Consider the following 57,671-nt stretch of genomic DNA (forward strand, 5'->3'; position numbering starts at 1 on the left):
GAATTTTCCTACATCAAACTAACCTATTGATTCTGTACAAATTACCAAAGCAGACGATTTCTTTGCGGGGATCGGTGCTCGCCGCCAAATAGTTCGTATTACTGTAGACCTGTGCTGAATCGCACTGCGCGTTGAACCGAACACACATCGCCATGCGCGACCTACGAAGACTGATGCCTTCCTGCATGGCGAGCAGGTGCGTGAGCACCGTTCAGGATTATTTGTAATACCTACAGGAAGACCCATGACAAGCGCGAGATGCCGTTCGCGCCTTGAATGCGGCGGCGCCTGTACCGGCGCCATCGCGGGCAAGGCTTCCTCCCACAGGTTCAGCGCCATGCCATCAGCTGAGCCTGATACAAACCCTGTGGGAGCAAGGCTTGCCCGCGATGAACGCTGACGCGGTCAAAGGCCAGGCACAAAAAAAGCGCCCGCAGTGGACGCTTTTTTTGAAGCTGATTCGCTTACTTCAGTGTAACCGTACCTTTCATCATCGAGATGTGGCCCGGGAACGAGCAGAAGAAACCGTATTTCTCATCCGCACTCAGCTTCGACACATCAAAAGTCACCGAATCGGTTTCCTTGGCGCCGATGATCTTGGTGTGGGCGATGATGCGGGTGTCGCCGTCTTTCAGGTAGTTCTTGTCGATACCGGCAGCCAGGCCATCGGTGGCGATCGGCTGCATGTCAGCTTCTTTACTCAGCACCCAGTTATGACCCATGACGTTCTTCGGCAAGCTGCCAGAGTGGGTCAACTCGACGGTGAAGGTTTTGCAGCTCTTGTCGATCTCAATGGCCTTGCTGTTGAAGGTCATCTGGTCGGTGGAGTCGATGGTGGTCTTGCACTCGGCAGCCATCAGTTGGCTGCTGGCCAGTGTCAGCAGGGATACCGCAACAAGTTTGGCAAACATGGTGAATCTCCAAGGCAGGGTTAACAAAAGTGCGAATGGACAGAAGACTGCCTGAAAACTGCGCAAGTTCCTATGACCTGAATCAAAAATTGTATACAACTTTCGGGCTATGACACCGATCGAAACAATCTACCAGCCAGATGCCTGGCCCGGCCCTATCATCGGTCCATCGCCACCTACCTGGAATCCGTCATGACCCTCAATAGCCTGTTGTGCAGCCTGCTTGCCGCGTATGCCTGTGGTGCCAGCGGCAGTTACGAAACCCCTGCCCGCGACCTTTAACCCTTGGATCGCTAACGCCGTGCCTTTACCCTGTGGTCATCGTGACCGTGGAGCAAAGCATGTCATTAGCATCCGTTTGTGTTTTCTGCGGTGCCAGCACTGGCACCCACCCGGCTTATCGTGAAGCGGCTATCGCCCTTGGGCGCGCCATCGCCGAACGCAAGCTGACCCTGGTATACGGCGGTGGTGCCGTGGGTTTGATGGGGATAGTCGCGGATGCCGCCCTGGCAGCCGGCGGGGAAGTCATTGGTATCATTCCGCAAAGTCTCAAGGACAAGGAAATCGGCCACAGCGGCCTGACTCGCCTGGAAGTGGTTGACGGCATGCATGCGCGCAAGGCGCGGATGGCCGAGCTGAGCGATGCTTTCATCGCGCTGCCCGGCGGCCTCGGCACCCTGGAAGAACTGTTCGAAGTCTGGACCTGGGGCCAGCTCGGCTATCATGCAAAACCGCTCGGCCTGCTCGAAGTGAACGGTTTCTACAGCAAATTGACTGGTTTTCTTGATCATATCGTCGGCGAAGGCTTCGTTCGCGAAGCGCACCGTGACATGCTGCAAACGAGCGAATCGCCGCAAACCCTGCTCGACGCACTGGATGCCTGGCACCCGGTGGTCACGCCAAAATGGGCCGAGCAAAAACCCAGCTAACGGCTCGGGCCCGATACAGGGCAGAATATGCGCCGCTCAACCTCACCTTCGACCCAAGAGGATCGCCCATGGCTAAACCTAATTATTCCTTCGCCAAACGTCAGAGAGACTTGGCCAAGGAGCAGAAGAAAGAGGAAAAGCTTCAGCGCAAGAAAGCTACAGCTGAAGAAGAAGCAGCAGCACTGAACCCGGATGCCGAAGGTGAAGTGGCTACAGACGAAACCGCAGCACCGAAAGATCAGGCGCCTGACGCCTGAGACCCTCAGGGCCGGATGATCTGATCAGGCCCACCGGATCTGTGTCCAGGGTTGGCAGCACTGCTGCTGACCCTGTAGGAGCTGCCGAAGGCTGCGATCTTTTGATCTTGTTCTTCAAATGTTCTGAAGACGCTCAAGATCAAAAGATCGCAGCCTTCGGCAGCTCCTACCGGGGGATGCGCGTTAATCCAGCGGCATCACCGTGACCCGAACTTCGGGGTCATGATTGCCCCCGCCCAGAATCACCCCGCGCAACGGCGACACATCCGAAAAATCCCGGCCCCAGGCCAGGGTGATGTGCTCCAGTGCCGGCTGCACGTTGTTGGTCGGATCAAAATCGACCCAACCCAGTACCGGACAAAATACCGAAACCCAGGCATGCGAGGCGTCGGCGCCGATCAGGCGTGGCTGGCCGGGTGGTGGCTGAGTCAGCAGGTACCCGCTGATGTAACGCGCTGCCAGGCCTCGGGAGCGCACGCACGCGAGCATCAGGTGGGCGAAGTCCTGGCAAACCCCTCGCCGCCGCTCCAGGACCTCCACCAGAGGAGTGGCGACCTGGGTCGCTTCGGCATCGAAGGTGAACTCGCTGAAAATCTTCTCCATCAATGCCTGAACGCCAAGCAGCAACGGCCTGCCCGGCGCAAAACAACTTTCCGAGAACTCGACGAAGTTGCGCTTCAAGTGCACATAGGGCGATTCGAACCGGTAACGGCAGGCTTCCAGTATCTCGCGGGAAAGCGGCTGGCTGCTGTAGGTCAGCGCGCTGCGGGTATCTTCCCATGCGGGGGAGCGGTTGAAGTCCAGCATCGGCCGGGCCGTCACTTCAATGGTCAGGCTGGCATTGACCAGCAATTCGTCGTGGGGGCGCTCGAACGCCAGGCGGGTCAGCGGATTGCCGAACACGTCCAGTTCATCCCGGCGTGAGGTGGGATCCGGACTGATCTGCAAGCGCTGATCCGTGCAATGCTGCCAGGCGCAAGGCCGTGGCCACAGGTGCGCCAGCTGCTGGGCGAGCGACACCGGGCTGTCGTAGTGATAGTGGGTGTCGTGAAAAATCTGGTAATGGGCGCTCATCAGACGGACACCGTACGCTGGCTGACATCATCGACATGGGCGAAATGCCGCAGAGCCAGGCGATCGGAGGCCTGGCCGCTGGCTTCGGCGATTTCCTGCAGCAGATCGGCCAGGCCTTCGACGGCGGCGCGTACGCTGGCTTCGCCAAACAGCGAGTTTTGCAGGCACCCCAGGTCGAACCGGGCCAGGCGCTCGACCAGTTGCGGTAAACCGGTCTCACGTGGCGCACCGAAATCGTCATTCAGTCGCTTGAGGGTACGATTGACCAGCTTCAACTGGAACAGCACGGCATGGGGGTTCTGCTCGTCGAGGAGCAACAGGTCCAGCACCGGGAGCAGTTGCGCCACCGCCAGATACCGCGAGCGATAAGTGATGCTGCTGTTGCCCAGTTCCAGCAGCCATTCCAGGCCCGCCTGATCAAAAGGACCGGCGCCGCGCAGGAAGGCGGCAAGGCTGGCGCTGAGAAATTGCAGCCGTTCGATGCGCCGACCGATCATCAGAAAGCGCCATCCCTCATCGCGGGTCATGTCGTCCAGGGCAAAACCCGACAGCGCGGCCAGGGACATCACCAGTCGGTTGAGAAAGTCCAGCAGCTCACCGAAGTCAGGCTCGGCGGTTTCCAGTTCCATGGCTTCGCGTTGCAGTTCCACCAGGGCCTGCCAGTTTTCCCGCGAGAGCTTGCCGCGCACCTGCGAGGCTGCCCACTGCAATCGCTGCAGGTTGGAGCGCAGGCTGAACGACCAGTCATCCCCGAGCAGCGCGGCAAGCAGGCGTTCCTGCAGTTCGCCCTCATCGGGCAACAGCATCAGGCGTTCTCCAAGATCGACTGCGGCTTGCAGCGCTTGCGGATCGTCGCCATCGACATAACGAGCGAGCATGATGCGCAGCAACCGGGCGCTGTCATCACAGCGTTCGCAATAGCGACCGAACCAGAACAGGTTTTCCACCACCCGCGACGGCAGGTAGGGGTCGCGACGAACCAGGTCATGCACGCCTATCGTGCGTCGGGTTTTCCATTGTTCGCCGGTGGGTGGACGATCGCCCAGCACCCAGGTGTCCTTGCTGGCGCCGCCCCGTTGCATCGACACCACTTCGGCGTCCGCGTCGGCGGCGACCCGGGTCAAACCGCCAGGTAAAACGCGATAACCCTCATTGCTGGCGACCGCATACATGCGCATGCCGATGGCACGAGGTTGCAACTGGCCGTCTTCAGCCTGCCACACCGGGGCCTGGGATAACTGCGCAAGTTCTTGCGCCACATAAGCGTAAGGGCGCGCCTGCATGCGCTCGGCAAGCTCTTCGCGCTGTTTTTCACTCAGGTCGCGGCCAAACACCGGGGTAAAACTCTGGGATGGAAAGGCCGGCTTGATCAGTAGTTCGGGCAGCTTCTCCAGTGCCTGCGCCAGCACCGGCGCCTCGCCGCACCACCAGGTGGCGATGGACGGCAGTATCAGCTCCTCACCAAACAGGAACTGACTGATCCGCGGCAGAAAGCCGAGCAGGCCCGGCGACTCCAGCACGCCGCTGCCGAGCGCATTGGCCACCAGCACCCGGCCCTGCCGCACCGCCTCGAGCAATCCTGGCACGCCAAGGGCTGAATCGGTGCGCAATTCGAGCGGGTCGCAGAAGTCATCATCCAGCCGGCGCATGATCGCGTGCACGCGGCGCAAACCGCTCAGTGTCTTCAGGTAGACCGTGGCATCGCGCACCGTGAGGTCACCACCTTCCACCAGCGGATAGCCGAGTTGCCGCGCCAGGTAGAGATGCTCGAAATAGCTTTCATTAAAACGGCCGGGCGTCAGCAACACGATCAGCGGCGCCTCGGCGTCGCTCGGCGCCTGGCGCGCCAGGGTCTCCTGCAGCGTGCGGAAGAAACCGGCCAGGTGCTGCACCTTCAGGTCACGGTACAACTCCGGGAACGCGCGCGACACGATGGTGCGGTTCTCCAGCGCATAACCCGCGCCAGAAGGTGCCTGGGTGCGGTCCGCCGTTACCCACCAGCGACCATCCGGCGTACGCGCCAGATCGACGGCATACAGGTGCAAAAAAGCCCCGTCAGGCGGCTTGATGCCCTGGCAGGGCCAGAGGAAATTGTTGTGGCCGAACACCAGCTCGGCCGGCAACAGCCCCTCGGCAATCAAGCGTTGCGGGCCATACAGGTCTGCCAGCACGGCATTGAGCAGGCGCGCGCGCTGGGCGATGCCGGCCGACAATTGCTGCCACTCATCGACGGCGATTACATGCGGCAGCAAGTCCAGTTCCCACGGCCGATCCGCGCCTTTGGGGTCGGCGTAGACGTTGTAGGTCACACCGTTTTCGTGGATCTGCCGGGTCAACAGGGCCTGACGCTGCATCAATTGCGCAGGGGTGCTGCGCTGCAATTGGTCGAACAACCGACGCCAATGCGCGCGCACGGCTCCGCTGTCGTCGAGCAGTTCGTGGTAATTGCCCGCCGTCGGCGGGTAGCGGTCAAGCAGGTCAGGCATGGAAAGCTCGGCAGACAGCAAGGAACGGTCAGACTAACGCACGCTCATGACACCCGGATAGACGAAAAACCCGGGCGTCGCGTACGGTTCAAAAACGTCGTAAATCGAGCGTCATTGGCAGCTCGTCGTTGATATCCAGAAGGGGCACCGGCAGTTTTCCGGGGCTGTGGCCGATACGGAAGAACCGCGCCATGCGCCGGCTCTCGGCTTCGTTCGCGTTCACCGGCAAGCTGTCGTAGTTGCGTCCTCCCGGATGAGCCACGTGGTACTGGCAACCGCCCAGTGAGCGTTGCATCCAGGTGTCGAGCAAGTCGAACACCAATGGCGCGTGAACCGGGATGGTTGGCTGCAGGCAGTTGGCCGGTTGCCAGGCGCGAAAACGCACGCCGGCGACAAACTCGCCGACTCGTCCGGTCGGTTGCAGGGGCACGGCAACGCCATTGCAGGTCAGCAGGTAGCGCTGTGGCGGCAAGCCGCTGAGCTTGACCTGCAGGCGCTCCAGGGATGAGTCGACATAGCGCACGGTGCCACCAGGCACGCCCTCCTCGCCCAGCACATGCCAGGGTTCCAGCGCCTGACGCACCTCCAGTTCGATACCGCTGACCGCGTAGTCGCCCACTTTGGGAAAGCGAAATTCCAGGTGTGCGGCGAACCACTCGGCACGCACGGGATAACCGGCCGAATTCAGGTCGACGATAACGTCGGCAAAATCCTGTTCGATGAAGTGCGGCAACAGGAAACGGTCGTGCAGTTCGGTGCCCCAGCGCGCCAGTTTCGGCGGCGCATAGGGTTCACGCCAGAATCGTGCGACCAGCGCCCGCAGCAGCAGCTGTTGGGTCAGGCTCATGCGCGCATGGGGTGGCATTTCAAAGGCGCGCAGCTCCAGCAAGCCCAGGCGGCCGGTTGCGCCATCCGGGGAATACAGCTTGTCGACGCAGAACTCGGCACGGTGCGTGTTGCCCGTCACGTCGATCAGCAGGTTTCGCAGTAACCGGTCCACCAGCCACGGCGCACACTCTTCGCCAGGCTCGGGCATCTGCGCAAAGGCGATCTCCAGTTCATACAACGCATCGTTGCGCGCCTCATCGACTCGCGGCGCTTGCGACGTGGGGCCGATGAACAGTCCCGAGAACAGGTAGGACAGGGAAGGATGGTTATGCCAATAGCTGATCAGGCTGCGCAGCAGGTCCGGACGCCGCAGGAATGGCGAGTCGGCCGGCGTCGCACCACCCAGGACAAAATGGTTGCCGCCGCCGGTTCCGGTGTGGCGGCCATCGATCATGAATTTTTCGGTGGTCAGGCGAGTCTGGCGCGCCTGTTCGTAAAGAAACTCGGTTCGTTCGACCAGTTCGTCCCAGGTGGCAGAAGGCTGGACGTTGACTTCGATCACACCCGGATCAGGCGTGATGCGAAAGTTGCTCAGGCGCGGATCGCTCGGCGGCTCGTAGCCTTCCAGCAACACCGGGCAATGCAACTCCTCTGCAGTGGCCTCGATGGCGGCGACCAGTTCCAGATAGTCCTCGGCCCGTTCCAGAGGCGGCATGAACAGATACAGGCGACCCTCACGCGCTTCGGCACAGAAGGCGGTGCGGGTCAGCCAGGCGGCGGATTCGTCGATCTTCGGCGCGCGCTCCTCGACCACTGGCGGTCGGTCCTGGCTTTGCAACTGAGCCGAGTCGGGCAGCGGCGGGAAATCCTGGTTCGGATCCCGGGGATGGATAAATGGATACTCTGCAGCCTTGACCCAGGGTTGCGAGCCCAGCGGCAAGCGGTACCCCAGGGGTGAGTCACCGGGTACCAGCCGGCAATGCTCATCGCGCAGGTACCAGCGACCGCTTTGCCACTGGTCACCCTTGGCAGTACGTGCCAGGGGAAGAACCTGTCCGATGACCTTATCCAGGCCCTGGCTGAAGACCTTGCGCAGGCGCGCCCGCTCCAAGGGCTCTTCCAGGCGCGAATCTTCGGCGCTGACGTTCTGGGGCAACGTGCCTTCACGCCAGAGGTAATAGAAATTGTCTTCGTAGGCAGGAAACACAAAGCGCGTCGGAATTTTCAGACGTTCAGCCACGCTTGCCAGGAAACGCCCGGCCAGTTCGCCGTCAGCGCCGTAGTCCTCCTGCTCGTCGGCAATCAACGCGCCGTTGCTCCAGATCGGCACGCCGTCGCGACGCCAGTAACAGTTCAACGACCAGCGCGGCAGTTGCTCACCGGGGTACCACTTGCCCTGGCCAAAATGCACAAGGCCATTGGGTGCGTAGTGCTTGCGCATGCGCTCGAACAGTTCAGCCGACAGGCGCCGCTTTTCCGGACCGAGCGCCGCGGTGTTCCACTCCGCGCCGTCCGGGTCGTCGATGGAGACAAAGGTCGGCTCGCCGCCCATGGTCAGGCGTACGTCACTTTCCAGCAGGTCTGCATCGATCTGGCGACCCAGGGCCTGAATTGCCAGCCATTGGTCTTCGGTGTAGGGCCGGGTGACGCGAGGCGCTTCCCAGATGCGCTCAACGGACATCTCATGGGTAAATTCGCATTCGCAGGGTTCCACCAGGCCGCTGATCGGGGCCGCAGAGCCCGGATCGGGACTGCAGGCCAACGGAATGTGGCCTTCGCCGGCAAACAGCCCGGAGGTGGCGTCCAGGCCGATCCAGCCGGCACCCGGCAAATAGACTTCACACCAGGCATGCAGGTCGGTGAAATCCACCTCTGTGCCGGAAGGACCATCGAGACTTTTCACATCGGCGGTCAGCTGGATCAGATACCCGGACACGAAACGCGCCGCCAGGCCAAGGTTGCGCAACAGCTGCACCAACAGCCAGGCGGAGTCGCGGCAGGAACCGCTCGCGTGTTCGAGCGTGTGCTCGGGGGTCTGCACACCCGGCTCCATGCGAATCAGGTAGCCAATGTCTTCGCTCAAGCGCTGGTTGAGGCCGACCAGGAAGTCGACGCTGGGCAAGGGTGTGCGGTCGATGCCGTCGAGGTAGGCCCTGAACTTCGGTGTGAGCGGCAGGGTTTCCAGGTACGGCGCCAGTTCCTTGCGCTCGTCGGCTGCGTAGGTGAACGGGATTTTCTCGGCATAGGGCTCGAGGAAAAAGTCGAAGGGATTGAAGACGGCCATTTCCGCCAGCAGATCGACTTCGATGCGCAGCTCTTCGGTTTTTTCCGGAAACACCAACCGCGCCAGGTAATTGCCCTGGGGGTCCTGCTGCCAGTTGATGAAGTGCTGCTCGGGCGAGACTTTCAGCGCATAGGACAAGATCCGCGTGCGACTGTGGGCGGCCGGGCGCAGCCGCACAATCTGCGGTCCGAGTTCGACGGCGCGGTCGTAGCGGTAATGCGTGACGTGATGCAATGCGACATGTATCGACACGGCGTGCCTCCTGCGAGCCTTAAGCGTATTCGAAAGCGCGCAAGACTTATGCCATCCAGCAGCGCTGGCGCTTTCACAGATTTGCTTAGGGCAGTACAGCACCAAAATCGGGCAATGCGGGAATTTGGTTGGGAGTGATTGCACGCAAATGTGGCGAAGATCAAAAGATCGCAGCCTTCGGCAGCTCCTACAGGGGTACGCATTCCAACTGTAGGAGCTGCCGAAGGCTGCGATCTTTGATCTTCAAACGCAAAACGCCAACCCGAAGGTTGGCGTTCTGTTAGCTGCTTTAAGCGTTTAGCGCGGCACAACCGGCTTGCGCGCGGGCTTGGGGCCTTTGCCTTTGGCCGCGTCCTTGCGCTCCTTGGCCGCTTGCTGATTGCGGGCAAACGCCGCAGCCTTAGCCTGTTCACGCTTGTCCCACGGGTTGGCGCCATCGCTGGCACGCGGTGGCAGGCCAGTGTGCTGGGTAAGAATCTTGGTGGTCTTCTCCCCCGCCACTTTATGGCTACCCGCCGGCGTCGAGTTCTTGCGACGAGCGCTCTGGTAACTGTCGGTGGCCGGCTGATGTAGCGGGATCAACTGGTTCTTGCCCGGGCCGATCAGGTCGGCGCGGCCCATGCGGGTCAGCGCTTCACGCAGCATCGGCCAGCCCTTCGGGTCGTGATAACGCAAGAACGCCTTGTGCAGGCGACGCTGCTCTTCGCTTTTGACGATGGTCACGGCGTCGCTTTTGTAGGTGACCTTGCGCAGCGGGTTCTTGCCCGAGTGGTACATCGCGGTGGCGGTGGCCATCGGCGACGGGTAGAACGCCTGCACCTGGTCGGCCCGGAAGCCATTGCCCTTGAGCCACAGAGCCAGGTTCATCATGTCTTCATCGGTGGTGCCCGGGTGGGCAGCGATGAAGTACGGAATCAGGTACTGCTCTTTCCCGGCTTCCTTGGAGTACTTCTCGAACATGCGCTTGAACTTGTCATAGCTGCCAATGCCCGGCTTCATCATCTGGTTGAGCGGACCTTCCTCGGTATGTTCCGGGGCGATCTTCAGGTAACCACCAACGTGGTGGGTCACCAGTTCCTTGACGTATTCCGGCGACTCGACCGCAAGGTCGTAGCGCAGGCCGGAAGCGATCAGGATCTTCTTCACACCCGGCAGCGCACGGGCGCTGCGATACAGCTGGATCAGCGACGAGTGATCGGTGTTCAGGTTCGGGCAGATGCCCGGGAACACGCACGACGGCTTGCGGCACGCGGATTCGATTTCCGGCGTCTTGCAGGCAATGCGGTACATGTTCGCAGTCGGGCCGCCGAGGTCGGAAATGACGCCGGTGAACCCTGGCACCTTGTCGCGGATCTCTTCGATTTCGCGAATGATCGACTCTTCGGAACGGTTCTGGATGATCCGGCCTTCGTGCTCGGTGATCGAGCAGAAGGTACAGCCGCCGAAGCAGCCACGCATGATGTTCACCGAGAAGCGGATCATGTCGTAGGCAGGAATTTTTTCCTTGCCGTAGGCCGGGTGCGGAATGCGCGCATAGGGCATGCCGAACACGTAGTCCATTTCTTCGGTGGTCATCGGAATCGGCGGCGGGTTGAACCAGACGTCGACTTCGCCGTGCCTCTGTACCAGGGCACGGGCGTTACCCGGGTTGGTTTCCAGGTGCAACACGCGATTGGCGTGGGCGTACAGAACCGCATCACCACGGACTTTTTCTACCGATGGCAGGCGGATGACGGTCTTGTCACGGGTCATGCGCGGGCTGGCCAGGATCTGCACGACCTTGGCTTCACTTGGATCTTCAACCGGCCCCTTTTCTTGCTCGATGGCGCAGGCCTGGGTGTCCTGGGTGTTCACGTACGGGTTGATGATCTTGTCAATCTTGCCCGGACGGTCAATGCGCGTGGAGTCGACTTCGTACCAGTCCTTCGGGGTGTCGCGACGGATGAACGCAGTGCCACGCACGTCGGTGATGTCTTCGATCTTGTGCCCGTAGGACAGACGCTGGGCGACTTCGACGATCGCACGCTCGGCGTTGCCGTAGAGCAGGATGTCGGCGCAGGCGTCGATCAGGATCGAGTTGCGTACCCGGTCCTGCCAATAGTCGTAATGGGCGATGCGGCGCAGAGAGGCTTCGATGCCGCCGAGTACGATCGGTACGTTTTTGTAGGCTTCCTTGCAGCGCTGGCTGTACACCAGGCTTGCGCGGTCCGGACGTTTGCCCGCCAGGCCGCCCGGTGTATAGGCGTCATCTGAACGGATTTTCTTGTCGGCGGTGTAGCGGTTGATCATCGAATCCATGTTGCCGGCCGCGACGCCGAAGAACAGGTTCGGCTCGCCGAGCTTCATGAAATCGTCTTTGGACTGCCAGTTCGGCTGGGCAATGATCCCGACGCGGAAGCCCTGGGACTCCAGCAGCCGGCCGATGATTGCCATGCCGAACGACGGATGGTCAACGTAGGCATCACCGGTGACGATGATGATGTCGCAGGAATCCCAGCCAAGCTGATCCATCTCCTCCCTGCTCATTGGCAGGAATGGCGCTGGGCCGAAACATTCGGCCCAGTACTTGGGATAGTCAAATAACGGCTTGGCTGTTTGCATGACGATGACCGGTGTTGAGATGAAAAATCGCGGGCGCGGAATATAGCACAAAATTTAACCAATTCCGACGATAATGGTCGGAAATTGCGTCGCCGCCATCGCGGGCAAGCCCGCTCCCACAGGTTCGGTGAGATTCTCGTGGGAGCGGGCTTGCCCGCGATGAGGCCCTCTCAGGCGCTACAGCTTATTCGTCGTCGAAGTTGTAGCTACCCGGTGCGAGGTTTTCGAAGCGGGTGTACTTGCCGATAAACGCCAGGCGCGACGTGCCGATCGGGCCGTTTCGCTGCTTGCCGATGATGATCTCGGCGATGCCCTTGTGCTCGGTCTCCGGGTGATAAACCTCATCCCGATACACGAACATGATGACGTCAGCATCCTGCTCGATCGCTCCGGATTCCCGAAGGTCGGAGTTGATCGGGCGTTTGTTCGGACGTTGTTCCAAAGACCGGTTGAGCTGGGACAAAGCCACCACCGGGCAATTGAATTCCTTGGCCAGGGCCTTGAGGGAACGGGAGATCTCGGAAATCTCGTTGGTCCGGTTATCGCCACCGGAACCTGGAATCTGCATCAATTGCAGGTAGTCGATCATGATCAGGGCGACATCGCCGTGCTCACGCACCAGGCGCCGGGTACGCGCACGCATCTCCGACGGGCTGATACCGGCCGTATCGTCGATGAACAGCTTGCGGTCGTTGAGCAGGTTGACTGCCGAGGTCAGGCGCGGCCAGTCATCGTCGTCGAGGCGACCGGCACGGACCTTGGTCTGGTCGATACGCCCCAGAGACGACAACATACGCATGATCAGCGATTCACCTGGCATCTCCAGCGAGTACACCAGCACGCACTTGTCGCTGCGCAGCACGGCGTTTTCCACCAGGTTCATCGCAAAGGTGGTTTTACCCATGGATGGACGGCCGGCGACGATGATCAAGTCAGACGGCTGCAGGCCGCTGGTCATGCCGTCGAGGTCGGTGTACCCGGTGGACAGGCCGGTAATCGCGTTGTCGGTATTGAACAAGGTGTCGATGCGGTCGATGGCCTTGGTTAGCAGGTCATTCACGCTCACCGGGCCGCCGGTTTTTGGCCGGGCCTCGGCGATCTGGAAGATCTGCCGTTCGGCTTCGTCGAGAATCTCTTCTGCCGTGCGGCCTTCCGGGTTGAAGGCACTGTCGGCAATTTCAGAAGCAATGCCGATCAGTTGACGCAAGGTCGCCCGTGCGCGAACGATCTGCGCATACGCCTTGATGTTGGCGACGGATGGCGTGTTCTTCGCCAGTTCACCCAGGTAACCGAGGCCGCCGACCTGCGAGGTCTGACCTTCCTTGTCCAATTGCTCGGCAAGGGTCACGACGTCGATCGGCGAGTTCTGGTCAGCCAGCTTGGCGATCGCGCGGAAGATCAGGCGGTGGTCATGCCGATAAAAATCGCCATCCGAAACTTGATCGAGCACGCGTTCCCAGGCGTTGTTGTCCAGCATCAGACCACCGAGCACAGCCTGTTCGGCCTCGATGGAATGCGGCGGCACCTTCAGGGCAGCGGTTTGCAGATCGTATTGCTCAGGAGCGGAGATATCGTTCATGGCCACTTGAATAGGTTTGTGAAAAACAGGAACTGCAGAAAGACAAAGGGCACGACCTGTGAACAGGATCGTGCCCGATGTTACCGGCAAGCACCCGAGGGTGCCAGCCGACAAGTGCTGCTTAAGCTGCTACCACGACAACGCGTACGGTGGCTTCAACTTCGGCGTGCAGGTGCACGGCTACGTCGAATTCGCCTACGTTGCGGATGGTGCCGTTCGGCAGACGAACTTCGCTTTTTGCAACTTCAACGCCAGAGGCGGTCAGTGCATCAGCGATGTCGTGGGTGCCGATCGAACCGAACAGCTTGCCTTCGTCACCAGCGGTGGCAGTGATAGTCACTTCCAGCTCAGCCAGTTGGGCGGCACGGCTTTCAGCCGAAGTTTTACGGTCTGCTGCGGCTTTTTCCAGCTCAGCGCGACGCTCTTCGAACGCAGCCAGGTTGGCTGGGGTCGCAGCGGTAGCTTTGCCGTAAGGCAGCAGGTAGTTACGACCGTAACCAGCCTTAACGTTCACTTTGTCACCCAGGTTGCCCAGGTTGGTGACTTTTTCCAGAAGGATCAGTTGCATGTGAAAATCCTCTTAACTTTTAACCTTCACCGTTCGCGCTATCGGCGTCTTTCGGCGCCAGACGACCGCGAAAATCAATCAGGCTGTCGACGATGGCCAAGACCACCAGCAACGGATAGATCAGCTGCATGAACAGCAACAGCGTGACGTACAACCCCACCAGCCAGAACCTGGCCAATCGCTTCTGCGCTACCAGCCCATGCATCAGGGACAGTGCGGCAAACACCAGCGGTACGCTGCACAACGGCGTCAGCATGGCCATCTGTGGACCGATGTTCGGCCCCAGAAGCATGCACGCCAGCAGCAACATCGCTGGTAAAAGCGGGAATCGGATGGCGCGAAATTCGCGACCAAAACCACCCGGGTTGTACAACAACGCCTGCCAGTAGCGCCCGACAATCAGGCTCAGCACACTGACGATTTGCAACAAGGCCGCAATCAGGCCGGTCAGGACCGGTGCAATCAGGGACGCAAAATGCGCTTGCTCGTCTACCGACAACTTCTGGTAGACATCACCGAGTAGCGACGGCATGACCTTTATCAAGGCCTGCGCCAGCATCTCGATCTGGGGACCAAAAGCGATCCCCAGCACCACTGAAAACACCACTCCCATCGCTATGCTGACCAGCAGCACGCGGTTCCAGGACTCACTTGCGCGCAAAACCAACGCAAGGCTCCAAGACCCCAGCAACACCAGAAGTGAGCGAGGGTCATCGGCATAAAGCCACCAGACCAGGGCCGGCAGCAGTCCCAGAGCAAGAACGCTCGTCGCGTCCTTCAATCCGCGCCGCAGGAGCACGAAGCATCCCGCAGCAGCACCCAACCAATACAACAACGGCAATGCCGCGCATCCAGCCACTACCAGAGTGGCCTGCATACGGCCGCGCATGATGAACTCAGCTATGGCACGCATGCATTCAATCCTTTGCTACGAGTCGACTGCCCGGTCTCAGCGGCCGTGGCTGTCGGTGTAGGCCAGCAGGGCCAGGAAGCGGGCGCGCTTGATAGCGGTGGCCAGCTGACGCTGATAACGAGCTTTGGTACCGGTGATGCGGCTTGGAACAATTTTGCCGGTCTCGGATACGTAGGCTTTCAGAGTGTTGAGATCTTTGTAATCGATCTCTTTCACGTCTTCAGCGGTGAAGCGGCAGAATTTACGACGACGGAAGAAACGTGCCATGTAATAGGCTCCTCAAAAGGTCCGTGGATTACTCGTCAGCGTTATCGCTGTTGTCGCTGTCATCACTATCAGCGCTTTCAGCGCCTTCGTGCTCAGGACGGTCGCGACGCTCACGGCGCTCACTGCGGTTTTCTTCAGCCTTGAGCATCTCGGATTGGCCGGTAACGGCTTCTTCGCGACGGATGACCAGGTTACGGATCACTGCATCGTTGTAGCGGAAGTTGTCTTCCAGCTCGGCCAGGGCCTTGCCAGTGCACTCAACGTTCAGCATCACGTAGTGAGCCTTGTGAACATTGTTGATTGCGTAGGCCAGTTGACGACGGCCCCAATCTTCCAGACGGTGGATTTTGCCGCCGTCTTCTTCGATCAGCTTGGTGTAACGCTCAACCATGCCGCCGACTTGCTCGCTTTGATCCGGGTGGACCAAAAAGATGATTTCGTAATGACGCATGAATGCTCCTTACGGGTTGTAGCCTGCCGCTCAAAAGCGGTCAGACAAGGAGTGAATGACACTTATGGACTTGCTTGCGATAGACACATGCGTGCCTGCCGTCACAGCAAGGGGCGCAATTGTAGAGAAGGGGCGGAAGAGGTGCAAGGTAATTGGTGATTATTTGAACAATCACCGCGATACCGGCCGGACACCTGTAGGAGCTGCCGAAGGCTGCGATCTTTTGATCTTAAAAACCAAAATCAAAAGATCGCAGCCTCGTTTCTCTCGGCAGCTCCTACAAGTCCTGCGTAGTGTCAGGACTTTTTGCCAGTCCCGGCCGCCTTGACGCTACGCTGGCGCTGGGCTTCGAACAGGCACACGCCCGTTGCCACGGATACGTTGAGGCTGCTGACGCTGCCAGCCATCGGCAGGTGAACAAGGTAATCGCACAGGTCGCGGGTCAGGCGACGCATGCCGCTGCCTTCTGCACCCATGATCAGGATAGTCGGGCCGGTCATGTCCTGTTGATACAGGCTCTGTTCGGCCTCGCCCGCCGTGCCGACAACCCACAAGCCACGCTGCTTGAGCTTTTCAAGCGTGCGCGCAAGGTTGGTCACTGCAACCAACGGAATCACTTCCGCTGCGCCACAGGCGACCTTGCGCACTGTCGGGGTCAAGGTGGCTGACTTGTCCTTCGGCACGATCACCGCCAGCGCTCCGGCCGCATCGGCCGAACGCAGGCAGGCGCCAAGGTTGTGCGGGTCGGTTACGCCGTCGAGCACCAGCAGCAGTGGTGCGCCGTCGGTGCGATCGAGCAGCTCGTCCAGCATCGCCTCACCCCAGACCTGGCTCGGACTCACATCCGCCACCACGCCCTGGTGTACGCCCTCAACCCAGGCGTCGAGCTCGCGACGCTCGGCATTGCCGACCGCCACGCGATTCTCGGCAGCGAGTTCGATCAGGGTTTTCACGCGCGGGTCGCTGCGACCTTCCGCCAACCAGATCTGCTTGACGCGTTTCGGGTGATGGCGGAGCAGCGCTTCTACGGCATGTACGCCGTAGATTTTTTCCAACTGACTCATGACTTGGCCTTAGGTTTACGCGCCCCGCCGCTTTTGGCTGGGGCCGAGCCCGCTTTTGGCGGGCCTTTACGGTGTTTGCTTGGCTTGCTGCCGGGAGCCTTGTCAGGCGCCGACCGTCCGGTCTTTCCCCCAGACGCCGCTTTACCGCCGCTTTTCGCTTCAGACAGCAATGCCTGCTTCAATTCACGACTTTTGCGCAGCTCGGCATTTTTTGCCGCCGCATCGCTCGGACGATAGGCTTCGACAGCCTTCTCCTTCGCTGGACGACGGCCTGTTTTCGCGGCAGCCGGCTCGGCAACGGTTTTAGCCGTGGACTTGCTGGCTGGCTCGGTTTTTTCAGTTCCGCGCTTCTTGCGGCCGATTGGCGCGCTGATGGTTTTTTCAGCCATCTCGAAGTCGATCTTGCGCTCGTCGAGGTCAACGCGCATCACGCGCACTTCAACGGTATCGCCAAGGCGGAAGCTGCGACCGGTGCGCTCACCGGCGAGGCGGTGGTGCACAGGATCGAAGTGGTAGTAATCCCCAGGCAGCGCGGTGACGTGCACCAGGCCTTCGACGTAGATATCGGTCAGCTCGACGAACAGGCCAAAACCGGTCACGGCAGTGATCACACCCGGGAACGATTCACCCACGCGATCTTTCATGAACTCACACTTGAGCCAGTTCACTACGTCGCGGGTCGCTTCGTCGGCGCGGCGCTCACTCATCGAGCATTGCTCGCCGAGCTGCTCGAGGGCGGCTTCGTCGTACGGATAGATCCGCGCTTTCGGGATGGTCATCGCGCCAGCACGGCGAACGTGCGGGGTGTCCTGCTTCGAATGGATGACGCTGCGGATCGCCCGGTGCGTGAGCAGGTCCGGGTAGCGGCGGATCGGCGAAGTGAAGTGGGTATAGGCTTCGTAATTCAGGCCGAAGTGGCCCTGGTTATCAGCGCTATACACCGCCTGACTCAGGGAACGCAGCATGACGGTCTGGATCAGGTGGAAATCCGGACGGTCCTTGATGCTGGCCAGCAACGCCTGGTAATCCTTCGGCGACGGGCCGTCCTTGCCTTTGTGCAGGGACAGGCCGAGCTCACCCAGGAACGCGCGCAGTTTTTCCAGGCGTTCCGGTGGCGGACCGTTGTGAACGCGATACAGAGCCGGAATTTCGTGCTTCTTGAGGAACTCTGCGGTGGCCACGTTGGCCGCCAGCATGCACTCCTCGATCAGCTTGTGCGCATCGTTACGAACGGTCGGACGGATTTCGGCAATCTTGCGCTCGGTGCCGAAGATAATCCGGGTTTCCTGGGTTTCGAAATCGATCGCGCCGCGCACGTGACGCGCGCCCAGCAGCACTTTGTAAAGCGCGTAAAGCTGCTTGAGGTGTGGCAGGACATCGTTGTACTCGCCGCGAAGCTGACGCGCCTCGGTGAGTTTCGGCGTTTCCAGCATCGCGCTGACCTTGTTGTAGGTCAGGCGGGCGTGGGAGTGGATCACGGCCTCGTAGAAGCAGTAGTCAGTCATCTCGCCGGTTTTGGAGATGGTCATCTCGCAAACCATGGCCAGGCGATCGACGTGCGGGTTCAGCGAGCACAGGCCGTTGGACAGCTGCTCCGGCAGCATCGGAATCACGCGCTCGGGGAAGTACACCGAGTTGCCCCGAACCTGGGATTCGTTGTCCAGGGCCGATCCGATTTTCACGTAGCTGGAGACGTCGGCAATTGCCACGTACAACTTCCAGCCGCCGGAGAACAGGCGCAGCTTGCCCGGCTTGGCTTCACAGTAAACGGCATCATCGAAGTCGCGCGCATCCTCACCGTCAATGGTGACGAACGGCAGATGGCGCAGGTCGATGCGCTTCTCTTTGTCTTTCTCTTCGACTTCAGGCTTGAGCTTGGCGGCTTCTTTCAACACCGCTTCAGGCCAGACGTGCGGGATATCGTACGCACGCAGGGCGACGTCGATTTCCATGCCCGGCGCCATGTAGTTGCCCACGACCTCGACCACATCGCCTTGCGGCTGGAAGCGTGGGGTCGGCCAGTGGGTGATCTTCACTTCAACGAACTGACCGATCCTGGCATTGGCATTACGGCCCGGTGTGACCAGCACTTCCTGCTGGATTTTCGGGTTGTCCGCGACCACGAAGCCGATACCACCCTCTTCGAAGTAACGACCGACGATGGTCTCGTGGGCACGGGACACCACTTCGACGATCATGCCTTCGCGGCGACCACGACGATCCAGGCCGGAAACACGGGCCAGTGCACGATCACCGTCGAACACCAGGCGCATTTGCGCCGGGCTCATGAACAGGTCGTCACTGCCGTCATCCGGCACCAGGAAGCCGAAGCCGTCCCGGTGACCACTGATGCGGCCGAGGATCAAGTCGAGCTTGTCCACCGGCGCATAGGTGCCACGACGGGTGTAGATGAGTTGAGCGTCGCGCTCCATGGCGCGCAGGCGGCGGCGCAGGGCTTCGATCTGGTCTTCTGTGGTCAGACCAAACTCTTCGACCAGTTGCTCGCGGTTAGCAGGCGAACCCCGATCAGCAAGATGCTGAAGGATCAGTTCGCGGCTAGGAATAGGGTTTTCATATTTTTCCGCTTCACGAGCGGCCTCGGGATCGAGGGACTGCCAATCGGCCATTAGAGAGTTTTCACCTTGTCTATATGCGGTTAGTTTGGCATAGGCGTAATGAAACGGGAAATTTCAGGCTGCGAGAGCCTGTCCAAAGCCCTTTATCGACACCTCAACGCCGATTTAAATGCCACTGGTAACATTTTGCAGGTTTTTTTGATGCCAGGGGTTTACAGTTAAAAAGACGCTCCGTATAGTGCGCGCCATCGACGACGGAGACGTTGCCGATACTGCCCAGATGGTGAAATTGGTAGACACGCCAGCTTCAGGTGCTGGTGACCGCAAGGTCGTGGAAGTTCGAGTCTTCTTCTGGGCACCAATTTCGAGCTTGAGATTAGATCAATTTCAAGACTCGCACAAAAACCCGCGAAAGCGGGTTTTTTGCATTATAAGCTTTTGATTTATTAAAATTAAATCAGGGGTTTACAGATCAAAAAGCTCTCCGTATAGTGCGCCACATCAACAGCGGCAACGCTGAAGATTATGCCCAGATGGTGAAATTGGTAGACACGCCAGCTTCAGGTGCTGGTGACCGCAAGGTCGTGGAAGTTCGAGTCTTCTTCTGGGCACCAATTCAAATTCAAGGTTTCGGCCTTGGATTTCACAAAAACCCGCGAAAGCGGGTTTTTGCGTTTCTGGCTTCCAGAAATCTGTATTTGGCATAAATTCCCCTGTAGGAGCTGCCGAAGGCTGCGATCTTTTGATCTTGATTGGTGACTGATCTGAAGTCGCTGAAGATCAAAAGATCGCAGCCTTCGGCAGCTCCTACGGTGGGTTGGCGTGCATTCGCCCTTTTCCCGCACAGGCATTCCCACCCCGCAAAGCGCACTTGAGAAACAATATCGTTTATCATTGTTTCAAGTTTTTGCAATGCGACAGTGAGGAACCCTGCGAATGATGCTTCGAAATACCCTGCGCCGCGGCCTGACCATCACCCTGCTCGGCCTGGCAATCGCCACTCCCCTCACCCAGGCTGCTGATCCAGTTTCCCTGACACTCTATAACGGTCAACACAAGGAAGTGGGCGACGCCGTCGCCAAGGCCTTCGAAGCCAAGACCGGCATTCACGTCAATGTGCGCAAGGGCAGCAGCAACCAGCTGGCCAGCCAGGTTGTAGAAGAGGGCGAGCGCTCCCCTGCCGACGTGATCTATACCGAAGAATCGCCCCCGCTGAACAAACTCGGGCAACAGGGCGTGCTCGCGCCTACCGATGCGACCACCCTCGCCGTGCTGCCCAAGGACTATGTTGCCGCAGACGGCACCTGGATCGGCATCACCGCCCGGGTTCGTGTCGTCGCCTACAACCCCAAGCTGATCGACGAAAAAGACCTGCCGAAATCGGTGATGGAGTTCTCCGACCCGAAATGGCAAAGCAAAGTCGGCTTCGTGCCCACCAGCGGCGCATTCCAGGAACAGGCAGTCGCCATCATCAAGGTGCACGGTATGGACGCCGCCGAAGAATGGCTGACCGGCCTGCGCGCATTCGGCAAGACTTACAGCAACAACATGGTCGCCCTCAAGGCTGTTGAAAACGGCGAAGTCGCTACCGTGCTGGTGAACAACTACTACTGGTTTGCCCTGCAGCGGGAAAAAGGCCAGCTGGACTCCAAACTGCATTACTTCACCGGCGGTGACGTCGGCGGGCTGATCACCGTTTCCAGCGCAGCCGTGCTCAAGTCCAGCAAGCATCCCAAGGAAGCCCAGCAGTTGCTGGCCTACATGGCGAGCGAGGAAGGCCAGCGCGTGATCACCCAAACCACCGCCGAGTACCCGCTGCACAAAGGCATGCAATCGGACCGAGGCCTCAAGCCGTTCAGCGAGCTGGAAGCACCGAAAGTCACCCCCGCCGACCTCGGCAATGCCGATGAAGCACTGGACCTGGAACGTGACGTTGGCTTGAACTGATGAGCGCATCGTTATCCGCCCCCGCCTCGCGCGGGGGTTATGTGCCAAGGCGCAAGGGGCCTTCTATCTGGCTGTTACTGCCGGTTTTGCTGCTGGTTGTGCTCAGCCTTCTACCGCTGGTGTATGTCGGCCTCAAAACCTGGCAGGCCGGCTGGGCCGAGGCGCTGCATTTGCTCTGGCGGCCGTATGTGTTCGGCCTGCTGCGCAATACCCTGGCACTGATGATCGGCGTGACGGTCGCCTGTGGGGTGATCGGGCTGTCGCTGGCTTGGCTGCTGGAACGCAGCAACCTGCCAGGGCGGCGACTATGGGGGGTGATTCTATGCCTGCCATTCGCGGTACCCGCGTTTGTCAGCAGCTTCACCTGGGTGTCTCTGAGCGCAAGCTTTGAAGGCCTGGGCGGGGCGATTCTGGTGATGACCCTGTCCAAGTACCCGCTGATCTTCCTGCCCGTCGCTGCCACCTTGCGCAATCTGGACCCGTCACTGGAAGAGTCCGCCCGCACCCTCGGGCAGAATCGCTGGGGCGTGTTTTTCCGGGTCACGCTGCCGCTGCTATGGCCGTCCTTGCTCGCAGGTTCCCTGCTGATTGCCCTGCACATGCTGGTGGAATTCGGCGCCCTGTCGATCATTGGCCTGCAGACTTTCACTACAGCGATCTACCAGCAGTTCGAGCTGGAATTCAGCAACGCCAACGCGGCAATGCTTTCGGCGGTACTGTTGGCGCTGTGCCTGATACTGCTCTGGCTCGAGCTTAAAGTGCGCGGCAAGGGTCGACACGTGCGCACCGGCCAGGGCGCGGCGCGACAGGCTGCACAGGTTCGCCTGGGGCCGTGGGCTGTCGCGGGACAGGCGTACTGCCTGATGCTGGCAATCATCGGCAGCGGCATTCCTTTGGGGATGCTGGCGTACTGGCTGGCGGTGGGTTCGTCGGCGGCCTTTCCCGTAGCAGCGATCAGCGAGGCGCTGCTGTCGTCGCTTGCTCTTTCGCTGGGCGGCGCGGCGCTGTGTCTGGTGCTGGCAGTGCCGGTGGGCTTGCTGGTGGTGCGCTACAAGGGCCGGCTGGCGATCTGGGCCGAGCGCCTGCCCTACCTGCTGCATGCGTTGCCAGGCCTGGTGATCGCACTGACGCTGGTGTATTTCGCCCTGCACTACGTACCGGTGCTATACCAGACTTCGGCATTGCTGCTGATCGCTTATGCGCTGCTGTTTCTACCGCTGGCCCAGGCACCGATCCGCACGGCATTGAACAAGGCTGCGCCGCAGCTGGAAGAGGCGGCTCGCACGCTGGGAGCGTCGTCCTTCAGCGCGTTTTGCCGGGTGACGCTGCCGATCATTTTCCCGGCGCTGGGGGCGGCGTTCGCCCTGGTGTTCCTTGACGCGATGAAGGAGCTGACGGCCACGCTGCTGCTGAGCCCGACCGGGCTCAATACGCTGGCGACTGAGGTGTGGGCGCATACCGCGAATGTGGAATTCGCGGCGGCAGCGCCTTATGCGGCGCTGTTGATTCTGGTGTCGGGGTTGCCGGTGTATTTGTTAACTACCCGGATGTATCTCAGCCGCTGAGACCGCTATCGCGGGCATGGCCGCGATAGCGTCAGACCTGCCAATACAAAACCTAAGCCCTGAACTGCCCCAGGCTCGCCTTCAGCTGTGCCGCCAACCCATCCAGCACCTTGCCGCTGGCAGTGGTTTCGACAACCGCCTGAGCGGCCTTCTCCGCTTGGGCATGAATGGTTTCAACCCGTCCCCGCACCGCCTGCGCGCCTTGCGCCTGGTGCGCCGCCGCCTGCGTTGCCAGGCCGATGGCCGCATGCACCTGTTCGACCGAGGCCTGCACCGACTGCTGCAAACGCGCACTGTCACGCAATACCAGCAAGCCTTCATTGGCCTGGCGCCCAGCCTGGCCAATCGCGGCCACAGCCTCGCGTGCGCCTTGCTGCAAGGCGACGATATGCGCCTGAATGTCACCGGTTGAGCTCTGGGTCTTGCTGGCCAACGCCCGCACCTCATCTGCCACCACCGCAAACCCGCGACCGGTTTCCCCGGCACGGGCCGCCTCGATGGCCGCATTGAGCGCCAACAGGTTGGTTTGCTCGGCGATCCCGTGGATCACCGTCAAAACCACTTCAATCTGCTCGCTCTGCAGCGCCAGGCGCTCGATAACCTTGGCCCCGGTATCCACCTGCCCGGCCAGCGCCTCGATCAGGCTGCCCACTTTTGCCGAGGTCCGGGTGTTCTCATCGGTCGCCGAACGAATGTCCACCACCTGCTGCAAGGCGGCCTGCATCGCATGACTTTCCGACTGCGCCTCATCGGCCATTTGCGAGAGCGCCCGCAGGCTCTCGGCCACTTCATCGCGCTGCATCCCCGCCGCCGCATCAGCCCCGGCATTGCGCAGGGTCATCGCGCCGATTTCCACGCCAGTGCGCTGAGCCACATCCCCGGCTTCGCGCACGATGGGTTGCAACTTGTCGACGAAGCGGTTGACCGCCGAGGCCATGTCGCCGATTTCATCCTTGCTGCTGATCTGCACGCGCTTGGTCAGGTCGCCCTCACCCGCCGCAAGGTCGTCCATGGCGGCAATCAGCAGCTTCAGACGGTTGACCACACGCCGGCCGAGCACTACCGCCAATAACAGCAGCACACCAAAGCCAACCACGGCCAGGCTCATGCCTATGCGCCAGCGCAATGTACCCGCGGCCTCCTGCACAGTGGCGGCGGTGTTGGCTTTCATGTCCGAGGCGGTCGATTGCGCCGACTGCAGGCGCGCACGCATGGCCGTGGCGCTGTCGGCAGCGGCGCCCTTGAGGCTGTCGGCGACCAGTTGGTCGCTGCTGCCAATCAACCCCGAGAAGCGCTTGTCGAGGGCCGCCAGGTCGGCTTCAACCGAGGCAGTCGAGACGCCCATCAGGACCTTGCCGATTTCCACCCCATTGGGGTTGATCGAGGCTTCGAGGTAGTAAACCGACGGATCGTTCTTTGCCGCATCCAGCACCTTGTCCAGCGCGCGCTCGCCCTGGCCTTTTTCCAGCAGGGCCTTGTTGATCGGGTTCTCACGGTTCAGATAACGCGTGAGGTGCTGCCCGGTGGCGTCGTCATACACCACAAACAGCACGTTGGGATTGCGCTGCGCCCGGCGGGCGAACTCCGAGAGTGTCGGGACGTCGCTGTCCCACATGGCACGGGGTGCGACCGAGGCCAGCAGCTGAGCCATGTCGTTGGCGGAATCCTTGAGATCCTTTTCCAGGGTCGCACGCAGTTGCGCCTGCTCCTCTTCCAGTTTCGAGGACAAACCCGCCGTGAGGCGCTGACGCGTGCTGGTGGAAAGGTTGTCGAGACTCGACGTGACCTCACGCCCGGCCTGCTCGAGCTCGCCGGACAGCTTTTGACTGTCGGCGCCCAGGCGCACAGCCAAATCAGCTTCCAGCGCAGTCACCGTGCTCCGTGTCAGGGCTACGGCTACCAGTACTTGCACCAAAAGAGCGATACCGAGGGTAACGAACACGGGCCGCAACAAACGGCTTTGTAACAATGAGAGAACGGCTGACACTAGGAATCCCTCTGCTTGACGCCATTAAATTGATGGCATCCCACAAAAGATGCACTTAATGAAGATCACAGCAAAGGTCATGCCGCCGGCTGAGCAGAAACGACAAAGGCCCCAATTAAGGGGCCTTTGTGTTTTACATCAACAGCTTATTAAGCGAACGGGTGACGCAGAACGATGGTTTCGTTGCGGTCCGGACCCGTCGAAATAATGTCGATCGGCGCGCCGATCAGCTCTTCAACACGCTTGATGTAGGCACGGGCGTTAGCTGGCAGCTCTTCAAGGGTTTTGGCACCCACGGTCGACTCGGTCCAGCCCGGCACTTCTTCGTACACAGGCACCAGGCCCACGTAGCTGTCAGCGTCGGTTGGAGCCACGTCCTTGCCTTCTGCATCCTGGTAGCCGACGCAGATATTGATGGTTTGCAGGCCGTCGAGTACGTCCAGCTTGGTCAGGCAGATGCCCGAGATGCTGTTCACATCGATAGCACGACGCAGGATAACGGCGTCGAACCAGCCACAACGACGGGCACGGCCGGTAGTCGCGCCGAACTCGTGGCCTTGTTTGGCCAGGTGCGCACCGACTTCGTCGAACAGCTCAGTCGGAAAAGGACCCGAACCTACGCGAGTGGTGTAGGCCTTGGTGATGCCCAGGATGTAGTCCAGGAACATGGGACCAACACCCGAGCCAGTCGCAACGCCACCAGCGGTGGTGTTGGAGCTGGTCACGTACGGGTAGGTACCGTGGTCGATGTCCAGCAGCGAGCCTTGGGCGCCTTCGAACATGATGTCTTTGCCAGCGCGACGCAGGTCGTGCAGTTCGGCAGTCACGTCCAGCATCAGCGGCTTGAGCAGCTCAGCATATTCCTTGCACTCGGCCAGGGTCTTGTCGAATTCGATGGCCGGCTCTTTGTAGTAACCCACCAGCATGAAGTTGTGGTAGTCCACCAGTTCACGCAGCTTGTCTTCAAAGCGCGGCATGTTGAGCAGGTCGCCCACACGCAGGCCACGACGCGCGACCTTGTCTTCGTAAGCCGGGCCGATACCGCGACCGGTGGTGCCGATCTTCAGCTCGCCACGGGCTTTTTCACGCGCCTGGTCCAGCGCAACGTGGAAGGACAGGATCAGCGGGCAGGACGGGCTGATACGCAGGCGCTCACGCACCGGTACGCCTTTCTCTTCCAGCTTGGTGATCTCACGGAGCAGGGCGTCCGGTGCAACCACCACGCCGTTGCCGATCAGGCACTGCACGCCTTCGCGCAGCACGCCCGACGGGATCAGGTGCAAGACGGTTTTTTCGCCGTCGATCACCAGGGTGTGACCCGCGTTGTGGCCACCTTGGTAGCGCACTACGGCGGCAGCATGTTCGGTCAGCAGATCAACGATCTTGCCTTTGCCCTCATCACCCCATTGGGTGCCCAGGACTACGACATTCTTACCCATAACACTTGTCCTCTTCGCGCAAACTTGGTGCCGGCCACGGGCCGACAGGAAAACTCAAGAAGCCAGTGGCGATACTTGCCACAGCCCGTTCTGCTGAATCAATTGCCGGTCGCAGTCCGCTTCACGGGCGGCGGCCAAAGGTTGCCCAGGCAACGCCTGAACGACACGCTGACCCTCACTGCGCAACTGGCAAACCTGCTGCCAGAGTGCCGCATCCGTACTGTCAGGCATCCAGATACCGCCAGACGGTAGCTGGATTTCAGCACGCCCCAGGGTCACCAGGGTTTTCAAATCGGTGGAGAAGCCGGTGGCCGGGCGGGCACGACCGAAGTCGGCGCCGATGTCGTCATAACGACCACCCTGGGCGATGGACTGGCCAACACCCGGCACGAACACGGCAAACACCACACCGGTGTGGTAGTGGTAACCACGCAATTCGCCCAGGTCGAAGTACAGCGGTAATTCCGGGAAGCGTACGGACAGCCGTTCGGCGATTGCCAGCAGGTCGTCCAGCGCAGCCAGTACCGGCGCCGGCGCATGAGCCAGGCGCTCACGGGCCGCTTCCAGCACTTCACGCCCGCCGCACAGGCCGACCAATGCCCGCAGCATGCCCGACAAATCGGCAGGCAAGCCCTCGGTCAAGGTAATGACCTCGTCGATGGCCTTGCGTTGCAGCGCGTCGAACAACTGCTGCTCGACTTCACCGGACAAACCGGCGGCGCGCGCCAGGCCACGGTAAATGCCTACATGCCCCAGGTCCATGTGCACGTCCGGCACATCGGCCAGCTGCAGCATGGCCAGCATCAGGCTAATGACTTCCACGTCGCTGCTCGGGCTACCGTCGCCGTACAGCTCGGCGCCCAGCTGAATCGGGCTGCGCGAGGACGACAAGGCGCGCGGCTGCGCGTGCAGGACGCTGCCGGCATAGCACAGGCGGCTCGGGCCTTCGCGACGCAGGGTGTGCGCGTCGATGCGCGCCACCTGCGGCGTGATGTCGGCACGAAAGCCCATCTGCCGGCCCGACTGTGGGTCGATGACCTTGAAGGTACGCAGATCGAGGTCCTGGCCCGCGCCGGTCAGCAGGGATTCCAGGTACTCGATATGGGGAGTCACGACAAACTCGTAACCCCAGCTCTGGAACAGATCCAACACCTGGCGGCGCGCTACTTCAATGCGCGCTGCCTCCGGTGGCAGTACTTCTTCGATGCCATCTGGCAGCAGCCAGCGGTCTACCGTTGCCATTACGCCATTCCCCTATGATCCGGGCGGCCAGCCGTTGGGCGAGCCTTGAGTGAAGCAGAAAATGGCCGGCTCATGCGCAAATCAGCGCGCATGAACAACAGGGCGAAAAGCCTGCAATCGGCTTCGCCTGCCATTTCCCTCGAAAAACCTGTCGAGTCGTTCAACTCGGGTGCCTGCATAAAAACAGCAATCAAACGTGCAGACGCAAAAAAGCCGGGAATTTCCCGGCTGCCGCATCATACACACGTTTTCCCAAAGGATCACCCCGCCCGAGGCTTTAGCCGCCAGGCGGGGGATGATTCAGGTCAACGCCGTATCAAGGCTTGGCTTTTTCCAGGTAACGGAAGAAGTCGCTGCTTGGGTCGAGGACCATGACGTCGGATTTGTTCGCGAAGCTTTCACGGTAGGCTCGCAGGCTACGATAGAAACCGTAGAACTCCTGGTCCTGGCCGTAGGCCTTGGAGTAGATCGCCGCTGCCTGGGCGTCGCCGTCACCGCGAACCTCTTCAGATTCACGATAGGCCTCAGCCAGCAGCACTCGACGCTGACGATCGGCGTCGGCACGGATGCCTTCAGCCAGTTCGTTACCTTTGGCGCGGTGCTCGCGAGCTTCACGCTCACGCTCCGAACTCATGCGTTCGAATACGCTGCGGTTCACTTCCTTCGGCAGGTCGATGGCCTTGACCCGAACATCGACAACTTCGATGCCCAGCTCTTTTTCGGCCATCTTGTTTAGCGAAGCGGTGATGTCAGACATCAACGCATCACGCTCGCCCGAGACAACCTCGTGCAACGTGCGCTTACCGAACTGGTCACGCAGGCCCGATTCCAGACGACGGGACAGACGTTCGTCAGCGATCTGCTTGAGGCCGGATGTAGCGGTGTAGAAGCGCTCGGCATCTTTCACGCGCCACTTGGCGTAGGCATCGACCATGACGGCTTTCTTTTCCAGCGTCAGGAAACGTTGTGTCGGTGCATCCAGCGTCATCAGGCGCGCGTCGAATTTGCGCACCTGGTTAACGTAAGGCACTTTCACATGCAGGCCCGGCTGAACGTCAGCCTGGACCACGCGACCGAACTGCAGCAACACCGCACGCTCGGTCTGAGCCACGATGTAGAAGCAGTTCCAGGCAGCGATCGCCACGACGACCACGACAATAAGGGCGATCAGCGATTTATTGCTCATCAGCGACTCTCCCTGGTACGTGTCTGCTGTTGCTGCAGATCAGCTGCTGCACGCGCATTCGCTTCATTGCTGGAGGCTGCTGCGCCCGTCACCGGAGCGCTGGTGCTGCGACCACTGTCAATCATCTTGTCCAGCGGCAAGTACAGCAGATTGCTCTGGCCGTTCTTGTTACCGGTCACGAGAACCTTGCTGGTATTGCTGAAGACTTCCTGCATGGTGTCCAGGTACAGACGCTCGCGGGTAACTTCAGGTGCCTTGCGATACTCGCTGACCAGTTTGGTGAAGCGATCTGCCTCACCCTTGGCGCGCGAGACGGTTTCGTCGCGGTAGCCGTTGGCATCTTCAAGGATGCGCTGGGCCTGACCACGGGCTTCCGGCACGACACCGTTGGCGTAGGTTTCAGCCTGGTTGCGCGAACGCTGCTCGTCTTCACGGGCACGGATCACATCATCGAAGGCTTCCTGTACTTCACGCGGTGCCGCTGCGCTCTGTACGTTGACCTGGGTGATGGTAATACCGGTGCGATAGGTATCCATGAAGCGTTGCAGGCGCTCCTTGATTTCGCTGGCCATCAACTCACGACCTTCGGTCAGTACCTGGTCCATGGCGGTGGAACCCACCACATGGCGCAAGGCGCTTTCAGTCGCGTGCTGCAGGCTGATTTCCGGCTGATCGACGCTCAGCACGAAGTCCTGCAGGTTGCTGATCCTGTACTGCACGGTCAGCGGCACTTCGACGATGTTCTCGTCTTCAGTCAGCATTTGACCCTGCTTGGTGTAGGCACGCTCACGCGTGACGTTTTCCAGGTACTTGCGATCGATTGGCGGGAAGTAGATGTTCAAGCCCGGGCCAACCGTTTCGTAGTACTTGCCGAAGCGCAGCACCACGGCTTGCTCCTGCTCGTCGACGACATAGACCGCGCTGTACAGCCAGACAGCCGCCAGCACGACGAGGACGACGCCAAGAATGCCGCCGAAGCCGCCACTCTTGCCCGAACCGCCGCCGTCATCACCACGTTTCTTACCACCACCGAACAACCCGTTCAGGCTTTCCTGCAGCTTTCGGAAGGCCTCGTCGAGATCCGGTGGTCCCTTGCGGTCGCCGTTATTGCGGCGCTTGCCACCCCAAGGATCCTGATTATTCGAGTTGCCACCCGGCTCATTCCAAGCCATAGCGCTCTCCATCTGATAAAGCAAAGACGCACCCACGGCGCGCCGACCAATGCTACAGAATGCCTGCGACTGCGGCACAACCGCTTTCTCAGGCTTTTATTGCAAAGTGTGTTGCTCGATGAACTCTGTCGGCACAACGCCTTCACGGCTGACCAGCCGATTGAGCTCCGAGCGCGGCAATCGAACGGCCAGCAAGCTGACCCCTTCTTCGTCGTATTCTTCTTTCTGCACCGCACCGAGGTCGAAAAACTGCGCACGCAGTCGAGCGAATCGTTGCGGCAAGCGCAAGGTACCCACAAACAGCTCACTGCCCAGCAACTCGGCAATCGCTTGCTCCAGCAACTCCAGGCCACTGCCATCACGCGCCGACAACCAGACCCGTAGAGGCTTGCCGTTTTCGTCGCGCTGGATTTGTGGCTCAACGCCTTCAAGCAAATCGAGTTTGTTATAGACCTCGAGGATCGGCAAGTCCTGGGCACCAATCTCGCCCAGCACCACCATCACCTGTTCGATCTGCAACATGCGATCCGGCTCGGCCGCATCGATCACGTGCAACAACAGATCGGAGTTGCTCGACTCTTCGAGGGTAGACCGAAATGCCTCGACAAGCTTGTGTGGCAAGTGGCGAATGAAACCCACAGTGTCGGCCAGGACGATCGGCCCCAGGTCGTCCAGTTCCAGACGGCGCAAGGTCGGGTCCAGGGTGGCAAACAGCTGGTCAGCCGCATACACATCGGATTTCGTCACGTTGTTGAAGAGCGTGGACTTGCCGGCGTTGGTATACCCCACCAGGGAAACGGTAGGGATATCCGCGCGCGTACGGCCGCGTCGCGACTGCTCGCGCTGGCTGCGCACTTTTGCCAACCGGCCCTTGATCTGACGCAGGCGAACCCGCAGCAGACGGCGGTCGGTTTCCAGTTGGGTTTCACCCGGGCCACGCATGCCGATACCGCCACCTTGACGTTCAAGGTGAGTCCAGCCACGAACCAGGCGGGTGCTCATGTGGTCAAGCTGGGCCAGTTCTACCTGGAGCTTGCCTTCATGGGTACGGGCGCGCTGGGCGAAAATATCGAGAATCAGACCGGTGCGGTCAATCACGCGACACTCGAAAACTCGTTCGAGGTTACGTTCCTGACTCGGCGTGAGGATGTGATTGAAGATCACCAAGTCTGCCTTCTCGGCATGGACCAGGTCGCGCAGTTCCTCGACCTTGCCACTGCCGATCAGGAATTTGGCGGTTGGCCGATGACGCGGCACGTTAAAAAACGCAACGGTCTCGGCGCCGGCCGAATTAGCCAACTCCTGAAACTCCTGCGGATCTTCGCGCGCCTCAGGGTCCTGTCCATCCAAGTGAACGAGGATCACTCGCTCACCACCACCGTGGCGCTCAAAGAACAAAGGAGACTCCTATCAGGCGTTACCTGGCTCAGCGTCACCCGCTTCGGATTCGGTTGCGCTAGGCAGACGAATTGGACGAACCGGCACCACTGTCGAGATAGCGTGCTTGTAAACCATCTGGCTCACGGTGTTCTTCAGCAGGATAACGAACTGGTCGAAAGACTCGATCGTGCCTTGCAGTTTGATCCCGTTGACCAGGTAGATGGAAACCCCAACTTTCTCTTTACGTAAAGTATTCAGGTAAGGGTCTTGTAGCGAATGCCCTTTTGACATGTGCCGCACTCCTTTAAGGATTCAAAATAAAAATAGGTAAACAGATGGCTTGTGGCCGTCACACCCCCAAGGATAGACGGCAATTGCAAGGACTCAGCTCAATATGGAGATGGTCCCCAGGTATTTCAAGGCGCGCGGCAGATTGTCGCAATCCAGGCTGTCCAACCAATGTAAGTCAGCCCAGCTGCGCAGCCAGGTGAACTGACGCTTTGCCAACTGGCGCGTAGCAATAATTCCACGCTCCTGCATCTCGGCTTGCGTCAGCTTGCCATCCAGGTAGTCCCAGACTTGTCGGTAGCCTACTGCACGTATAGAGGGCAACCCGGCATGCAGGTCACTTCGTTTACGCAGGGCTACGACCTCGTCAATGAATCCCTGTTCCAACATTAATGTGAATCTTTGTTTAATTCGCTCGTGCAGTACTTGGCGATTCGCCGGGGCAATGGCCAAGTTCACGACAGTATAGGGCAATTGTTGCCGACCCGAAGCGGCTGCTTCAGTACTTTGCGCAGATTGTTGCAAGCGTAGCGCAGTCATGCTCTGACCGCTCACCCGGTAAACTTCCAAGGCTCGACTAAGGCGCTGGGGATCGTTCGGATGAATACGTGCTGCGGATTCCGGGTCGATGACCGCCAACTGGTCGTGCAGGGCTTGCCAACCCAGGCGCGCAGCCTCTTCCTCGATCTGCGCACGAACGTCGGCGTCGGCCGCGGGCATGTCTGCCAGGCCTTCCAGCAAAGCCTTGTAATAGAGCATTGTGCCGCCCACCAGCAGCGGTATTTTGCCGCGGGCGGTGATCTCGGCCATGGCCTCCAGCGCGTCACGGCGGAAATCGGCGGCTGAATAGCTCTGCGCCGGATCGAGAATATCGATCAGGCGGTGAGGGTATTCGGCCAGCAGCTCCCTGGAAGGCTTCGCAGTGCCGATATCCATGCCGCGGTAGACCAGCGCCGAATCAACGCTGATCAGCTCACACGGCAGCACTTTGCTGAGTTCGATGGCCAGGTCGGTCTTGCCGGCGGCGGTCGGCCCCATGAGGAAAATCGCAGGAGGGAGCTGGTTCATCAGCGACCGCGCAAGAACAGTTTGTCCAGATCGTCCAGGCCCAGTTGGGTCCAGGTCGGTCGGCCATGATTGCATTGACCGCTGCGCTCGGTGTTTTCCATGTCACGCAGCAGACCGTTCATTTCCGGCAATGCCAGGCGCCGGTTGGCGCGGATGGCGCCATGGCAGGCCATGGTGCCGAGCAATTCATTCAAATGAGCCTGGATGCGGTCACTGGTGCCGTATTCCATCAGGTCCGCCAACACGTCACCGACCAGGCGATTGGCCTCGGCCTGCTTGAGCAGTGCCGGTATCTGCCGGATGGCCAGTGTTTCCGGGCCCAGGCGCTGCAACTCAAACCCCAGGCGCTGGAACCAGGCCTGGTGTTCCTCGGCGCAATCGGCTTCGCGCTGGCTGACCGCCAGGGACTCTGGCACCAACAGCGGCTGGCCACTCAAGCCTTCGCTGGCCATGGCAATTTTGAGGCGCTCGTACATGATCCGCTCGTGGGCGGCGTGCATGTCGACCAGCACCAGCCCCTGGGCGTTTTCCGAGAGGATGTAGATGCCCTTGAGCTGCGCCAGGGCGTAACCCAGCGGCGGAATGTCTTCTTGTCCGGCCGGCAGCGCGGCTGCGTTGGCTTCGGGCAGCGGGGCAAAGAACTCACGGTAGGCCGCCTGCGCTTCAGCTGTCGGCACTGTGGACTGTGGCCGTGGCGAGTATTGATACTGGTAGCCGGCACCCGCGCCCGAACCCGCCGGCGTATTGAACGTCGGCTGGGCCTGGGGTTGCTCCAGCAGCGCGTTGGCCGCCAGGCGCATTTCACCCTGCGGGCCGAACTCGCCGGCATCGATGCCGGTGGGGCGTACGATCGCCGTGGCGACAGGCGCTGCCAGATGATCGTCCGGACGCACATCGCCCAGGGCGCGGTGCAGCGTGCCATAAAGAAAATCGTGAACCATGCGCCCATCGCGAAAGCGCACTTCGTGTTTGGTCGGGTGCACGTTGACGTCAACGCCCGCCGGATCGACCTCGAAGAACAGCACGAAGGTCGGGTGCCGGCCATTGAACAGTACGTCGCGATAAGCCTGGCGCACGGCGTGAGCCACCAGCTTGTCGCGCACCGCACGGCCGTTCACGAAGAAATACTGCAGGTCGGCCTGGCTGCGGTTGAAGGTCGGCAAACCCACCCAACCCCACAGATGCAAGCCGTTGCGCTCGATTTCGATCGGCAGGGCCTGCTCGAGGAAACCCGCACCACAGATTGCCGCCACGCGCCGGGCGCGGGCCGCATCATCGTGCGCCTCATGCAGGCTGAGGATAGTCTTGCCGTTGTGGCGCAGGTGGAATGCCACGTCGAAGCGGGCCAGCGCCAGGCGCTTGATCACTTCCTGCAGGTGATCGAATTCGGTTTTTTCGGTCTTGAGAAACTTGCGTCGCGCCGGCGTATTGAAAAACAGGTCGCGAACTTCCACCGAGGTGCCCACCGGGTGAGCAGCCGGTTGCACGCGGGGCGCCATGTCCCGGCCTTCGGTCTCGACCTGCCAGGCCTGATCGGCGTCGCGGGTGCGCGAGGTCAGGGTCAGGCGCGCCACGGAACTGATCGACGCCAATGCCTCGCCACGAAACCCAAGGCTCATGACCTGTTCGAGGTCTTCCAGGTTACGGATCTTGCTGGTGGCGTGGCGGGCCAGGGCCAGCGGCAGGTCATCCGCCGAGATTCCACGGCCATCGTCACGCACTCGCAGCAGTTTAATGCCGCCCAGCTCGACATCGACGTCAATGCGCCTGGCGCCGGAGTCGAGGCTGTTCTCCAGCAACTCCTTGATCACCGAAGCCGGGCGCTCGACCACCTCGCCGGCAGCAATCTGGTTCGCCAGGCGCGGACTGAGCAGTTCGATACGAGCATCGTTGCCGACGACTGCACTCATTCCTTGGCCGCCAGTTCGGTGCCAGGAATGGTCAGGTGTTGCCCGGCCTTGAGGTCGTCACTTTTCAGGTTGTTCGCGCTGCGCAAGGTGGCCGGGGAAACCTGGTAGCGCACGGCAATCATCGCCAGTGTCTCGCCAGGGTTAACCCGGTGATCACGCGGCCCCTGGGCGATCCCACCGGAATCACGCAACCAGGCGATGTAGGTGCCTGGCGGCGGGTTCTGCTGGAAGAATTGGCGTACGCCGCTGCTGATGGAGCGGGCCAGCGCCTGCTGGTGACTCGCCGCGGCGAGTTTCGAAGCTTCGTTGGCATTGGAGATAAACCCGGTTTCCACCAGGATCGACGGGATATCCGGGGACTTGAGCACCATGAACCCGGCCTGCTCCACTCGTTGTTTGTGCAGCGGAGTGACGCGACCGATGTTGCTCAGGACTTTCTGGCCGACGTTCAGGCTGGAGGTCAGGGAGGCGGTCATCGACAGGTCGAGCAGTACGCCAGCGAGCATGCGGTCCTTGTCATCGAGGCTGACATTGCCAGCGCCCCCGATCAGGTCGGAACGGTTTTCGCTATCAGCCAGCCAACGGGCTGTCTCCGAAGTGGCACCGCGATCAGACAGGGCAAACACCGAAGCGCCGAATGCCGCCGCCGATGGGGCCGCGTCGGCATGGATCGAGACGAACAGGTCGGCGCCTTTCTTGCGGGCAATTTCGGTTCGGCCGCGCAGCGGGATGAAGTAGTCACCGGTGCGTGTCAGTTCGGCGCGGAAGCCTTTCATGCCATTGACCTGACGCTGCAGCTCCCGGGCGATGGCCAGTACCACGTCTTTTTCACGTTGGCCACGGGAGCCCGAGGCGCCCGGGTCTTCGCCACCGTGCCCGGCATCGATGACCACGATGATTTCCCGCTTGCCAGCCGGGGCTGGCGGCAACTTGACCGGCGGATCGATTGGCGTGACCGGTACCGGCGCCACCTTGGCGACGTTGGTCGGCGCGGGAATAGGCGCAGCATCGGCAGCGTCGTCGAACAGGTCGACCACCAGGCGATTGCCGTACTGGGCGTTCGGCGCCAGGGTAAAGCTCTTGGGAGTCACGGCCTTCTTCAGGTCGATGACCACCCGCAGGTCGGTCGGCGTACGCTGGGCCGAGCGCATGGCGGTGATCGGCGTATTCGCCGAATTGACACTCAATGGTGCGCCAAGGGACGCGCCATTGATGTCAATGACCAGTCGATCCGGCGCTGTCAACGTGAAGACACTGTGTTGCACTGGCCCAGACAGGTCGAACACCAGCCTTGTGTTGTCCGGCGCTCGCCACAAGCGAACGCTGTTGACCTTCGATTCGGCCACAGCGTTGACGGTTACCGCCAAAAGCAAAAATCCTACGGCAGCTACCATCGCGCGAAAGCGCATACCTGACCCCATCATTTAATTGAATTCCAATGCCAAAGCGGCACACCAGGACTCGCCACGCGAGCCTTGGGACAAAATTTTCAGCGAACGGCCGCTGTGTTGCGGGCTAATGGTAATGGTCAGGTCGGGCTTTGGCAAAAAGCCTGCACCCTTTTCGGGCCATTCAATAAGACACAACGCGTCATCTTCGAAATAATCCCGTATCCCCAGGTACTCCAGCTCTTCCGGATCGACCAGCCTGTAGAGGTCGAAATGGAAAGCCCGGACCTCGCCGATCTCGTAAGGCTCCACCAAAGTGAAGGTCGGACTTTTTACCGCACCGACATGCCCCAGCCCCCGAATGATTCCCCGTGACAGCGTGGTCTTGCCTGCCCCCAGATCGCCCTCGAGAAAAATCAGACCATGCCCGCCAGTGGTTCGTGCAATGCGCTCGCCAAATGCGCTCATCGCTTCTTCATCAGCCAGGTACAGGTTTACTTCAGACACGGTGCTTGCTCCTCCAACAACTGACGAATGGCCGGGATCAGATCACTGGCCGCCAGCCCACGGCCCGATTTACCTTCTTGCGCACCAGCATTGGCATGCAGCCATACACCCAGGCAGGCCGCGTCGTACGCGTCCATGCCCTGGGCCAGCAACGCACCGACCAATCCTGCCAGTACATCGCCCAAGCCGGCGGTAGCCATCGCCGGATGGCCTTGATGACACAGCGCCAGGCGCCCATCCGGGCTGGCGATCAAGCTGCCGGCGCCTTTGAGAACGACGACAGCTGTATATTTTTTGCTCAACGCGCGGGCAGCAGCTGGGCGGTCCGCCTGGACCTCGGCCGTCGACATGCCCAGCAAGCGCGCGGCCTCCCCCGGGTGCGGAGTAATGATGCAGCCTTTGGGCAAGCTGACGTGCGCCTCGGACAGCAGGTTCAGTGCATCGGCGTCCCAGACTTGCGGCAGCGGTGCGTTGGCAGCGGCCGACAACAGGCTGCGTCCCCAGGCGTCGCGACCCAAGCCTGGGCCGACGACCAGCACAGAGACCTTTTCCAGTATCCCCATCAGCTGGTTCGCGGAGGAAGTTCCCAGCACCATGGCTTCTGGAATCCTGGCCAAAGCGGCGGGAACGTGTTCGCTACGAGTCGCCACGGAGACCATGCCCGCACCACTGCGCAGGGCGCTTTGCGCACTCAGGAGAATAGCGCCGCCGAAGCCCCGATCACCGCCGATAAGCAACACATGGCCAAATTTACCTTTATGTGACGCCGGCGCCCTGGGTGCCAGGCGAGGCAGATTGCCAGTGCCCAGGCGACGAGCGCTGACAGGCGCCCGCCCCAGCAGCTGCGGATCCGCCTGCAGATCGTTGAATACCAACGCTCCTACTTGATCCGCCGCATCGCCGGTGAATAGCCCCAGTTTCAGGCCAATGAACGTCACCGTCAGGTCGGCACGCACGGCGCAGCCAAGGATGCGCCCAGTATCGGCACACAGGCCTGAAGGAATATCCACTGCGACCACTGGCAGGTCGCTGCAATTGATGGCGGCGATTGCACTGGCATAGGGTTCACGTACTTCGCCGCTCAGCCCGGTGCCCAGCAAGGCGTCCAGCACGATGCCACGCAAGCATGACTGCGCATCCCAGGCCTCAATGACGACCTGTTCGGCAACGGCTTCGGCATAAGCCCGCGCCGCATCCCCCTGCAGGCGCTGGGGGTCAGCAACAGCCAGCACTCGCACCGACCATCCCGCGCGCCGGGCCAGCACGGCAACCAGATAGCCGTCACCGGCATTGTTACCATGCCCCGCCAGCACGCTCAGTTCGTTCGCCGCCGGCCATTGGCGCACCAGCGCGCGCCAGGTTGCCCGCGCCGCGCGCTGCATCAATTCGAAGCCTGGCGTGCCTGCCGCAATCAGGCTCGCATCAAGCCCACGGACTTGTGCGGCACTGTACAGTGCGTCGGGTAATTCATCTTTAGTGTGCGGCATGCGTCTTCGGGCTCCGATGTCTGGCAGAATTATACGCACCTCAGCTCCGGTTTCTCTCGCCTCATGCCCGCTATTACTACAGACCTGCCCGCCCTCGCCCAATCCATCAAGGACTGGGGCCGCGAGCTGGGCTTTCAGCAAGTCGGCATCAGCGGCCTCGACCTGGCCGAGCATGAGCAGCACCTGGAGCGCTGGCTGGCAGCCGGCTACCACGGCGAGATGGAATACATGGGCGCCCACGGCAGCAAACGCTCGCACCCGGAACAGCTGGTACCCGGCACCCTTCGAGTGGTTTCCCTGCGCATGGACTACCTGCCGGGTGACACCGAGATGGCCAAGCGCCTGGCACAACCTGAAAAAGCTTATGTCTCGCGCTATGCGTTGGGCCGCGATTACCACAAATTGATCCGTAAACGTGTGCAACAGCTGGCAGAAAAAATTCAGGCGGTCATTGGCCCCTTCGGCTATCGCGCTTTCGTCGACAGCGCTCCGGTGCTCGAGAAAGCGATCGCCGAAAAGGCCGGCCTGGGCTGGATTGGCAAGAACACCCTGGTGTTGAACCGCAAAGCCGGCAGCTACTTCTTTCTCAGCGAGCTGTTCGTCGACCTGCCGCTGCCGGAAGACCCGCCCCACGCCACCGAGCATTGCGGCCGCTGCACCGCTTGCCTGGACATCTGCCCTACCAATGCCTTCGTGGGCCCCTATGTGCTGGATGCCCGCCGCTGCATTTCCTACCTGACCATCGAACTCAAAAGCGCGATTCCCGAAGAACTCCGGCCGCTGATCGGCAATCGGGTGTTCGGCTGCGACGACTGCCAGATGGTCTGTCCATGGAACCGTTTTGCCCGTCCATCAGGCGAAAGCGATTTCAAGCCGCGGCACAATCTGGACAACGCTGAACTGGCCGAGCTGTTCATGTGGGATGAAGAAAAATTTCTCGGCAGCACTGAAGGCTCGCCGCTACGCCGGGCGGGTTATGAGCGTTGGCTGCGCAATCTGGCGGTGGGGCTGGGGAATGCACCGTCGAGTATTCCGGTACTGGAGGCGTTGAAGGCTCGGCGCGAGTATCCGTCGGAGCTGGTGCGCGAACATGTTGAATGGGCCCTGAAACAACACGGACTTACGTAGGAGCTGCCGCAGGCTGCGATCTTTTGATCTAAAAAAATCAAAGTCAAAAGATCGCAGCCTGCGGCTGCTCCTACAGGGACCGTGCGATGTCAGGCTTCGTCGTTATAGACGAACTTGGGCATTTCCCAGTGGAATCGAATCGCCAGCAAACGCAGCAGGAACCCGCCAAACAACGTCACCAGGATGGCCTGCTCGCCGGGCATTTGCAGGTAAATGCACAACATGTAGCACCAGGCTGCGGCGAACGAGACGCTGGCGTATAGCTCGCGGCGGAAGATCAGCGGTATATCGTTGCAGAAGATGTCCCGCAGGATGCCGCCGAACACGCCGGTGATCACTCCGCTGACAGAAGCCACCAACATGCCATGGCCCATTTCCAGGGCGGTCATGCAGCCGATCAGGGTGAAAGCCACCAGACCCACGGCGTCCAGCACCAGGAACAATGAGCGCAAGTGGCGCATCCAGCGTGCCGCAAAGATGGTGAACATGGCTGCGAACGAGGTCAGTACCAGGTATTCCGGGTGTTTGACCCAGGTCAGCGGGTAATGCCCCAGCAGCACATCGCGCACCGATCCACCGCCCAGGGCCGTGACGCAGGCGATCAGCACCACGCCAAACCAGTCCATGCCGCGACGCCCGGCAGACAGGGCGCCGGTCATGGCTTCGGCGGTGATGGCGATCAGGTAGAGCATCAGCAACATGGTGGCGGTCCTTGCAGGAAGGCGCGCAGTCTACTCACTTCGCCGAGGCACCAAAAGAGGGCAAGTGCGGTGCAATCCCCCTTAGGAGCCGCCGCAGGCTGCGATTTTTTGACTTTTCAAGATCAACAGATCGCAGCCTTCGGCAGCTCTTACACAGGGGACGTAGTCCGCAATCAGAACTTGATGAAGTGCTTGCGATAATGCTGCAGCTCGGCGATGGATTCGCGGATGTCATCCAGGGCCAGATGGGTGCTGCCCTTCTGGAAGCTGTCACGCACCTCGGGCGCCCAGCGCGCGGCCAGTTCCTTGAGCGTCGACACGTCGAGGTTGCGGTAGTGGAAATAGCTTTCCAGGGATTTCATGTGCGTATAGAGGAAGCGACGGTCCTGACAGATGCTGTTCCCACAGATCGGCGACTTGCCCTTGGGCACCCACTTCTCCAGGAAGGCAATGGTCTCGGCTTCGGCTTCAGCCATACTGATGCGGCTGTCGCGAACCCGTTGAGTCAAGCCTGAGCCGCCATGCTGACGGGTATTCCACTCATCCATGCCGGCGAGAATTTCATCGCTGTGGTGGATAGCGATCACCGGACCTTCGGCCAAGGTGTTCAAATCACTGTCGGTGACGATGGTGGCCATCTCGATGATGACGTCGGTATCAGGGTTCAGACCGGTCATTTCCAGGTCGATCCAGATCAAATTCTGCGGGTTTTGCATGTGTCGGCTCCTAGGCAATGCTGCGCAGTTTAGCTTAGAGAGGTGGCTGGGCGTGCTAAACTCGCGGCCGTTTTAACTAATCGCTGCATTCTTGATACGGAACACCCATGGCCAAACGCCAACTCAATCGTCGTCAAAACTGGCGCATCGAAAAGATTCAGGGCGAGCGCGCTGCCCGCGCCGCCAAACGCGAGTCCTCGGCTGTCGAGGCACTCGAAGGTGGCGACCTGGGCCCGGAACAGACCGGCCTGGTGATCGCGCACTTCGGTGTACAGGTCGAAGTCGAGGCGCTCGATGGCGATTTGGCCGGCCAGGTATTCCGCTGCCACTTGCGGGCCAACTTGCCTGCGCTGGTAACCGGTGATCGGGTCGTCTGGCGTGCCGGCAACCAGGGCATCGGCGTAATCGTCGCGCAATTGCCGCGCAACACCGAGCTCTGTCGCCCGGACAGCCGTGGCCAGCTCAAGCCGGTGGCGGCCAACGTCGACATGATCGTGATTGTCTTCGCTCCGCTGCCCGAGCCTCACGCCAACCTGATCGACCGTTACCTGGTCGCCGCCGAGCATGCGGGTATTCGCCCGCTGCTGCTGCTCAACAAGTTCGACCTGATCGACGAGCAGAATGCCCCGGCGCTGAATGCCCTGCTGGCGGTCTACCGCACCCTGGGTTATCCGGTGCTGGAAGTCTCTGCGCACCACGGCAATGGCATGGAGCAGCTTCAGCAACAGCTCGATGGGCGCATCAGCGTGTTCGTCGGCCAGTCCGGCGTCGGTAAGTCCTCGCTGGTCAACAGCCTGCTGCCGGAAGTCGACACCCGTGTCGGCCCGCTGTCCGAGCTCTCCGGCCAGGGTACTCACACCACCACCACCGCGCGCCTGTTCCACTTCCCCGGCGGCGGTGAGCTGATCGACTCCCCGGGCATCCGTGAATTCGGCCTGGGCCACGTCAGCCGTGCCGATGTCGAGGCCGGCTTCATCGAGTTCAACGACCTGATCGGCACCTGCCGCTTCCGCGACTGCAAACACGACCGCGAACCGGGTTGTGCCCTGCTCAAGGCCCTGGAAGATGGCCGCGTGCAGCAGCAACGGATGAACAGCTACCGCTCGATCATCGCCAGTCTGCCGGAAAGCACCTACTGAATAGCGATCAGTAGCTTCCAGCAAAAACCAGAAAGCCGCGATCAACTCGCGGCTTTCTGGTTTCAGTTGGGCAGCTTGCGAGGCATCCATCGACGCCGTGATCGCTTGGACACGCACAAACATTGCCCGGTGGTAATTAGGCCCAAGCCCCCTTCCTGATACTGGTGCCGCCAGCGAAACTGCAAGTCGACGTTGCCGCCATGCTCACGAGCGATCAACGACACGGAAGTACAGTGCAGGAGAAAGGCCTAGACGACTTGGCGAATAATGTTCAACGGAAAGTTGGTCAATTCAATGTTTCAGGTCGAGCTGCGCGGCCATGAAAACTTTTTGATTGTAAATGCCTAACCAATAGGGTCGCCCAAGGAATGTTTGGCGCCCCAATGTCAGCTCAATAACTGTTTTGTCAGATCCAGTGGTTCCCCCCGCGCATCTACAATTTTTTCATCCTGGAGCCTAGCCACGCTATTTGAATCAAAAACCTTCCGAGAAACTGGGGAACGCTTCATGCTGGTCTCCATGCATTTCTTCAGGTCATCGGCCTCGTATATACGATAACCGTCCATAAGAAGACCTTCGTTGACTATTTCTCCGTCCATCATAAGCACAATCTTCAGGTCTGGATCAGCCCCGAGAACATCAAGCGTTATGGGGAGCTTGACTCTCTCGATATTGGGATAGTGCTGAAGCAACTCGCCGGCCGTGATTGCGCACTTGTCTATTGTCTGAACAAGCGGCCGTTCTGCCGCGTTGATAAAACTTAAAATGGCACTAACAAAGGCTTCCGTCGACTCAGCCTGCGCATCCTGGCCTTCTAACCTGGCAGCCAAATCGCGCACTTGTCGTTCTCGGACGACCAGGATGCGAGACACCCTAATCTGCAACTGACTATCCGGTTGATTCGAGTTTGCAGTGCCGAAGGTATTGATCCGGGTTGGCTCTGACCGAAGAGGTCTTGTGCCGCGAGTCAATGCCCAGGTAGAGCCTTGGACGTTTTCCAGCGACAATCGATGAAAATTGTCCGCGTGACCTCGAGGCGGTTCAATCCCGCTTGCGATCGGCGCCAAGTCATATCCAGCGTTGGAAGCGCGAATAATTCCGGCCGCGACGGGGAGCGTGGCAGAATCCTCCGCGCGACTATTGGCGTCACTGTTGCGGATCCTAAAGCAGCTAAAGCAATCTAGGAAAGAAATCATAGGCATGCAATGTAGGCTTCTTAAAAATCGCTACGGATTCAACGTTGCAGTAAATCATGGAAGAACATTCTCCACTCACTTACTGCTGCGTTCCCAAATACTTCAAGGCCAGCGCCATGGAAGTCTTATGGCTTTTTAAACTATAAAAAAACCAAAAACTGTCAAAAACAGCTCGTAATAATTGACGCAAAAAAATGCCGACATCAACTGTCGGCTTTTTGTGGGTTACTGCTTGGGGGGGACACTCGGTTTCGGCGCCGCATCCTCGAACAGATTCAACCGCTCGCGAATCTCATGCGCCGGTATCGGCTGCTGGTCGGCCGGCAAGGTATCTGGATCAACCGGAGTGGCCGGGACTTCCCCCGGCGCGCCCTGCCCCTGGGGCAGCGCCCCCGAAGGATCAGCACCTTGCGCCCCCTCAATGGCTTCCTGGGCCTTTTTGGTCAAGACCACTATGTCGATACGGCGATTGACCGGATTGACCGGGTTGACCCGATCAAACAAGGCCGAAGATGCATAACCGACCACCCGCGCCACCTGCGATTCAGGATAACTGCCCGCTACCAGTGCACGTCGTGCGGCGTTGGCGCGGTTGGCCGAGAGTTCCCAGTTACCAAACTCGCCGCTGCCGGTGTACGGCGTGGCATCGGTGTGGCCACTGATGCTGATCTTGTTCGGTACCGCCTTGATGGTATCGGCCATGGCCAGCAGGATGTCTTCGAAGTAAGGCTTGAGCCGGGCGCTGCCCGAGTCGAACATCGGCCGGTTTTCCGCGTCCATGATCTGGATACGCAAGCCGTTCGGGGTGATCTCGAACAGGATCTGGTCCTTGAATTTCTGCAGCTGCGGGTTCTCGTCGACCTTGTTCTGCAACTCTTGCAGCAACAGTTCCAGGCGCTCTTTCTCGACCTGTTCGGCCATGCCTTCGACCTGTTCGGTATCAATGGTCACCTTGTCCGGCTGCGGCTGGGACTTGACCTCAGGATTGAGCGTGTTCTCCGGCGCCAGGGTCGGCGAGCCGCCCAGATCGATGATGTAGGGCGTGCCACTTTCGGAGAACCCGATAGGGTCCTTGAAGTAGCCGGCGATGGCGATCTTCTGCTCAGGCGTTGCCGTGGACATCAGCCACAACACCAGGAAGAACGCCATCATCGCCGTCGCGAAGTCGGCGAAGGCGATTTTCCAGGCGCCGCCGTGATGCCCGCCGGCTATGCGCTTGACGCGCTTGATGATTATCGGCTGGTTGTTTTCCATGACTCAGCGTCCGCGAACCGCTTGTTCCAGCTCGGAGAAGCTTGGACGGTGCGCCGGGTAAAGGACCTTGCGCCCGAACTCCACCGCCAGCGACGGCGGCATGCCGGAGGCCGAGGCGACCAGCGAAGCCTTGATGGCTTCGTAGACGTTCAACTCTTCCTTGGCATCGTGGGCCAGGGAAGTGGCCAGCGGGCCGAAGAAACCGTAGGCCGCAAGGATACCGAAGAAGGTCCCCACCAGTGCCGCGCCGACGTGCATGCCGATCGCTTTCTGGTCGCCTTCACCCAGGGAAGCCATGGTCACCACGATACCCAGTACCGCAGCCACGATACCGAAACCCGGCATGGCGTCGGCGATGCCGTTGACTGCGTGGGATGGGTGCTCGAGGTCTTCCTTGAGGCTGTAGAGCTCCATGTCGAACAGGCCTTCAAGCTCATGGGGAGCCATGTTGCCGGAGGACATGATGCGCAGGTAATCACAGATGAAAGCGGTCATGCGCTCATCTTTGAGCACAGTCGGGTACTTGGCGAAGATCGGGCTCGCCGCCGCATCTTCGATGTCGCCTTCGATGGCCATCATGCCTTCACGGCGGCTCTTGTTGAGGATTTCGAAGATCAGGCCCAGCACTTCGAGGTAGAAGGCGTGACTGAAACGCGATCCGAACATGCTCAGGGATTTCTTGAGCACGTGCATCGTCATGTAGCCGGGATTGGCCTGCAGGAAGGCGCCGAGCGCCGCACCGCCGATGATCATTACCTCGAAAGGCTGGATCAGGGCGGCAATTTTTCCGTGGGATAGCACGTATCCGCCGAGCACGCTCGCGAATACGACAATGATGCCGATTATTTTAGCCATAGGTAGGAGAGCACTTACTGAGTCGGGTTCAAGGTCATATTCGGAAGTTAAACAATCTCTTCTTCTACTTATCGGCAAAACTGCGCCAGACTATAGCCCGTTCAGGCGAAAAGCCACTTTGGCTCATTCAGCGCGCAGGTAATGCAGACGATGATCACGTCCATCCATGGCTAATGAAACGAACGTTCCAACCCCAAAACCAACGACGCTCGAAGGCTGGATCAAGCTTCTCGACAGCGTCCGGCTGCCCGTACCGCAGGCCAGCCATGACCGGGTATGCCAGGCGATTCGCAACAGCCGCAGCTCACTGCGTGACATCGCCGAACTGATCCAGGGCAGCCCGGCCCTGGCGCTGAGCGTGATTCGTGAAGCCAATCGGCAGGTGCGCAGCGGCCTTGGCGAACCGGCGGAAAACCTGGAAGTGGCGATCAATCGTCTCGGCCTCAAACGCACTGAAGAACTGCTCGCCCGCCTGCCGACGCTGCCCCAGATGCAAATCCCCGCGACCTTGCGCCAGTTGCAGCTGATCAGCCAGCACGCGACCCAGCAGGCCAACGGCTTTTTCGCCAGCCGCCTGGCCCGGCTCTGGCAGGACATCCATTGGGGTAGCCTGCTGTTTCTGTCACCACTATGGCCGATGGCGCTGATCTACCCGCAGTTGCTCGAAGAGTGGGAACGGCGCGTGATTCACAGAGGTGAATCCGCACGCAAGGTCGAACAACAGTTGTTCGGCTTGCGTTTGCTGGACATTTGCCAGGCCCTGGTCGATCTGTGGCGCCTGCCGATCTGGGTGCAGCAGGGTTACCGCCTGTTGCTCAAGGAACAGCGCGAACTGGTCAAGGTGCTGCGCATTGCCCGCGACAGCGACCACCCGTTGCGCCAGCAGAATCGCCTGGATGACGACCCGACCCTGCGTCGCTGGCTCAATCAACCTGCCAACACCGTACTACTGGCCAATGGCCTGGCGCTGTCGGCACAACAAGCCTGGGACAGCCCCCACAGCAGACGCTGGCAGCACCTGACCAGCCTGTACCTGCAAGTTTCGATGGACGAGGTACAGCAGCAATTGCACCAGCAGGCTGCCAACAGCGCCCGCTACCATGCCATGCCGGACCTCTGGCACCCGGCGGTCTCACTGATCTGGCCCTGGGACACCCCGCGCCAGCAGGCAGGCTCGCAGCCGACCCCGCCACCGACTGCGCAAGACCTGGCCAAGTGGCGCAAGGTGTGTGCCGAGTTGCTGGTGGAGCCGAGCCGCTTTGCCAATGCGATGCACCTGACCACGTCCGCCAGGGATGCCCTGGTTGCCTGCGGCATGCGCCGGGTGCTGATCCTGATGGCTGATCGCACTCACGCCAATTTACGCGTGCATCAGAGCGCCGGACTGCCCAAGGACGCCGCCAGCCTGAATTTGCTGGTCAGCCAGAGCACCGTGCTGCAACGCCTGCTCGCCCAGCAGGCCCAGGTGCGCCTAACCCCGGAAAATAACGCACAATTTTCCGCATTGCTCCCGGCCAGCCTGCGCACGCTGTTTGGCGGCGAGCATTTGCTGCTGCGTTCACTGGTCAATAATGGCCGGGTGATCATGCTGGTGGTGGCGGACCAGGGTGGTGGACCGTTCTCGGATATCACCGTACAAGCCTTCGGCAAAACCGCGCAGTGCATCGAGAAGGCGCTGCACAGCTTTAGCCACCGTGGCCAATGAGGCTGCGTTACAATCCCCCTTTTTGTGCTCTGGAGACCTCACATGTCTGACTTCTCTGGCTTGGCGCTGGTCATCGAACCCGGCGACCTGCTCGCCCGTCTCGACGCGTGCAATCTGATCCTGGTGGACCTCACCAGCAGTGCCCGCTACGCCCAAGGGCATATTCCTGGCGCGCGCTTTGTCGACCCCAAGCGCACGCAACTCGGCCAGCTACCCGCTCCGGGCCTGATCCCGCCACACGCTGCACTTGAAGCGCTGTTCGGCGAACTGGGCCACCACAAGGATGCGGTGTACGTGGTGTATGACGACGAAGGCGGCGGCTGGGCCGGACGCTTCATCTGGCTGCTCGACGTCATCGGCCACAAGCACTACCACTATCTGGATGGCGGCCTGCTTTCCTGGCTGGCGGATGGCCTGCCGGTCTCGACCGAGGTCCCGGCTTCGGCGGGAGGCCCGGTAAGCCTGACCTTGCACGACGAACCCACGGCCACCCGAGAGTACCTGCAAAGCCGGATTGGCGCCGCCGACCTGGCCATTTGGGACGCGCGCGCCCCGCAGGAGTATTCCGGCGAGAAGGTCCTGGCTGCCAAGGCCGGACACATTCCCGGAGCGATCAATTTTGAATGGACCGCCGGCATGGATCAGGCGCGCAACCTGCGCATCCGTACAGACATGCCGCAAATCCTGGAACAACTGGGGATAACCCCGGACAAAGAAGTTATTACTCACTGCCAGACACACCATCGCTCTGGCTTCACTTATCTGGTGGCCAAGGCGCTCGGTTATCCGCGGGTCAAGGGTTACGCCGGCTCCTGGGGCGAATGGGGCAACCATCCCGACACCCCCGTAGAGATCTAAGGTTTTTAAGGACAGTTAATGAACAAGCGTCTGTTTATCCTCAGCCAATACCTGCTGCCTCATCACTTGCTCTCGCGACTGGCCGGCTGCATTGCCGAATGCCGTGTGCGCTGGTTCAAGAATGCCTTCACCGCCTGGTTCGCCAAGCGCTACCAGGTGGACATGTCCCAGGCGCTGGTCGAAGACCTGACTGCCTATGAACATTTCAATGCGTTCTTCACCCGCGCCTTGAAAGAGGGCGCGCGCCCTCTGGACGAAACGCCGGGGGCGATCCTGAGCCCGGCCGATGGCGCAGTCAGCCAGCTTGGCCCGATCGAGCATGGTCGCGTTTTCCAGGCCAAGGGCCACAGTTTCAGCGTGCTGGAATTGCTCGGTGGCGATGCGGCCAACGCTGCACCGTTCATGGGCGGCGACTTCGCCACCATCTACCTGTCGCCGAAAGACTATCACCGCGTGCATATGCCCCTGGCCGGCACCTTGCGTGAGATGGTCTATATCCCGGGCCGCATTTTCTCCGTCAACCAGACGACTGCTGAAAACGTGCCGGAGCTGTTCGCTCGCAACGAGCGCGTCGCATGCATTTTCGACACCGAGCGCGGGCCGATGGCCGTTGTGCTGGTCGGGGCAATGATTGTTGCCTCGATCGAAACCGTCTGGGCAGGCCTGGTCACTCCGCCCAAGCGTGAACTGAAAACCTTCCGCTACGACGAAGCCGCCCGTGCGCCGATCCACCTGGAAAAAGGGGCGGAATTGGGGCGCTTCAAGCTGGGTTCGACCGCCGTGGTGCTGTTCGGCCCGGACCAGGTGAAATGGGCTGAAGGCCTCGGTGCGCTGTCGCCAGTGCAGATGGGTCAAGCGCTGGGCTTGCCGAAGGCCTGATAACCGGCCTGTCCCGGTAGGAACTGCCGCAGGCTGCGATCTTTTGATGTTAGAAACAAAGTCAAAAGATCGCAGCCTTCGGCAGCTCCTACCAGGGGCGGCGTTGTTTTTGTTACCCGGGATCAAAAGATCACCGCCTGCGGCAGCGCCTATACGGCCTGATTCCTGCTATCGTTTTGTCCATGAATGAGACCACCCCACTCCAGCTGTTACGTGCACCGCTTCCTCAACAGACTCGCCTGTCGTTCTGTGAGCCAACCCCGCGCGATCTCAAGCGCTGGATCGCCAACCTGCCCAAGGCTAACATTGGCGAAACTGCCCGCTTGCTCTATCAGGGCCTGGGCGAACTCAACCAGTTGCTCACTCCCAGTGACAATCGCCTGCAATTGCTCGAGTTGTTGCGACCAGAGGTGTACTACGTCTGCAAACACCTGGAGCGGCACTTCCTGCATCAGGCGATTGTGCTGGACGAGCGCTCGCGCAAGATCGCCAACCTATGCCAGGCATTGCAAAGTCACCTGGCGATTGGCTACAAGCAGATCGTCCTGCGCGTGTCACCGCGCTTCAGCAAGGATCGCGCCCCGCTCTTGACTCAAGCGCTGCAACGGGCGATCCATTGCCTCAACGGGCCGTTGATGCGCGCGACGCAGCTGTATTGCCCGGCGCCGGAAGGCGTCTGGGTGGAGCTGCATCAACTCTACCGAATCGCCTGCTCGCACCAGCTCCAGCGCCAGAATGTGCGCGACGAATTGGCCAGCCAGACGCAAAACCTCAGCATTGAGCAGACCTATATCACGGCGCTGCTGATGGGTGCTGCACGCTGCAATCAACTGCGGCAGAACCAGATTGCCCGTCTCGCCGAAGTGCTGGAGTCATGGAGCTCGCTGATACGCCTGAATCCGGGCCAATCGGTCGAAGGGCTGTTCGCCGTCGCACCAATGCTCGATACCGCTCCGCGCTACCGCTCCAAATTCAGGAGCGAACAGCAGGACGATTTGCTGGCCATTGACACCACCCCGCTGGTGGCGGCCATCGACGCTCATCTACACAAGACCGACTCGGCCCAACCTCTGCTGGTGCCGACGGGTTTGAGCCTGGATACCTTGCAACACCTGAGTGCCGCCTGGGGGCAGACCGCCGAGCGCAGTTTTCAACGCACGGCAAGCCAGGGCCAACTGACCCTGTGCGTCGGCATGAGCGCCCTGCATTTCTATCTGGGTGGCCAGCGCTCGTTCAGTGAGCTGCTGAAAAACCACGGCGGCCGACAGGCGAAATTTTCTGCGCTGTCGTCGGCGACCAAGGGCCAGGACCAATGGAGCCACGCCTTCGACGTGGCGCCGGAGGGCAACACCCACGACCTGCTGCCCTACGAAGAAATCGAATACCCCCAGCTGCAAAACGATGATGGCAATGACACGGCCGACAGCAATCGGCATTTTCCGACTTATGTGTTGCCAGTGGTCAACCACAGCCCGGGAGGCTATTGCCTGGCGTGGCCCGGCGAAGTACCGGCCGAGCTTCAGGCGGGTGAGATGGTCGGCATCGACGATGTCGCGGGCCAGGGCTGGAGTATCGCGGTGGTGCGCTGGATTCGCCAGGTTCGTGGCGGCGGCACACAAATGGGCATCGAACAGGTTGCACCCTACGCAGAGCCCTGTGGCCTGCAGCTGGTGCGCACCCATGATGATCACAGCCACTACCTGCGCGGCCTGTTATTGCCCGCGATCAGCGCGGTAGACCTGCCCGCCACACTATTGGCCCCGCGCCTGCCCTTTCAGGAAGGGCAAAAGGTGATGATCAACACCAACGGCGAGGAACATCGGGCAGGGCTGGATCGACGGGTGGCGAGTACCAACAGTTTTAATCAGTTCGCTTACCGGTCGTTGGAGGGTGCCAAAAACGACAACGCCGCGGGTGGCGGCGTCGAGGAAGACTTTGATTCTTTGTGGAAGTCGCTTTGAGGTCAGGCATGAAAAATGTAGTGCGGCCATCGCGGGCAAGCCTTGCACCCACAGGTCAGTGATTTTGTAAGATTTTGGTGTGGTCATCGCGGGCAACCTTTGCTCCCAGGTCGGTGATTCTGTGGGAGCAAGGCTTGCCCGCGATGAGGCCTGATCAGGCGGCTAAAGTCTCAGAGCTGCCCATCACGATCCCGAAAGCCCAGCAGATACAGCACACCATCCAGCCCAAGGGTCGAAATCGCCTGCTTCGCCGACTGCTTGACCAGAGGTTTGGCACGGAACGCCACGCCCAACCCGGCGATCGCCAGCATCGGCAAATCGTTGGCGCCGTCGCCCACGGCAATCGTCTGCTCCAGACGCAGGCCTTCCTTGTGCGCCAGCTCCCGCAACAGGTCCGCCTTGCGCTGCGCATCGACAATTGGCTCGACCGCCACGCCAGTCACCTTGCCGTCGACCACTTCCAGTTCATTGGCAAATACGTAGTCGATGCCCAGTTTTGCTTGCAATTGCTTGGCGAAGTAAGTGAAGCCGCCTGACAGGATCGCTGTCTTGTAGCCCAGGCGCTTGAGTTCGGCGAACAGGGTTTCGGCGCCTTCGGTCAGGCGCAGCGAGGCGCCGATCGAATCCAGCACGCTGACGTCCAGCCCCTGCAGCAAGGCAAGGCGCTCCTTGAAACTCGCGCGGAAATCCAGCTCGCCGGCCATCGCCCGCTCGGTGATCGCAGAAACCTGCTCGCCCACACCCGCGGCCTTGGCCAGTTCATCAATGACTTCGGCTTCAATCAGCGTGGAGTCCATGTCGAACACCGCCAGGCGGCGGTTGCGGCGGAACAGCGAATCTTCCTGGAAAGCGATATCGACGTTGAGGTCCTGCGCCACGCTGAGGAACTCGGCCCGCAGCGCCTGCGGGTCGGCCGCTTCGCCACGCACAGAAAACTCGATACAGCCCTTGCCCTTGTCGGCCGGCGTATCCAGCGGCATGCGTCCCGACAAGCGATCGATATGATCGATATTCAGCCCATACTTGGCCGTGATCGAGCTGACGGCCTGCAATTGCTCGGCAGTCACCTTGCGGGTCAACAGGGTAACGATGTGGCGTTTTTTCCCCTGGTTGCCGACCCACTGCTGGTAATCCTCTTCGGAAACCGGCGTGAAACGGACCTGTTGATCGAGCTTGTAGGCCGTGAACAGAATGTCCTTGAGGACGGACTTGCCTTGCTCGGTGTCGGGAATCTCAACCAGGATGCCGAACGACAGGGTGTCGTGGATCACCGCCTGGCCGATGTCGAGAATGTTCACACCACCCTGGGCCAGAACGCCGGTAATGGCCGCAGTCAGACCCGGACGGTCGACTCCCGTGATGTTTATCAGGACGATTTCGCGCAAGGCGCACCCCCGCAAGTGGAAAAAAACCGCATTCTACCCACATTCAGTGACCATCGGGCACCGTGAGCGCTTTGCCGGTCTGGGGCCTGTCGCTATACTGCGCGTCAACTTCACGGACAAAAGAGCCGAGCTCAAGTGAACCGGCCCACGCCAGTAAAAACCGATAACTTCTTTCTGCTGATCTTCCGGGCACTGCGCCATCGCCGTGTACCGATTGCATTACGCATTGCCAGCCATAACGTGATCCTGGTCGCCCTGGCCCTGGTCATCTACGCCTGCGTGATGGGATTGCAGTTCAAGCAGGCCATGCACGAGCAAGCGGATGCGCTGGGTGAAAGCCTGACCACGCAAACCGCCACCTCCGCCACTGAGTTGCTGGTGTCCAATGACATCCTCAGCCTGAATGTGCTGCTCAACAACCTGACCAAGAACAAGCTGGTGGCTCACGCTGCCATCTATAGCGTGGATAACCGCATCCTCGCCGAAGCCGGGCAGCGCCCCAAGCACAGCCTGCTGGGCGAAGCCGAGGGCATGTACCAGAGCAAGATCACTTTCCAGGACGTGACGGCCGGGCAACTGCGCATCAGCCTGGACATGGATCAGTTCCAGCAGCCGATGACCATCAGCCTGCAGAGCATGGGGATTCTCAGTGCCATTCTGCTGGCCTTATCCCTCGCGCTGAGCCTGCGCCTGGGTCGGCACATCTCCACGCCGCTGCTGCAACTGCGCGTGTGGCTGCGCAACATCGACGAATACACCCCGGCCACCGAGCGTCAGGACGAGATCGGCGACCTGGCGCGTCAGCTGCACGCCAACTTCGCCCCGGAGCCCGTTGAACCCGAGCCGGACCCGGAGCCTGAGTACGAAGAGACAGAAGACGAAGACGAGCCTTCTTTCGAGGTGCGCAACCTGCGTGACCCGAGTTTCGACGAAACCAGGCCGGTGGCCGGCTTGAAGCCCGCGCCTCGGCAGATTGTCAGCACTGTCGAAGATGACGACGACGAAGACCCGTTCGCCGACCTGCGTGACGAGGCAGTGGCCAGCGCGCCCAAGCCCGTGGTTAAAGCGCCCGTTTCCAACGTGCCTCAACACAGCGCGGTGCTGGCCGTGCAACTCGGTGCCCAGGATCAACTGCGCCGCCTGCCCCGTACTCGCCTCGAGGAGTTGCTCAAGCGTTATCGCGACTGCCTCGACCAGGCCGCCTCGCTCTACCAGAGCGAGCTGCACACCCTGAACGACGGCAGCACCCTGATGCTGTTCCACACTGAAGACAGCGGCGAAGACTACCTGACCAATGCGATCTGCTGTGGCGAGTTGCTGCGCGCACTGGGTCATCAGTTGCAGATCGAAGTGGCCGACTCGGGCATTACCCTGCAACTGCAGCTGGGCCTGACCTTGGGTGACGAGCTGTTCGGTCTGAGCCAGATTGACCTGCTGCTGACCGAATCGGCTCAGGACGCCCTGGCCTTGTCTCAACACAGCCGCAACCTGCTGCTGGTGGAACGCAAGGTCGGCGACGACGTGCTGATCCGCCAGCGCGCGCGGATCCGCCCGATCGCCAGCCCTGAAGGCGCATGCTGCGTGGAGCGTTTGATGGAGCCGTATCCATCGATGCTGGAGCGGCAACTGGCGCGGATGCATGAGCGCCGGGCTTAAGCCCTGATGTGAAAAAGCCCGCAGACAAGTGATTGTCTGCGGGCTTTTTGTTACCCCCGCTGGCGCCATCGCGGGCAAGCCCGCTCCCACAGGGGTTCTGGGTCCACACATTTTCTGTGGACACTGCGGGTCACCGCAGGAGCAGGCTTGCCCGCGAACTGCCCCCAACAGGGTTCTGGGTCTACACATTTCCTGAGGACACCACAGGTCACTGTGGGAGCGGGCTTGCCCGCGAAGAGGCCCCCACAGGCAACATCGATCTCCCAAGACAGACAAAACAAAGCCCGCACAAGGCGGGCTTTGTTCTGGCTTCATTCAGGCCTTAAAACCTGAACACTTCCATATCGGTGCGAATTGGCGAAGCCATCGGGATCTTCGGCTGTTTGTCCTTTTCCGCTGCGGGCGCGGCAGGCTTGGCGGCCGGTTTCTTCGGCCCTTCGGCAACTGGGGGCTGGTTGGCCAGGGGCTTGAGCGCCACCGACAGCTGCTCGGCCAGCCGTTGCAGCAATACGCCCTGGGCCTGGACCTGCGCCGCCGTGCCGCCTGCGTGCTGCTCCTGCAGATGAATGATGCGGTTGTCCCGCACCTGGCCGCGACGGTCGATCAAGCGCCATTGCGCATCGAGGATAGCTGGCTGCGACTCACCCGAATCCAGGCGTGTAATGGTCAACAACACCTGCACATCCGGCGTGAAGCCAAGCGTCGCCGGCGCCAACACCACGCGCTGGCTGTCCAGGTGACCAGACACCTGGCGTAGCAGCAATTGATCGATGTCCGAAGACAGGCTGCCAGCCCAACGACCGTCGGTCGAGGCCTGGAGGCTGCCGTCCGGTTGCCGCTGCAAGAGGGTCTCACGTTGCAGGTAGTCGGCAATTGTCACCGGGCCCAGCAAAACGGCCATGCCGGCACTTTGTGCCGGCTGCACCGGATTACCGCTGTCCAGCTGATACAGCGACACCGGTTGGTGAACGCTGCAACCCGCCAGGCCAAGAACGCCAGCGAGCATCAAGATAAAAGGAAGGCGCAGAGCAGTCATCGTCCCATCCAGGTGGTTGCCACACGGCTAACCACAGTGAAAATACTCAATAAATATGAAGATCGCTCGGCCACGCCGGCGCTTGAAAGGCCGTATCATCCGTGAATATGCGTCCCGACTCCAGCGCGAAAGCGTCGATCTACGCGTTAAATCGTAGATCGAGCGCTCTAGCACGCCTAATTGAGGTTTTCGACGAACAGCGCATCCACTCTCTGAAAGCCTCGTGGCAGTTTGTTACCACGGCGTCCACGCTCACCTTTGTAGTGTTCGAGGTCGTCTGCCTTGAGCGAAAGCGTGCGTTTGCCGGCCTGCAGCACCAGTGTGGCGCCATCGGGCAGTACGGCGATGTCCGTGACATATTCTTCGCGACTGGCTACTCGCTCACCGGGAATGCCGATGATCTTGTTGCCTTTGCCCTTACCTAATTGTGGCAGATCACTGATCTTGAAGATCAGCAGGCGACCTTCGGTGGTCACCGACGCCAGCCAGTTATGCTCACGATCAGCTACCGGCCGCGGCAGGATCACCTTGGCGTTGTTCGGCAGGCTCAACAGCGCCTTGCCCGCCTTGTTCTTGGCCTGCAGGTCCTCGCCCTTGACCACGAATCCATAACCGGCGTCGGATGCGATCACGTACAGCGCATCGTCCTCGGGCATCATCACGCATTCAAAGGTGGCGCCTGGCGGCGGCGTCAGGCGACCGGTCAGGGGTTCGCCCTGGCCACGGGCCGATGGCAGGGTATGCGCCGCGACCGAGTAGCTGCGACCGGTAGAGTCGATAAATACCGCGAACTGGTTGGAGCGCCCGGCAGCCAGGGCCTTGTACCCATCACCAGCCTTGTAGGACAGACCGGTGGCGTCGATTTCGTGGCCCTTGGCGGAACGTACCCAGCCTTTTTCCGACAGCACTACCGTGACTTTCTCGTTCGGCAGCAGGTCGTGCTCGGTCAGGGCCTTGGCCTCGGCGCGCTCAACGATTGGCGAGCGACGGTCGTCGCCATAGGTTTCGGCGTCCTTGATCAGCTCGGTGCGCACCAGTTTCTTCAACTTGGCTTCGCTGCTCAGCAAGGCTTGCAGCTTCGCTTGCTCCTTGAGCAACTCGTCCTGCTCGCTGCGCAGCTTCATCTCTTCCAGCCGCGCCAGTTGACGCAGGCGGGTGTCGAGGATGTAGTCGGCCTGGATCTCACTCAGGGCAAAGCGCTCGATCAGCGCAGCCTTGGGGTGCTCCTCGGTGCGGATGATGTGGATCACTTCATCCAGGTTGAGGTAGGCAATCAACAAGCCGTCCAACAGATGCAGGCGACGCTCGACCTTGTCGAGGCGGAATTGCAGGCGGCGACGCACGGTCTGCACGCGGAATTCCAGCCATTCCACCAGCAGCGCGCGCAGGTTCTTCAGCTGCGGCTTGCCGTCCAGGCCGATGATGTTGATGTTGACCCGGTAGCTCGACTCCAGCTCGGTGCTCGCGAACAGGTGCTGCATCAACCCATCGTGGTCGAAATTCTTGCGCGCGCCCGGGATGATCACGATCCGGCACGGGTTCTCGTGGTCCGATTCATCGCGCAGGTCAGCGATCTGCGGGGCCTTGGAAGGCTTGGCCTGCATCATCGCGGCGATCTGTTCCAGCACTTTGGCACCGGACACCTGGTGCGGTAATGCGGTAACGATGATGTCGCCGTCTTCGATGTGGTACACGGCGCGCATGCGCACCGAGCCGCGACCGGTCTCGTAGATTTTCAGCAGGTCGGCGCGGGGGGTGATGATCTCCGCCTCGGTCGGGTAGTCCGGACCCTGGATGTGCTCACAGAGTTGTTCGACCGTGGCCTTGGGTTCATCCAGCAAACGTACGCAGGCCGTGGCCACTTCACGCAGGTTGTGCGGCGGCACGTCGGTGGCCATGCCCACGGCGATGCCGGTGGTACCGTTGAGGAGGATATTCGGCAAACGTGCAGGTAATACCAGCGGTTCGTCGAGCGTTCCGTCGAAGTTTGGCCCCCAATCTGCCGTGCCCTGCCCCAACTCGCTGAGCAGTACTTCGGAATAACGCGACAGCCGCGCCTCGGTGTAACGCATGGCGGCGAACGACTTGGGATCGTCGGGCGCACCCCAGTTGCCCTGGCCGTCGACCAGCGTGTAGCGGTAGCTGAACGGCTGGGCCATCAGGACCATGGCTTCGTAGCAGGCCGAGTCACCGTGCGGGTGGAATTTACCGAGCACGTCACCGACGGTGCGCGCCGATTTCTTGTGCTTGGAATCGGCGTCCAGCCCCAACTCGCTCATCGCATAGATAATGCGCCGCTGCACCGGCTTCAGGCCGTCGCCGATATGTGGCAAGGCGCGGTCCATGATCACGTACATGGAGTAGTTGAGGTAGGCACTTTCGGTGAAGTCAGCCAGCGATCGGCGTTCTACGCCGTCTAAGCTGTCTGCAAGGATGTCGCTCATGCGGGCCTCATCGGTTCGTTGTCTGGCGCAGCAGCATGGTGCCACCGCGCTGAGTAAATTCAAGTTTGTTAAGGGCGCTCATACCAAGCAGCACCTGATTACCTTCGAGCCCGGGGGCGACCAGCGCGCGAACATCACGCAGCACGATGTCGCCGACCTGCAGCCGGTCGATTCGGGTTCGATAACCCTTGCTCAAACCGTTGGCGGTGCTCAGGGTCACCCCGAAGCCCTCTTCCAGTTTCAGCTGCTTGGCCATCTCTGCAGGGACCGACACATCTGTCGCCCCGGTGTCGAGCATGAAATCCACCGGCTGGCCGTTGATCTGGCCGCTGGCGACGAAGTGGCCCTGGCGATTGCTGGCCAGTTTTACCTCGATGAACCCCTCACCCTGTTCGGAGTCGACCACAACATTAGGGTTGTGCTGGCGCGCTTCCCATTCGCCGAAAAACCGCGTCGCCAGAAACAACGCGGCGCACCAGGCCAGCACCATCAGCACCCGGCCGGCACGCTTGCCCGGCGTCTGTTGACTCATAATTTGCCACTCCAGCCGCCTTCAGGCGCAGCAAAGCGCCAGATGAACGGGCGAACCTCACCATCGACGCGAGCCCCTGTGTTGTTGTCGACGCCTATCCAGGCGCCCGTGGCGTCCACTACCAGTGCTTCTTCCAGCCCGTAGTCCTGTGGATAACGCCGGCCATCCTGCAGCAACTCGGCGGCATACGACCAGCAACGCTCGACCTTGGCCGTTGTTGCATCGCGCCGGCATATTTCGTAGGCATTGCGTTCGAGGGTGAACAGCTTGCCGTTGAACAATGACAGGTCGGCGAAGTCCAGCGACACCGGCCTTGCGTGGTGAAACTGCGGCGGCTGCGCTCGCTTGCCACCCTCGCTCAGCAGCACACAGTTGCCGTCACAGTCCCATTGCGTGGCCCCTCGCTTGATCAGCAGCAGGCCGCGGCGATCACGCTCGGCGGCCAGCCATAGCTGGTCGCCTTGCGGGTTGACCGCCAGGCCTTCGAACAGCGCATTGAAGCGCAGCAACATGCCCCCGGCCCGCGCCTCGCGGACCAGCCTGGGCGCAATGTTCAACCAGGACGCAGGCCCGGTCAGCGGCACCTGCAACACGGCCGCATGGGATTCACTGACGATGTA

At 60.6% G+C, this 57,671-nt stretch carries 46 protein-coding genes, 2 tRNA genes and 1 pseudogene (1 of these 49 running past the window's edge); 14 read left to right on the forward strand and 35 right to left on the reverse strand.

The genetic code is table 11. From position 1 onward, the window contains the following. Positions 1–172: 172 nt before the first annotated feature. A pseudogene (nadE, locus tag UB23_RS29975) lies at positions 173–276 on the forward strand (ammonia-dependent NAD(+) synthetase); the annotation flags it as partial. A 188-nt stretch (positions 277–464) separates the two neighbouring features. Here nadE and azu read toward each other — a convergent pair. After that, complete coding sequence (azu, locus tag UB23_RS24415) at positions 465–911, reverse strand: azurin (RefSeq protein WP_045061819.1); 447 nt, start codon at positions 909–911, stop codon at positions 465–467. A gap of 341 nt (positions 912–1,252) precedes the next feature. Between azu and UB23_RS24420 the strand changes: the two genes are divergently transcribed. Together UB23_RS24420 and UB23_RS24425 are read left to right on the forward strand one after the other, a co-directional pair. Beyond that, the gene (locus UB23_RS24420) at positions 1,253–1,840 is read left to right on the forward strand and encodes a TIGR00730 family Rossman fold protein (protein WP_045061820.1); all 588 of its coding nucleotides are present in this window, start codon (positions 1,253–1,255) and stop codon (positions 1,838–1,840) included. Between the two features lie 68 nt (positions 1,841–1,908). Further along, entirely contained in the window at positions 1,909–2,097 is a 189-nt protein-coding gene (locus tag UB23_RS24425; RefSeq protein WP_045061821.1) for a hypothetical protein, read from the forward strand. 183 nt (positions 2,098–2,280) lie between these two features. On the opposite strand, the gene UB23_RS24430 is transcribed toward UB23_RS24425, so the two are convergent. From UB23_RS24430 to rnr, 11 genes are all read right to left on the reverse strand, one after another. Further along, positions 2,281–3,171, reverse strand: a complete 891-nt coding sequence (locus UB23_RS24430; protein ID WP_045061822.1) for a transglutaminase family protein — start codon at positions 3,169–3,171, stop codon at positions 2,281–2,283. Continuing rightward, on the reverse strand, positions 3,171–5,657 hold the full coding sequence (locus UB23_RS24435) for a circularly permuted type 2 ATP-grasp protein (protein ID WP_045061823.1): 2,487 nt from the start codon (positions 5,655–5,657) through the stop codon (positions 3,171–3,173). Before UB23_RS24435 ends, UB23_RS24430 begins: the two co-directional genes overlap by 1 nt. An 88-nt stretch (positions 5,658–5,745) precedes the next feature. Next, positions 5,746–9,021, reverse strand: coding sequence for a transglutaminase family protein (locus tag UB23_RS24440; RefSeq protein WP_045061824.1), 3,276 nt, complete (start codon positions 9,019–9,021; stop codon positions 5,746–5,748). A 297-nt stretch (positions 9,022–9,318) separates the two neighbouring features. Further along, entirely contained in the window at positions 9,319–11,622 is a 2,304-nt protein-coding gene (locus UB23_RS24445; RefSeq protein WP_045061825.1) for a YgiQ family radical SAM protein, read from the reverse strand. A gap of 184 nt (positions 11,623–11,806) precedes the next feature. Next, entirely contained in the window at positions 11,807–13,201 is a 1,395-nt protein-coding gene (dnaB, locus tag UB23_RS24450; protein ID WP_045061826.1) for a replicative DNA helicase, read from the reverse strand. A gap of 121 nt (positions 13,202–13,322) precedes the next feature. Continuing rightward, positions 13,323–13,769, reverse strand: coding sequence for a 50S ribosomal protein L9 (gene rplI, locus UB23_RS24455; RefSeq protein ID WP_008035347.1), 447 nt, complete (start codon positions 13,767–13,769; stop codon positions 13,323–13,325). 19 nt (positions 13,770–13,788) lie between these two features. Beyond that, positions 13,789–14,682 (reverse strand): hypothetical protein, encoded by an 894-nt coding sequence (locus UB23_RS24460; protein ID WP_045061827.1) that lies wholly within the window; start codon positions 14,680–14,682, stop codon positions 13,789–13,791. A 36-nt stretch (positions 14,683–14,718) separates the two neighbouring features. Next, entirely contained in the window at positions 14,719–14,949 is a 231-nt protein-coding gene (rpsR, locus tag UB23_RS24465; RefSeq protein ID WP_002551829.1) for a 30S ribosomal protein S18, read from the reverse strand. Between the two features lie 28 nt (positions 14,950–14,977). Continuing rightward, on the reverse strand, positions 14,978–15,400 hold the full coding sequence (gene rpsF / locus UB23_RS24470; RefSeq protein WP_003217491.1) for a 30S ribosomal protein S6: 423 nt from the start codon (positions 15,398–15,400) through the stop codon (positions 14,978–14,980). Between the two features lie 296 nt (positions 15,401–15,696). Further along, on the reverse strand, positions 15,697–16,464 hold the full coding sequence (gene rlmB, locus UB23_RS24475; RefSeq protein ID WP_045061828.1) for a 23S rRNA (guanosine(2251)-2'-O)-methyltransferase RlmB: 768 nt from the start codon (positions 16,462–16,464) through the stop codon (positions 15,697–15,699). Next, on the reverse strand, positions 16,461–19,091 hold the full coding sequence (rnr, locus tag UB23_RS24480) for a ribonuclease R (RefSeq protein ID WP_045061829.1): 2,631 nt from the start codon (positions 19,089–19,091) through the stop codon (positions 16,461–16,463). Before rnr ends, rlmB begins: the two co-directional genes overlap by 4 nt. A 223-nt stretch (positions 19,092–19,314) precedes the next feature. Between rnr and UB23_RS24485 the strand changes: the two genes are divergently transcribed. Next, a tRNA-Leu gene (locus tag UB23_RS24485) sits at positions 19,315–19,401 on the forward strand. A 166-nt stretch (positions 19,402–19,567) separates the two neighbouring features. Then, positions 19,568–19,654 (forward strand) — tRNA-Leu (locus tag UB23_RS24490). 29 nt (positions 19,655–19,683) lie between these two features. Here UB23_RS24490 and UB23_RS29610 read toward each other — a convergent pair. After that, on the reverse strand, positions 19,684–19,953 hold the full coding sequence (locus UB23_RS29610; RefSeq protein ID WP_152644322.1) for a hypothetical protein: 270 nt from the start codon (positions 19,951–19,953) through the stop codon (positions 19,684–19,686). Between the two features lie 23 nt (positions 19,954–19,976). Between UB23_RS29610 and UB23_RS24495 the strand changes: the two genes are divergently transcribed. Together UB23_RS24495 and UB23_RS24500 are read left to right on the forward strand one after the other, a co-directional pair. Beyond that, a complete protein-coding gene (locus tag UB23_RS24495; protein WP_045061830.1) occupies positions 19,977–20,987 on the forward strand; it encodes an extracellular solute-binding protein in 1,011 nt (336 codons plus the stop codon). Beyond that, on the forward strand, positions 20,987–22,552 hold the full coding sequence (locus UB23_RS24500; RefSeq protein WP_045061831.1) for an ABC transporter permease: 1,566 nt from the start codon (positions 20,987–20,989) through the stop codon (positions 22,550–22,552). The genes UB23_RS24495 and UB23_RS24500 overlap by 1 nt, the downstream gene beginning before the upstream one ends. A gap of 52 nt (positions 22,553–22,604) precedes the next feature. Here UB23_RS24500 and UB23_RS24505 read toward each other — a convergent pair whose 3' ends face one another. The 12 genes from UB23_RS24505 to UB23_RS24560 form a co-directional block, all read right to left on the reverse strand. Further along, positions 22,605–24,539 carry a methyl-accepting chemotaxis protein gene (locus tag UB23_RS24505; protein ID WP_045061832.1) on the reverse strand — a complete coding sequence of 645 codons (1,935 nt, stop codon included), beginning with the start codon at positions 24,537–24,539 and terminating at the stop codon, positions 22,605–22,607. Between the two features lie 149 nt (positions 24,540–24,688). Continuing rightward, on the reverse strand, positions 24,689–25,978 hold the full coding sequence (locus UB23_RS24510) for an adenylosuccinate synthase (protein ID WP_045061833.1): 1,290 nt from the start codon (positions 25,976–25,978) through the stop codon (positions 24,689–24,691). Positions 25,979–26,032: 54 nt separating this feature from the next. Then, the gene (locus UB23_RS24515; RefSeq protein WP_045061834.1) at positions 26,033–27,220 is read right to left on the reverse strand and encodes an ATP phosphoribosyltransferase regulatory subunit; all 1,188 of its coding nucleotides are present in this window, start codon (positions 27,218–27,220) and stop codon (positions 26,033–26,035) included. Between the two features lie 316 nt (positions 27,221–27,536). After that, positions 27,537–28,406, reverse strand: a complete 870-nt coding sequence (gene hflC / locus UB23_RS24520; protein WP_045061835.1) for a protease modulator HflC — start codon at positions 28,404–28,406, stop codon at positions 27,537–27,539. Further along, positions 28,406–29,578: an FtsH protease activity modulator HflK gene (gene hflK / locus UB23_RS24525; RefSeq protein WP_045061836.1), complete on the reverse strand. Its 1,173-nt coding sequence runs from the start codon at positions 29,576–29,578 to the stop codon at positions 28,406–28,408. Before hflK ends, hflC begins: the two co-directional genes overlap by 1 nt. A gap of 96 nt (positions 29,579–29,674) precedes the next feature. Then, positions 29,675–30,976 carry a ribosome rescue GTPase HflX gene (gene hflX / locus UB23_RS24530; RefSeq protein WP_045061837.1) on the reverse strand — a complete coding sequence of 434 codons (1,302 nt, stop codon included), beginning with the start codon at positions 30,974–30,976 and terminating at the stop codon, positions 29,675–29,677. Between the two features lie 12 nt (positions 30,977–30,988). After that, positions 30,989–31,249: an RNA chaperone Hfq gene (gene hfq / locus UB23_RS24535; protein WP_007902656.1), complete on the reverse strand. Its 261-nt coding sequence runs from the start codon at positions 31,247–31,249 to the stop codon at positions 30,989–30,991. Positions 31,250–31,342: 93 nt separating this feature from the next. Further along, complete coding sequence (gene miaA / locus UB23_RS24540; RefSeq protein ID WP_045061838.1) at positions 31,343–32,314, reverse strand: tRNA (adenosine(37)-N6)-dimethylallyltransferase MiaA; 972 nt, start codon at positions 32,312–32,314, stop codon at positions 31,343–31,345. Further along, entirely contained in the window at positions 32,314–34,224 is a 1,911-nt protein-coding gene (mutL, locus tag UB23_RS24545) for a DNA mismatch repair endonuclease MutL (protein ID WP_045061839.1), read from the reverse strand. Before mutL ends, miaA begins: the two co-directional genes overlap by 1 nt. Beyond that, entirely contained in the window at positions 34,221–35,648 is a 1,428-nt protein-coding gene (locus tag UB23_RS24550; protein WP_045061840.1) for an N-acetylmuramoyl-L-alanine amidase, read from the reverse strand. Before UB23_RS24550 ends, mutL begins: the two co-directional genes overlap by 4 nt. After that, a complete protein-coding gene (tsaE, locus tag UB23_RS24555; protein WP_045061841.1) occupies positions 35,649–36,119 on the reverse strand; it encodes a tRNA (adenosine(37)-N6)-threonylcarbamoyltransferase complex ATPase subunit type 1 TsaE in 471 nt (156 codons plus the stop codon). Next, positions 36,107–37,606 (reverse strand): NAD(P)H-hydrate dehydratase, encoded by a 1,500-nt coding sequence (locus UB23_RS24560; protein WP_045061842.1) that lies wholly within the window; start codon positions 37,604–37,606, stop codon positions 36,107–36,109. The genes tsaE and UB23_RS24560 overlap by 13 nt, the downstream gene beginning before the upstream one ends. 63 nt (positions 37,607–37,669) lie before the next feature. Between UB23_RS24560 and queG the strand changes: the two genes are divergently transcribed. Further along, positions 37,670–38,734: a tRNA epoxyqueuosine(34) reductase QueG gene (gene queG / locus UB23_RS24565; protein WP_045061843.1), complete on the forward strand. Its 1,065-nt coding sequence runs from the start codon at positions 37,670–37,672 to the stop codon at positions 38,732–38,734. An 89-nt stretch (positions 38,735–38,823) separates the two neighbouring features. Here the strand turns inward: queG and UB23_RS24570 are convergent, their stop codons facing one another. Together UB23_RS24570 and orn are read right to left on the reverse strand one after the other, a co-directional pair. Beyond that, positions 38,824–39,435, reverse strand: a complete 612-nt coding sequence (locus UB23_RS24570; RefSeq protein WP_045061844.1) for a trimeric intracellular cation channel family protein — start codon at positions 39,433–39,435, stop codon at positions 38,824–38,826. Positions 39,436–39,608: 173 nt separating this feature from the next. Then, complete coding sequence (gene orn / locus UB23_RS24575; RefSeq protein ID WP_045061845.1) at positions 39,609–40,151, reverse strand: oligoribonuclease; 543 nt, start codon at positions 40,149–40,151, stop codon at positions 39,609–39,611. 107 nt (positions 40,152–40,258) lie between these two features. Between orn and rsgA the strand changes: the two genes are divergently transcribed. Then, positions 40,259–41,290, forward strand: coding sequence for a small ribosomal subunit biogenesis GTPase RsgA (gene rsgA / locus UB23_RS24580; RefSeq protein WP_045061846.1), 1,032 nt, complete (start codon positions 40,259–40,261; stop codon positions 41,288–41,290). A 386-nt stretch (positions 41,291–41,676) separates the two neighbouring features. On the opposite strand, the gene UB23_RS29615 is transcribed toward rsgA, so the two are convergent. The 3 genes from UB23_RS29615 to motA all read right to left on the reverse strand — a co-directional run bounded on the left by UB23_RS29615 (position 41,677) and on the right by motA (position 44,595). Beyond that, entirely contained in the window at positions 41,677–42,492 is an 816-nt protein-coding gene (locus tag UB23_RS29615; protein ID WP_152644323.1) for a hypothetical protein, read from the reverse strand. Between the two features lie 219 nt (positions 42,493–42,711). After that, positions 42,712–43,740: a flagellar motor protein MotB gene (gene motB, locus UB23_RS24590; RefSeq protein WP_045061848.1), complete on the reverse strand. Its 1,029-nt coding sequence runs from the start codon at positions 43,738–43,740 to the stop codon at positions 42,712–42,714. 3 nt (positions 43,741–43,743) lie between these two features. Further along, positions 43,744–44,595 (reverse strand): flagellar motor stator protein MotA, encoded by an 852-nt coding sequence (motA, locus tag UB23_RS24595; protein ID WP_045061849.1) that lies wholly within the window; start codon positions 44,593–44,595, stop codon positions 43,744–43,746. 166 nt (positions 44,596–44,761) lie between these two features. Between motA and UB23_RS24600 the strand changes: the two genes are divergently transcribed. From UB23_RS24600 to UB23_RS24615, 4 genes are all read left to right on the forward strand, one after another. Next, entirely contained in the window at positions 44,762–46,300 is a 1,539-nt protein-coding gene (locus UB23_RS24600) for an HDOD domain-containing protein (RefSeq protein ID WP_045061850.1), read from the forward strand. 42 nt (positions 46,301–46,342) lie between these two features. Continuing rightward, positions 46,343–47,158, forward strand: a complete 816-nt coding sequence (rhdA, locus tag UB23_RS24605) for a thiosulfate sulfurtransferase (RefSeq protein WP_045061851.1) — start codon at positions 46,343–46,345, stop codon at positions 47,156–47,158. An 18-nt stretch (positions 47,159–47,176) separates the two neighbouring features. Beyond that, complete coding sequence (asd, locus tag UB23_RS24610; RefSeq protein WP_045061852.1) at positions 47,177–48,037, forward strand: archaetidylserine decarboxylase; 861 nt, start codon at positions 47,177–47,179, stop codon at positions 48,035–48,037. Positions 48,038–48,219: 182 nt separating this feature from the next. Next, a complete protein-coding gene (locus tag UB23_RS24615; RefSeq protein ID WP_045061853.1) occupies positions 48,220–49,998 on the forward strand; it encodes a hypothetical protein in 1,779 nt (592 codons plus the stop codon). Between the two features lie 170 nt (positions 49,999–50,168). On the opposite strand, the gene serB is transcribed toward UB23_RS24615, so the two are convergent. Next, positions 50,169–51,383: a phosphoserine phosphatase SerB gene (serB, locus tag UB23_RS24620; protein ID WP_045061854.1), complete on the reverse strand. Its 1,215-nt coding sequence runs from the start codon at positions 51,381–51,383 to the stop codon at positions 50,169–50,171. A 135-nt stretch (positions 51,384–51,518) separates the two neighbouring features. On the opposite strand from serB, the gene UB23_RS24625 reads away from it, so the two are divergent. Continuing rightward, complete coding sequence (locus tag UB23_RS24625; RefSeq protein ID WP_045061855.1) at positions 51,519–53,039, forward strand: AhpA/YtjB family protein; 1,521 nt, start codon at positions 51,519–51,521, stop codon at positions 53,037–53,039. Positions 53,040–53,361: 322 nt separating this feature from the next. Here the strand turns inward: UB23_RS24625 and UB23_RS24630 are convergent, their stop codons facing one another. The 4 genes from UB23_RS24630 to UB23_RS24645 all read right to left on the reverse strand — a co-directional run. Further along, the gene (locus UB23_RS24630) at positions 53,362–54,075 is read right to left on the reverse strand and encodes a PqiC family protein (protein WP_045061856.1); all 714 of its coding nucleotides are present in this window, start codon (positions 54,073–54,075) and stop codon (positions 53,362–53,364) included. 176 nt (positions 54,076–54,251) lie between these two features. After that, positions 54,252–56,519, reverse strand: a complete 2,268-nt coding sequence (gene parC, locus UB23_RS24635) for a DNA topoisomerase IV subunit A (protein ID WP_045061857.1) — start codon at positions 56,517–56,519, stop codon at positions 54,252–54,254. 7 nt (positions 56,520–56,526) lie between these two features. Then, positions 56,527–57,051, reverse strand: a complete 525-nt coding sequence (locus UB23_RS24640; protein WP_045061858.1) for a retropepsin-like aspartic protease family protein — start codon at positions 57,049–57,051, stop codon at positions 56,527–56,529. Further along, positions 57,048–57,671, reverse strand: partial view of an esterase-like activity of phytase family protein gene (locus tag UB23_RS24645; RefSeq protein ID WP_045061859.1) — the 3' portion only. Its footprint extends 363 nt past the window's final position; only the last 624 of its 987 coding nucleotides appear in the window; its start codon lies off the right edge, out of view; its stop codon occupies positions 57,048–57,050. Before UB23_RS24645 ends, UB23_RS24640 begins: the two co-directional genes overlap by 4 nt.

Origin of the sequence: Pseudomonas sp. ES3-33, from assembly GCF_000952175.1 — a bacterium.
Taxonomy (GTDB): Bacteria; Pseudomonadota; Gammaproteobacteria; order Pseudomonadales; family Pseudomonadaceae; genus Aquipseudomonas; species Aquipseudomonas gregormendelii.

Bases quoted from the DNA above. Each gene is read 5' to 3' on its own strand.
- azu (WP_045061819.1), bottom strand. From the start codon at position 911: ATGTTTGCCAAACTTGTTGCGGTATCCCTGCTGACACTGGCCAGCAGC.
- UB23_RS24420 (WP_045061820.1), top strand. From the start codon at position 1,253: ATGTCATTAGCATCCGTTTGTGTTTTCTGCGGTGCCAGCACTGGCACC.
- UB23_RS24425 (WP_045061821.1), top strand. From the start codon at position 1,909: ATGGCTAAACCTAATTATTCCTTCGCCAAACGTCAGAGAGACTTGGCC.
- UB23_RS24430 (WP_045061822.1), bottom strand. From the start codon at position 3,171: ATGAGCGCCCATTACCAGATTTTTCACGACACCCACTATCACTACGAC.
- UB23_RS24435 (WP_045061823.1), bottom strand. From the start codon at position 5,657: ATGCCTGACCTGCTTGACCGCTACCCGCCGACGGCGGGCAATTACCAC.
- UB23_RS24445 (WP_045061825.1), bottom strand. From the start codon at position 11,622: ATGCAAACAGCCAAGCCGTTATTTGACTATCCCAAGTACTGGGCCGAA.
- dnaB (WP_045061826.1), bottom strand. From the start codon at position 13,201: ATGAACGATATCTCCGCTCCTGAGCAATACGATCTGCAAACCGCTGCC.
- rplI (WP_008035347.1), bottom strand. From the start codon at position 13,769: ATGCAACTGATCCTTCTGGAAAAAGTCACCAACCTGGGCAACCTGGGT.
- UB23_RS24460 (WP_045061827.1), bottom strand. From the start codon at position 14,682: ATGCGTGCCATAGCTGAGTTCATCATGCGCGGCCGTATGCAGGCCACT.
- rpsR (WP_002551829.1), bottom strand. From the start codon at position 14,949: ATGGCACGTTTCTTCCGTCGTCGTAAATTCTGCCGCTTCACCGCTGAA.
- rpsF (WP_003217491.1), bottom strand. From the start codon at position 15,400: ATGCGTCATTACGAAATCATCTTTTTGGTCCACCCGGATCAAAGCGAG.
- rlmB (WP_045061828.1), bottom strand. From the start codon at position 16,464: ATGAGTCAGTTGGAAAAAATCTACGGCGTACATGCCGTAGAAGCGCTG.
- rnr (WP_045061829.1), bottom strand. From the start codon at position 19,091: ATGGCCGATTGGCAGTCCCTCGATCCCGAGGCCGCTCGTGAAGCGGAA.
- UB23_RS24495 (WP_045061830.1), top strand. From the start codon at position 19,977: ATGATGCTTCGAAATACCCTGCGCCGCGGCCTGACCATCACCCTGCTC.
- UB23_RS24500 (WP_045061831.1), top strand. From the start codon at position 20,987: ATGAGCGCATCGTTATCCGCCCCCGCCTCGCGCGGGGGTTATGTGCCA.
- UB23_RS24510 (WP_045061833.1), bottom strand. From the start codon at position 25,978: ATGGGTAAGAATGTCGTAGTCCTGGGCACCCAATGGGGTGATGAGGGC.
- UB23_RS24515 (WP_045061834.1), bottom strand. From the start codon at position 27,220: ATGGCAACGGTAGACCGCTGGCTGCTGCCAGATGGCATCGAAGAAGTA.
- hflC (WP_045061835.1), bottom strand. From the start codon at position 28,406: ATGAGCAATAAATCGCTGATCGCCCTTATTGTCGTGGTCGTCGTGGCG.
- hflK (WP_045061836.1), bottom strand. From the start codon at position 29,578: ATGGCTTGGAATGAGCCGGGTGGCAACTCGAATAATCAGGATCCTTGG.
- hfq (WP_007902656.1), bottom strand. From the start codon at position 31,249: ATGTCAAAAGGGCATTCGCTACAAGACCCTTACCTGAATACTTTACGT.
- miaA (WP_045061838.1), bottom strand. From the start codon at position 32,314: ATGAACCAGCTCCCTCCTGCGATTTTCCTCATGGGGCCGACCGCCGCC.
- mutL (WP_045061839.1), bottom strand. From the start codon at position 34,224: ATGAGTGCAGTCGTCGGCAACGATGCTCGTATCGAACTGCTCAGTCCG.
- UB23_RS24550 (WP_045061840.1), bottom strand. From the start codon at position 35,648: ATGATGGGGTCAGGTATGCGCTTTCGCGCGATGGTAGCTGCCGTAGGA.
- UB23_RS24560 (WP_045061842.1), bottom strand. From the start codon at position 37,606: ATGCCGCACACTAAAGATGAATTACCCGACGCACTGTACAGTGCCGCA.
- queG (WP_045061843.1), top strand. From the start codon at position 37,670: ATGCCCGCTATTACTACAGACCTGCCCGCCCTCGCCCAATCCATCAAG.
- UB23_RS24570 (WP_045061844.1), bottom strand. From the start codon at position 39,435: ATGTTGCTGATGCTCTACCTGATCGCCATCACCGCCGAAGCCATGACC.
- orn (WP_045061845.1), bottom strand. From the start codon at position 40,151: ATGCAAAACCCGCAGAATTTGATCTGGATCGACCTGGAAATGACCGGT.
- rsgA (WP_045061846.1), top strand. From the start codon at position 40,259: ATGGCCAAACGCCAACTCAATCGTCGTCAAAACTGGCGCATCGAAAAG.
- UB23_RS29615 (WP_152644323.1), bottom strand. From the start codon at position 42,492: ATGCCTATGATTTCTTTCCTAGATTGCTTTAGCTGCTTTAGGATCCGC.
- motB (WP_045061848.1), bottom strand. From the start codon at position 43,740: ATGGAAAACAACCAGCCGATAATCATCAAGCGCGTCAAGCGCATAGCC.
- motA (WP_045061849.1), bottom strand. From the start codon at position 44,595: ATGGCTAAAATAATCGGCATCATTGTCGTATTCGCGAGCGTGCTCGGC.
- UB23_RS24600 (WP_045061850.1), top strand. From the start codon at position 44,762: ATGGCTAATGAAACGAACGTTCCAACCCCAAAACCAACGACGCTCGAA.
- rhdA (WP_045061851.1), top strand. From the start codon at position 46,343: ATGTCTGACTTCTCTGGCTTGGCGCTGGTCATCGAACCCGGCGACCTG.
- asd (WP_045061852.1), top strand. From the start codon at position 47,177: ATGAACAAGCGTCTGTTTATCCTCAGCCAATACCTGCTGCCTCATCAC.
- UB23_RS24615 (WP_045061853.1), top strand. From the start codon at position 48,220: ATGAATGAGACCACCCCACTCCAGCTGTTACGTGCACCGCTTCCTCAA.
- UB23_RS24630 (WP_045061856.1), bottom strand. From the start codon at position 54,075: ATGACTGCTCTGCGCCTTCCTTTTATCTTGATGCTCGCTGGCGTTCTT.
- parC (WP_045061857.1), bottom strand. From the start codon at position 56,519: ATGAGCGACATCCTTGCAGACAGCTTAGACGGCGTAGAACGCCGATCG.
- UB23_RS24640 (WP_045061858.1), bottom strand. From the start codon at position 57,051: ATGAGTCAACAGACGCCGGGCAAGCGTGCCGGCCGGGTGCTGATGGTG.